This window comes from Pseudonocardia sp. GCM10023141 (assembly GCF_042653605.1).
In genome coordinates this window covers 1-57,494 of record NZ_JBHSIR010000037.1, presented here as the reverse complement: position 1 = coordinate 57,494, position 57,494 = coordinate 1, and the positions used below count along the sequence as shown (strand labels likewise).

Here is a 57,494-nt window from a genome sequence, read left to right as displayed (position 1 = left end):
AAGTTCGGGCGGCCTGCCTCGTCCTCGGCGACCCACTCGGCCGCGAAGCGACCGTCCTGGATCTCGGCGAGGATCCGCTTCATCTCCTCCTTGGTCTGCGCGTTGACGACGCGCGGACCGCGGGTGAGGTCGCCGTACTCGGCGGTGTCGGAGATGGAGAAGCGCTCGTTGGCGATGCCGCCCTCGTACATGAGGTCGACGATCAGCTTGAGCTCGTGGAGGCACTCGAAGTAGGCGATCTCCGGGGCGTAACCGGCCTCGGTCAGCACCTCGAAACCGGTCTGCACCAGCGCCGCGGCACCGCCGCAGAGCACGGCCTGCTCACCGAACAGGTCGGTCTCGGTCTCCTCCTTGAACGTGGTCTCGATGACGCCCGCGCGGGCGCCGCCGATGGCCGCGGCGTAGGAGAGCGCGAGCGCCTTCGCGTTGCCGGAAGCATCCTGCTCGACGGCGATCAGCGCCGGAACACCCTTGCCGTCGACGAACTGGCGGCGCACCAGGTGACCGGGGCCCTTCGGCGCCACCATCGCGACGTCGACGTCGGCAGGCGGCTTGATCAGGTCGTAGCGGATGTTGAAGCCGTGGCCGAAGAAGATGGCGTCGCCGGCCTTGAGGTTCGGCGCGATGTCGTCGGCGTAGATGAAGCGCTGCTTCGTGTCCGGCGCCAGGATCATGATCAGGTCGGCCCACGCCGACACCTCGGCGGGCGTCTGCACCGTCAGGCCCTCGTCGGTCGCCTTCTGGCGGCTCTTGGAGCCCTCGGGCAGCCCGATCCGGACGTCGACGCCCGAGTCGCGCAGCGACAGCGAGTGCGCGTGACCCTGGCTGCCGTACCCGATCACGGCGACCTTGCGGCCCTGGATGATCGACAGATCGGCATCGTCGTCGTAGTAGATGTTGACGCTCATGACGGGTGGTGGGTTCCTCTCAGATGGGCTTAACGGACTGCGGCGGCGGTGATCGACCGGGGACCGCGGCCGACGGCCACCATCCCGGACTGCACCATCTCGCGGATGCCGAAGGGTTCGAGGTTCTTCAACAGCGCAGACAGCTTCTCAGCCGTGCCGGTGGCCTCGATCGTCAGTGCCTCCGGCGTGACGTCGACGGCCTTGGCGCGGAAGAGGTTGACGATCTCCAGCACCTGGCTGCGGACGCCCGGGTCGGCACGCACCTTGACGAGCAGGAGCTCGCGCTGCACGGATGCGGCCGGCTCCAGCTCGACGATCTTGATGACGTTCACCAGCTTGTTGAGCTGCTTGGTGACCTGCTCCAGCGGGAGGTCGTCGACGGCCACGACGATCGTCATGCGGGAGACGTCGGGGTGCTCGGTGGGCCCGACGGCGAGGGACTCGATGTTGAACCCGCGCCGGGAGAACAGGCCCGAGACGCGGGCGAGCACGCCGGGCTTGTCCTCGACGAGCACCGACAGCGTGTGGCGCTCCATCATCGGTCCGTCTCCTCGTCCGTGCCGCCCAGCTCGTCCTTGCTACCGAGCGTCGCCTCGAGGACGGCGTCCAGGCTGGGCTCGTCGTCGTCGGTGACGAGCTCGTCACCGTCGAACAGCGGGCGGATGTTGCGCGCCGCCATGATCTCGCTGTTGCCCGTGCCGGCCGCGACCATGGGCCACACCTGCGCGTCGGCCCCGACCACGAAGTCGATCACCACCGGGCGGTCGTTGATCGCGAGCGCTTCCTTGATGACGCGGTCCACGTCGTCCTTGGACTCCGCGCGCAGCCCGATGCAACCCATGGCCTCGGCCAGCAGCTTGAAATCGGGGATGCGGTGCTTGTGGGTGCCGAGCTCGGTCTGGGAGTAGCGCTCCTTGTAGAACAGGGTCTGCCACTGCCGGACCATGCCCAGGTTGCCGTTGTTGATCACGGCGACCTTGATCGGGATGCCCTCGATCGCGCAGGTGGCGAGCTCCTGGTTGGTCATCTGGAAGCAGCCGTCACCGTCGATGGCCCAGACGATGGCCTCCGGGCGACCCATCTTGGCGCCCATCGCCGCCGGCACGGCGTAGCCCATGGTGCCGAGCCCACCGGAGTTGAGCCAGGTGCGCGGCTTCTCGTACTTGACGAACTGGGCGGCCCACATCTGGTGCTGCCCGACACCGGCGGTGTAGACGGCGTCCGGGCCGGTGAGCTGGCCGATCCGCTCGATCACGTACTCCGGTGAGAGCGAACCGTCGGCAGGCCACGTGTAGCCGAGCGGGTAGGTGCTGCGCAGCTGGTCGAGCTCGGCCCACCACGCCGTGAGGTCGGCGTGGCGGTGCTCGGCGCGCTCGGCCTGCACCGCGTCGATGAGCTCGGCGATGACCTCCTTGCAGTCACCGACGATCGGGACGTCGGCGCGGCGGTTCTTGGAGATCTCGGCAGGGTCGATGTCGGCGTGCACGATCGCGGCGTGCGGAGCGAAGCTCGACAGCTGGCCGGTGACGCGGTCGTCGAAACGGGCACCCAGGGCCACCAGCAGGTCGGCCTTCTGCATGGCCGCGACAGCCGTGACCGTGCCGTGCATCCCCGGCATGCCGACGTGCTGCGGGTGGCTGTCGGGGAACGCGCCACGCGCCATCAGCGTGGTGACCACCGGGATCCCGGTGAGCTCCGCGAGCGCGAGCAGCTCGGCGGAGGCCTCCGCCTTGAGCACACCGCCACCCACGTAGAGGACCGGCTTGTGCGCGGCGCTCATCAGTTTCGCGGCCTCGCGGATCTGCTTGCCGTGCGGCCGGGTCGTCGGCCGGTATCCGGGCAGCTTCATCTCCGCGGGCCACGTGAAGGTCGTCTGCTCCTGCAGGACGTCCTTCGGGATGTCCACCAGCACCGGGCCCGGACGACCCGTGCTCGCCAGGTGGAACGCCTCGGTGATCGCCCGAGGGATGTCCTTGGCGTCCGTCACCAGCATGTTGTGCTTGGTGATCGGGAGTGTGATGCCGGTGATGTCGGCTTCCTGGAACGCGTCGGTGCCGATCAGGGCCCTGGACTGCTGGCCGGTGATCGCGACGATGGGAACCGAGTCCATGTGCGCGTCGGCGATCGGGGTGACCAGGTTGGTGGCACCCGGACCCGATGTCGCCATGCAGACCCCGACGCGGCCGGTGGCCTGCGCGTACCCCGTGGCGGCATGTCCCGCACCCTGCTCGTGGCGGACCAGCACGTGGCGCACGCGGGTCGAGTCGAGCAGCGGGTCGTAGGCCGGGAGGATCGTGCCGCCCGGAATGCCGAAGACCACCTCGCAGCCCACTTCCTCGAGCGAGCGGACGAGCGACTGCGCGCCCGTCATCGGCACGGCGTCGAAGCGCGGTCCGGCCGTGGCCTGCTGCGGGCCGGGGGTGGTGGCCTGCTGCGAGCCGGGCCGGCTCGGCGGCGGAGCCGGTTTCGGGCCGGATCGGGGTGTTGCGGTGGTCATGGGGTTCTGCTCCGCTACTTCTTGAGGATCAGATTTCGGGTCCGCACATGAAAAAACCCCCGACCACCGGGAACCGGCGGAACGAGGGTGGCGCGTCGACGACCGAGTGCTCGCTCAGGCGTGGACGCGCCTGGTAAGTACGAGGACCTGGATCGTGGACATGAGTGCGACGCTAGCCGCCACCGCGCCGGGGCGTCAACTCACTGGGACCGTGGTACCAGATCGTGGGACGTCCGTCGGGGGCATCCGGGCCGGTCGCCGCCCCGATGTCACGCTGCGCCACGGCGGCGCCGCGCGTCGGACGACACGCCCACTCCGTGCTTAACGCCTGGTACATCGGGGCGTCGGGGCCGGGCAGGGGTCTGTGGCGGCGGTCGTCGTGCCTGGTGTCGGGGTGTTCGGGGGTGTGGTGCTCGCCACGCGGTTGTTGGATGCGGCGGGCACTCGTGTTGCAGGAAAGCCACTTTGCTGCAACGTCGTTGCGGGAAAGTGGCTTTCCTGCAAGGTCGGGGCGGGCCGGGGAATTGCGCAGGTGCGACGATGAGCAGGTGAGCTCCACCGAACCGGAACCCGCCCCCGCCGAGGCGCCCGCGCCCAGCCAGCAGGTCGTCTTCCGCATCTCCCCGCTCGTGATACTCGTGGCGCTCGCGTTCGCGTTCTGCATGATCCCGATCGGCACCACGCTGCCGTTCGGCTGGCTGCTGTTCCTCGTCCCCCTCGCCATGATCGTCTGGACGGTCCGCGTGCGCACCACCGTCGACACCGAGTCGCTCACCGTGCGCCGGATCGCCGGCACGCGGCGCGTACCGTGGGTCGAGATCAGCTCGCTGCGCCTGGGGCCGGGCAAACAGCCCAGCCGCTCCCGGATCAGCGCCGTGCTGAGCGACGGTGCCGAGCTACCGCTCCCCGCCGTCCACGTCCGCGACATCCCCCGGCTTGCCGCCGCGAGCGGTGGCAGGCTGCCCTACCCGGCTGGAGAGTGAGCCCGGTGCCGGCTCTGCGTTCTCGCGTCACCACCCATGGCCGCAATGCGGCCGGAGCGCGTTCCCTGTGGCGCGCCACCGGCATGACCGACGACGACTTCGGCAAGCCGATCGTCGCGATCGCCAACTCCTACACCCAGTTCGTGCCCGGCCACGTCCACCTCAAGGACATGGGCGACATCGTCGCCGAGGCCATCCGCGAGGCCGGTGGGGTGGCCAAGGAGTTCCACACCATCGCCGTGGACGACGGCATCGCCATGGGTCACGGCGGGATGCTCTACTCGCTCCCGTCGCGCGAGGTGATCGCCGACGCCGTCGAGTACATGGTCAACGGGCACGCGGCCGACGCGCTGGTGTGCATCTCCAACTGCGACAAGATCACGCCGGGCATGCTCAACGCCGCCATGCGGCTCAACATCCCCACGGTCTTCGTCTCGGGCGGGCCGATGGAGGCCGGCAAGGCCGTGGTCGTCGGCGGTGTGGCACAGGCCCCCACCGACCTGATCACGGCGATCTCGGCGTCGGCGTCCTCGGAGGTCGACGAGGAGGGGCTCGCCGAGGTCGAGCGCTCCGCATGCCCCACCTGCGGCTCCTGCTCGGGCATGTTCACGGCCAACTCGATGAACTGCCTCACCGAGGCGCTCGGGCTCGCGCTGCCGGGCAACGGCTCCACGCTGGCCACCCACGCCTCGCGCCGCGAGCTGTTCGTCAACGCCGGGCGCACCGTGATGGACCTCGCCACGCGCTGGTACCGCGACGACGACGCGTCCGCGCTGCCGCGCAACATCGCCACGCGCGCCGCGTTCGAGAACGCGATGGCGCTCGACGTCGCGATGGGCGGCTCCACCAACACCGTGCTGCACATCCTCGCTGCCGCGCAGGAGGGCGAGATCGACTTCGACCTCGCCGCGATCGACGCCGTGTCGCGCCGGGTGCCGTGCCTGTCGAAGGTGGCCCCCAACTCGGACTACCACATGGAGGACGTGCACCGGGCCGGCGGCATCCCCGCCATCCTGGGTGAGCTGTGGCGGGCGGGGCTGCTCAGCACCGACGTCCACACCGTGCACTCCCCCTCGATCGAGCAGTGGCTCGGCGAGTGGGACATCCGCGCCGCGTCCCCGTCGGCGAGGGCGGTCGAGCTGTTCCACGCCGCGCCCGGCGGGGTGCGCACCACGCAGGCGTTCTCCACGGAGAACCGCTGGTCCTCGCTCGACACCGACGCCGCGGGCGGCTGCATCCGCGACAAGGAGCACGCCTACACCGTCGAGGGCGGGCTCGCGGTCCTGCGCGGCAACATCGCCCCCGACGGTGCGGTGATCAAGTCGGCTGGCATCCCCGAGGAGCTGTGGCACTTCGAGGGCCCCGCGCGGGTCGTCGAGAGCCAGGAGGCGGCCGTCGAGGCGATCCTGTCGAAGCAGGTGCAGCCCGGCGACGTGCTCGTGATCCGCTACGAGGGCCCGTCCGGCGGGCCGGGGATGCAGGAGATGCTGCACCCGACGGCGTTCATGAAGGGCACCGGTCTCGGCAAGGTCTGCGCGCTGATCACCGACGGCCGGTTCTCCGGCGGCTCCAGCGGCATCTCGGTGGGCCACATCTCGCCGGAGGCCGCAGCCGGCGGCGTGATCGGGCTGATCGAGGACGGCGACCCCATCGTGCTCGACGTCCACCAGCGCACCATCGCGCTGCAGGTCGACGACGCCGTGCTGGCCGAGCGCCGGGCCAAGATGGACGCGTCGGAGCACCCGTGGCAGCCGGTCGGCCGCGACCGCCCGGTGAGCAAGGCGCTGCGGGCCTACGCGGCGCTGGCGACGAGCGCCCACACCGGAGCGGTGCGGCGCATCCCGTAACCGCGCCCCGGGTGCGCTGGGGTCGTGGCCGCTGTCCGCCGTTGCAGGAAAGCCACTTTCCCGCAACGTCGTTGCGGGAAAGTGGCTTTCCTGCCATCGCCGCGCCAGCCCCGCGCGGGTCGTCCTTCCTGAGGTGACGTCCGGGCGCCTGCTTGTCCAGCGGGGTGACATCGCTGACGTTGAACGTCAGCGATGTCACCCCGCTGGAAGATCGGCGAGCCCCACCCCCAGCCGCCCGAGCGCCCCGGCGGCATGGGCGATCATCTCCGCCACCCGCCCCGGGCCGAGGTGGTCGGCCGCGAACCCCAGGTACTGGACGTGGACGTGCACGTCCGCCCACGCCGCCTCCACCGCCTGCAGACCCGACGCACCACCGGTGAGCTGCGCGAAGAGCTCCGTGTAGGTCGCCGGTGCGGGCGCGCCCTGGGCCCGCAGCACGGCGAGGTCCAGCCCGGGCGCCGCGACGCGCGCGTTGCCCCAGTCGATCAGCACCCCCGAGTCGGCGTCGCCCAGGATGTTGCCGCGGTGCGGGTCGCCGTGCACGAGCGTGCGCGCCAGCAGCGCCAGTGCCGCGACGATCCGCGGGTCGGCGCGCCAGGCCCGCAGTGCCCGCGCGGCATCGGTGAAGGCCGGGTCCGGCGACCGCGCGGCACCACCCTCGACCGCCACCAGCGTCCGGTCGCACAGCCCCGCCCACCACGCCGCGTCCACCACCGGCAACCCGCGGGGGCGCCTGCCCAGCCAGTGCGCATGCACGCGGGCCAGCGTCTGCCACACGGCATCCGGGACGGCGAGGCAATTGGCCAGCGCGGGAGCGTCGACGAACGGCAGCACCAGCCAGTCCGTGCCGATCGCGAGCGGCCGCGGCCCGTCGAGCTCGCGCACCACCGCGATCGCGCGCATCGCCGCGACCTCCACGGCGGTGGCCCGCTTGAGCACCACCGAACGCGCCTCGCCCGCGACGTCCAGTTCCAACCGCTCGACACCCGCTGACCCGTAGCCGCCCTCGAGCGGGCGCCGATCCAGCAGCGTGACGGCACCGCCGAGCGCGCGGCGGACCGCCGGGAGCCAGGCGGCGTCGGGCAGCGCTGACGGTCTCAGGGGGTCACCGGTGGAACGTGAAGAAGACGACCAGGCTGGCGGCGACCCCGATGATCAGCGCCAACACGCCCCACGGCGCCGGCCTGCGGTGCCAGGTGCGCCCGTTGTCCAGCGCGATCCGGCCCGGACCGGTGAAGATGATCGCGGCGGCGGCGAGGCCGAGCGCCACGTTGTACTCGACGCCGTTGATCGCGGCCCCCGGTCCGACGAACCAGCCGGCGCCGACATTGACGATCACCGTGGGGATCATGACGGCGAGCAGCCCCGTGGCGGCCAGCGGCGTGAGCACGCCGAGCACCACGAACGCCCCGCCGATCAGCTCGGTGAGGCCCGTGACCCACGAGAGCGTCACCGACTGGTTGAAGCCGCTGCTGTCCAGCGCGCGGGCGAAGCCGTCGATGCCGATGCCGCCCCACAGCCCGAACACCTTCTGCGCACCGTGCCCGAAGAACACGGCGCCGATACCGAAGCGCAGCAGCAGCAGGCCGAGGTCGGTGCCGGGATTCCACGTCAGCGGGCGGCGCGTCGGGCGGGTCGGGCTCGGCGAGTCGCCGAATCCGGAGCCGGAGCTCCCAGGGATGATCGACGTCGGCTGCTCGCTCATGACCCCGGACACTAGCCCGGCGACGGCGTACGCGCGTGGGACACGACGTCGCGCGACCCGTTCTGCACCACATTCGGGGGTGTCCCCCCGAAACGGCGGTGGGGCCGTCCGGAACGCGGTACTCACCGGGCACTCACCGGGCGCCACCTAGGCTCGGGGCGTGGCAGTGCACGGACGGTTTCGGCGAGGGGTCGCCGCTGTGCTGCTCGGGCTGCTGCTCACCAGTTGCGCGACGTTCCCGGATCAGGGTCCGCGCGACTGGAAGGAGAAGCTCGAAGGTGCCGGCGAGCTCGGCGGCCCGCCGGTGATCCCCGACCCCGACGCCGCCGTCCCGCCCCCGCCCGGTCCGGCGGGCCAGAGCGCGACGCCCCCGGCCGTCGGCGGGTGCACCGACACCGACCCGCAGGTCATCGCGACCTGCCTGGAACCCGTCGGGGCCATCGCGGTGCTGCCCGACGCGCGTTCGGCGCTCGTGGGCGAGCGGGCCACCGGCCGCATCCTGAAGGTCCAGAAGGACACCGACCCGCAGCTCGTCGCGTCGGTGCCGGTCGACACCGCGGGCGGCGGCGGGCTGACCGGGCTGGTGCTCTCCCCCGCCTACTCCGAGGATCACCTCCTCTACGCCTACATCACCACGGCCACCGACAACCGGGTGGTGCGCATCGCCACCGGTGAGCCGGCCAAGCCGGTGCTCGTCGGCATCCCCCGCGGCGCCACGCACAACGGCGGCGCGCTGGGCGTCGACGTCGACGGTTCGCTGCTGGTGGCCACCGGCGACGCGGGCGGCAACGCGGCCGACCCGGCGACGCTGGCCGGCAAGCTGCTGCGCATCGACACGCTCGGCCACCCCGCCACCGGCAACCCGACGGCAGGCTCACCCGTGCTCAGCTCCGGGTTGCACGCCCCGGGCGGCATCTGCACCGACCCCGTCAGCACGCTGACCTGGATCACCGATCGCACCGACACGCAGGACGTGCTGCACCGCGTGGTCCCCGGCCCCCTCCCGGCACCGGCCTGGACGTGGCCGGACCGTCCCGGTGTGGCGGGCTGCATGGCCCAGCCGGGCGTCGTCGCGATCGCCGAGACGGGAGCGGCGGCGCTGTTCGTGCTGCGACCCGGCGAGAACGGCACGTTCACCGGCGAACCGCAGACGCTGCTCGCCAACACCTACGGCCGCCTCAACGCCGCCGCGCTCGCCCCGGACGGCCTGCTGTGGCTGGGTACGGTGAACAAGGCGGGCGGCAAGCCGGTGCCCAGCGACGACCGGGTGGTGCGAGTGCAGCCGCCGTCCGGTGGCGGGGCGAGCAAGGCCTGACGGGCCCACGCCCCCGCGCAACGGGCGAGGGTTACGCCCCGCAGCGCTGCACGATCAGCTCGCGGACCCGCTTGGCGTCGGCCTTGCCGCCGGTGGCCTTCATGACCGCGCCGACGATGGCGCCGGCGGCCTGGACCTTGCCCCCGCGGATCTTCTCCGCGACGTCGGGCTGGGCCGCGAGTGCGGCGTCGACGGCGGCGATCAGCTCACCCTCGTCGGACACCACCGCGAGACCACGGGCCGCGACGACCTCGTCGGGCTCGCCCTCGCCGGCGAGCACGCCATCGACGGCCTGGCGGGCCAGCTTGTTGTTGAGCTCGCCCGAGGCCACGAGCGCGATCACGCGCGCCAGCTGCACCGGCGTGATCGCCAGCTCCTCGAGCGGGACGCCCTGGGTGTTGGCCTGCTGCGTCAGGTACGCCACCCACCACGACCGCGCGTCGTCAGCAGGCGCGCCCGCGGCGACCGTGGCCTCGATGAGGTCGAGCGCCCCGGCGTTGACGAGGTCGCGCAGCTCCTCGTCCGAGAGCGACCAGTCCGACTGCAGCCGGGCCCGGCGCTCCCACGGCAGCTCGGGGAGCGTGCCGCGCAGCTCCTGCACCCACTCCTGCGACGGCGCGATCGGGACCAGGTCGGGCTCCGGGAAGTACCGGTAGTCCTCCGAGGTCTCCTTGATCCGCCCGGACCGGGTGCTGGCCGTGTCCTCCTGGAAGTGGCGCGTCTCCTGGACGACCTTCTCACCGGCGTCGAGCACGCCTGCGTGGCGCGACATCTCGTACCGGACGGCCCGCTCCACCGAGCGCAGCGAGTTGACGTTCTTCGTCTCGCTGCGCGTACCGAGGATCCCGGAGTCGCGCGGCGAGAGCGACAGGTTGACGTCGCAGCGCATCGATCCCTGGTCCATCCGGACGTCGGAGACACCGAGCGCCTTGATCAGGTCGCGCAGCGCCGTGACGTACGCGCGCGCCACCTCCGGCGCCCGCTCCCGCGTGCCCGGGATCATCTTCGTGACGATCTCGATCAGCGGGACGCCCGCGCGGTTGTAGTCGAGCAGCGAGTACTCGGCACCGTGGATGCGACCGGTGGCACCGCCGACGTGCAGCGACTTGCCGGTGTCCTCCTCCATGTGCGCGCGCTCGATCTCGACGCGGAACACCGAGCCGTCGTCGAGCTGCACGTCGAGCCAGCCGTTGACGGCGATCGGCTCGTCGTACTGCGACGTCTGGAAGTTCTTCGGCATGTCCGGGTAGAAGTAGTTCTTCCGCGCGAACCGGCCCCACGGCGCGATCGAGCAGTTGAGCGCGAGCCCGATCCGCATGGCCGACTCGACGGCGGTGCGGTTGACCACCGGCAGCGAACCGGGCAGCCCGAGGCAGGTGGGGCAGACCTGGGTGTTGGGCTCGGCGCCGAACTCCGTGGGGCAGCCGCAGAACATCTTGGTCTGCGTGTTGAGCTCGACGTGCACCTCGAGCCCGAGCATCGGGTCGAAGCGCTCGACGACGTCGTCGAAGTCGACCAGTGTCGGAGTACTCATGCGGTCACCTCCGGGACGCGGTGGATCAGCGGGCCGTCCTGTGCGGCGTTGCGGGCGGCCTCGAAGGCCGCCCCGACGCGGTACATCGCGGCCTCGCCCAGCGCGGGCGCCATGATCTGCAGCCCGACCGGCAGGCCGTCGTCGGCGAGCCCGGACGGCACCGACATCGCGGCGGTGCCCGCGAGGTTGGTGGGGATCGTGGCGAGGTCGTTGAGGTACATGGCGAGCGGGTCGTCGACCTTGTCGCCGATCGGGAACGCCGTGGTGGGCGTGGTGGGCGACACCAGCACGTCGGCCTTGGTGAACGCCGCGGCGAAGTCGCGGCTGATCAGCGTGCGCACCTTCTGGGCCTGGCCGTAGTAGGCGTCGTAGTAACCCGACGACAGCGCGTACGTGCCGAGGATGATGCGCCGCTTGACCTCGGGACCGAAGCCGACCTCGCGGGTGGCCGCCATGACCTCCTCCGCCGAAGCCCCCTTGTCGACGCGCAGGCCGTAGCGCATGGCGTCGAAGCGGGCCAGGTTGGACGAGACCTCGCTGGGCAGGATCAGGTAGTAGGCGGCCAGCCCGTACTCGAAGTGCGGGCAGCTGACCTCGACGAGCTCCGCGCCCAGCTTCTCCAGCCGGGCCAGCGCGTCCTCGTAGGAGGCCCGGACACCGGCCTGGTAGCCCTCGCCGCCGAGCTCCTTCACGACCCCGACGCGCACCCCGGACAGGTCACCGGTGGCGCCGAGCCGCGCGGCCTCGACGACACCGGGCACCGGTGAGTCGATCGAGGTGGAGTCGAGCGGGTCGTGCCCGGCGATGACCTCGTGCAGCAGCGCGGCGTCGAGCACCGTGCGCGCGCAGGGCCCGCCCTGGTCGAGCGACGACGCGCAGGCGATGAGCCCGTAGCGGGAGACACCGCCGTAGGTGGGCTTGACGCCGACGGTGCCGGTGAACGCTGCGGGCTGGCGGATGGAGCCGCCCGTGTCGGTGCCGATCGAGAGCGGCGCCTCGTAGGCGGCCAGCGCGGCAGCCGAGCCGCCACCCGAACCGCCGGGGACGCGCCCGAGGTCCCACGGGTTGTGGGTGACGCCGTACGCGGAGTGCTCGGTGGAGGAGCCCATCGCGAACTCGTCCATGTTGGTCTTGCCCAGGATCGTGATGCCCGCCGCGCGCAGCCGCGCGGTGACCGTGGCGTCGTAGGGCGGGCGCCAGCCCTCCAGGATCCGCGAGCCGGCCGTGGTGGGCATGTCGGACGTGGTGAACACGTCCTTGAGCGCGAGCGGCACCCCGGCCAGCGGCGACGCGGGCGCGGTGCCGGCATCGAGGGACGCGTCGACGAGCGCGGCCGACTCGAGCGCCGCCTCGCCCGCGACGTGCAGGAACGCGTGCACCGAGCCGTCGACGGCCGCGATGCGGTCGAGGTGGGCCTGTGCGACCTCGACGGCCGAGACGTCGCGGCTGTGGATCTTCGTGGCCAGCTCGGCGGCGGTCAGCCTGGTCAGGTCGGCGCTCACGCCTCCTCCCCCAGGATCTGCGGCACGCGGAAACGGCCGTCCTCGGAGGCGGGGGCACCGGAGAGCGCCTGCTCCTGGGTGAGTCCCGGGCGCAGCTCGTCGGGCCGGAAGACGTTCTGCAGCGGCACGGCGTGGGAGGTGGGTGGGATGTCGTCGGCGGCGACCTCACCGACGCGTGCGACGGAGCCGAGGATCACGTCGAGCTGGCCGGCGAACATGTCCAGCTCCGCGTCGGTGACGGCGAGCCTGGCCAGCCGGGCGAGGTGGGCCACCTCGTCCCTACTGATACCCGAAACCGCGGGATCGGCGGACATGTCCCTCCATGGCGTGTGACGATGCTCGGATGCGGGGCGACAGGATGGCAACGGCGGGGCGGCAACGCAGCGCTGCACCGGCGCATCCGTCGAAGGGTTGAGTCTAGTGGCGGCGTGCCGAGGGATATCCGGAGGGCAGGGCGCGCTCCCTGTGTGCCAGCTGTGCGCTTCGCCCGAAGTTGCACCGATCGGGCCGCCGCCTGTCACAATCCTCCGTCGAGTGCCGCGTCGGCCTGCCCGAGCGGCACCGGCTTCGCCGCGCGGTGGGTCTGTCGGGTGAGAGGGCGTGTGGCGTGTCGTTCCTGCTCCGTGTCGTGCTACCGGATCAGCCGGGGAGTCTCGGAGCCGTGGCGACGGCTCTCGGCAACGCCGGGGCCGACATCCTCGGCGTCGACGTGGTCGAGCGGCTCCACGGCAACGCCATCGACGACCTCGCCGTCGAGCTGCCGTCCGGGCGCCCGCCCGACGTCCTGATCACGGCCGCGGAGTCGGTTCCGGGGGTCACCGTGGAGTCCGTGCGCCCGCACTCCGGACGGCTGGACACCCATCGTGAGCTGGAGCTGATCGAGGAGATCACCGGCGATCCGGGCAACGGCCTGATGCTGCTCGCCGCCGGTGTGCCCCGGATCTTCCGGGCCGGCTGGGCGCTGATCGCGGTGCGCGACGGCGACCGGTCCTACCGCACCGCGGAGAGCGCCGCCGCGCCCGAGACCCGCGCCGGGGACCTGCCGTGGCTGCCGCTCAAGCGGGCCATCGTCATCGATCCCGAGCTGCACTGGGTGCCCGAGCCGTGGCTCGCGCTCGACACCGAGCTCGCGGCGGCACCGTTCGGCGCCGCCGCGCAGGCGCTGGTGGTCGGGCGGCCCGGCGGGCCCGCGTTCCGGCCGTCGGAGCTGGCGCGGCTCACACACCTCGCGGGGATCATCACGACGGTGCTGGGCGGTGCGTGATAGACCGGTTGTGACATGACCACCGAACCGAACGGGCTGGAACGGCCGTGGGCACGCGTGCCCAGCTGGGTCGGGGCCGCACTGCGGCCGGAGCTGGCCGGTTCGACCGGGGACATCATCGCCGCGGTCCGCACGGAGGTCTCCGACTTCGCGCGCCCGATGACGGGCCGGTTCGGCACCCGCATCACCGAGGGCGTCGCGGTGGCGCTCGCCCAGTTCCTCGACCTGCTCGGTTGCGACGTGCCGCTCGTCGACCTGCAGGTGTACCGCGCGCTGGGCCAGCTGGAGTACCGCGAGGGCCGCACGCTGGCCGCGCTGACGTCGGCCTACCAGGTGGGCAGCCGCACGCTGTGGCGCCATCTCGGGGCCAGCGCGACGGCCCGCCAGCTGCCGCCGGAGGTGATCTTCCGGCTCGCCGAGGCGCTGTTCACCTATATCGAGGAGCTCTCGGCAGCGTCCGTCGCCGGCTGGACGTCGGAGGAGTCCAGCCAGACCGGCTCTGCGCAGACCCGCCGCCACGCCGTGGTGGTGCTGCTGGCCCGGCGCCCACCCGCGCCTGCCGCCGAGGTGGAGAGCGCCGCCGCGGCAGCGGGCTGGAAGGTGCCGCCGCGGCTGGCGGCGCTGGCCGTCGAGGACGCGGTGGCGGTGGCCAACCGGTTGCCGGGCGCCATCGGCGCCGACCTCGACCCGGTGGGCGTCGTCCTCGTCACGATGCCCGACATCGGCGGCTGGATCGACCGGGTGCGCACCGCGCTGCGGGGACAGCCGGCCGTGCTGGGTCCGACGGTCGCACCCGCCGCCGTGCCGCGGTCGATCGCGCGGGCGCAGGCGGCCTGGCCGCTGCACCGGGCCGGACAGTTGCAGCCCGGTACCCGCGATCCGCTGGCCCGCAGCGACGAACACCTGCTGGCGCTGCTGCTCGCCGCCGAACCGGAGCTGACCACCGAGCTCTGCGCGCGGGCGCTCGCGCCCCTGCGGGCGATGCCGGAGGGCGCCGCCGCGCGGGCCGAGGAGACGTTGCGGGCATGGCTCGACGCCCACGGTGACATCACGGCCACCGCTGCCGCACTCCACGTCCACCCGCAGACGGTGCGCTACCGATTGGCGGGTCTGCGTGAGACGTTCGGTCCAGCGCTCGATGAGCCGACCTCCCGGCTCGAGCTGACCGTCGCCCTCCGCACGGCCTCCGATCCGGGCCGACAGGCAGGGTTGGGACCGCTCGACGACGCGAACTTCCCGCTCGACGGAAAATGACGGACCGGAAGCAACCTTTTTCAACCGTTCATCCGTTGATGGCGTCGAGGGCTCCAGTCACCGCACATACCCGGACGACTCCTACTGGGTGTGGTCGCGCCACGGCTACGTTCCCCTGGCCGGTCGACCCCCACGGAGGTGACCGGTGCACCTGGTTCGGTTCCGGGATCCTGCCCGCCGACGCTCCCCACAGGTGCCCCACAGCCACTGGGCAGGAGTCCGCGGTCGCCCCCACGGCCACGGCCACCGGTGTGAGGAACTTCCATGTCCAGGCACGCCCTCCCCGAATCGGCGACCCCGGCCGACGAACCTCCCGCGAGTTCCCGGCACCGAGCCGCTGACCCCGCGCCCGCTACCTCCACCCTCGAGTCGGCCGGATCGTTCCCCAGCATCCCGGCCAGCAGCCTCCCGGCTCCGCGCCGCGCCCCCGACGACGCCATCCCCGCGTTCGACCCGTTCGGCAGCTTCGACGACTTCGCCAAGTCCCACGGTTACGACAGCTTCGACGGTTTCGCCAGGTCACACGGGCTCGAGGACGTCGCCCCCGCCGCGGTCGCACCCGCCGCGGTCGCACCCGCCGCGGTCGCACCCACTGCGGTCGCACCCGCTGCCGGCTTCGACCTCGCACCGACCGATGTCGAGACCACGGCCGTCGACCTTCCCGTCATCGCGGCACTGCCCCTTGAAGCTCCGAGCGTCGAGACCCCGATCCTCCACGAGACCGAGGACACCGAGGACGCGGCGCCGACGCGGCGCAGCACCCGACACCGCACGCCGCCCCCGAACGGGCCGCGGACCGGTCACCGGATGCCTTCTGGGCCCGGCCGCAAGCGCAAGCGCACCATCGCCGTATTGGTCGTGGCGGCCGCCATCACCGTCGGGCTCCCGTCGGCCGGTGTGGCCGCGGTGGACCAGTGCAACTGGATGCGTGCGGCGCACCAGCTGGTGCTGGCGCTCAACAGCGGAGACGACAGCAAGCAGGCCACCCAGCTGCGCAAGGCGCTGGACCGGGCCGGTGTCGGCGACGAGCTGCCCGCCGAGTGCGCCGCCACCGGCGCCGGCGCGACGGTTCCGGTCGTCGACGCACCCGCGACCGACACCCCTGCCACCAGCGGGCACGGCAACGGCAACGGGCACGGCGGGAACACCGCGACCCCGACCCCCGCGCCCGTCCCGACGACGTCGCCCAAGCCCGCGCCGGCACCCGTTCCCGTGGCACCGAAGCCGCCTGCAGCGGCCGCTGCCGCGGGCACCGGTACCGGCACGTCGGCCGCCGACAAGTTCGGCTGGGGCACGCCGGTCAAGTCCGACGACTTCACCGCGGGCCTGGGCGGCTGGGGCCTCTACGACGGCGCCGGGCACGGCGGCAACGGTCGTCGCACCCCGAGCGCCGCGAGCGTCCTGGGTGGTGTCCTCACCATCGCGGGCGACGCCGCCGGCAACACGGAGGGCATGGCCTGGGGCAAGGGCCAGAAGTACGGCCGCTGGGAGGGGCGGGTCAAGGCGCCGGTCGGCGCGAAGGACTACAACGCGCTCCTGCTGCTGTGGCCCGACGCCGAGAACTGGCCGGTGGGCGGCGAGGTCGACTTCATGGAGATGAGCGACCACAGCCGGCAGAGCACCAACATGTTCCTGCACTACGGCAGCAGCAACTCCCAGCTCAGCGGCACTGTCAACATCGACGCCACCCAGTGGCACAACTGGGCCGTGGAGTGGACGCCCGACCACATCGCGACGTTCGTCGACGGCAAGGAGTGGTTCCGCACCACCGACAAGTCCGCGCTGCCGCCGGGCCCGATGCACCTGTGCATCCAGCTCGACTACTTCCCCGGCAGCGGGGGCGGCGGCAACAACCAGATGCAGGTCGACTGGATCAAGCAGTACGCGCTCTGAGCGCACCCCACGATCGGGGGCCCGCAACCACCATCGACGGGTGGGTGCGGGCCCCTTCTGGTTCCGGGCCGACCCCGCCGCGTTGCAGGAAAGCCACTTTCCTGCAACGACGTTGCGGGAAAGTGGCTTTCCTGCAATCTGACGTCCGGGCGCCGGGCGCTCTGGTAGACACCTGCTCGTGCGGTGGATCGTTCTTGCGGACGGCGTGTTCGCGCGCCGCCACGTCGAGCTGGACCTGACGCTCGGGCTCGTGGTCGGTTCCGAGCGCTGCCTGGTGATCGACACCGGCACGGACGAGGTGCACGGTGCCGTGTTCGCCGCCGCCGTCCGCGCGATCACGCCGCTGCCGTGGACGGTGGTGATCACGCACGCGCACTGGGACCACTTCCTGGGTACCGGCGCGTTCCTGCCTGCTCCGGTGTACGCGCATCCCCGCTGCGGCGAGGTCATCACGGCCGACGGCGCGGCGCAGGTCACCGAGTGGGCGCAGCGCTACCGCGCCGAGGGGAAGCCGGAGCTCGCCGGGCGGCTCGAAGGCGCCAGGCGGCTGCTGCCGGATCGGGCCGTCGACCCCACCGTGGCGCTCGACCTGGGCGGCCGGACCGTGACGCTCATCCACGCCGACCGCGGCCACACCGACCACGACGTGCTGGTCCACGTGCCGGACGCCGCGGTGGTGTTCGCGGGCGACACCGTCGAGCAGGGCGCATCACCTTCGGTGGGCCCCGACTCGGCGCTCGCAGCCTGGCCCGCCTTGCTGGATGCGGTGCTGGACCTGGCTCCCGGCGTCGTGGTGCCCGGTCACGGGGAGCCCGTCGACGTCGCGTTCGTGCGGACCCAGCGCGCCGAGCTCGCCACCGTGGCCGCGCTGGCCGCCGACGTGGGACGCGGGGTGCTGACCGTCGAGCAGGCGATCGCCCGGTCGCCGTGGCCGGCGGAGGCGACCGGGCAGGCGATCCACGCGACTGCGTCCTGACGACTGTGGAGCGTCACGTCGGGAGGGCATCCGGCGGCATCGACGGGCGTGCCGAAACGGCCCGGGCGATCTTGCCCCGGGCCGTTTCGATCCTGCAGAAATTCTGGTAATGCACCTGCCCCGAGGGTCAGGACGCCAGGCGCACCGGCTGGGCCGACTGCAGCGGGCGGCGCGAGCGCTTGATCGGGATCGGGGTGACCCCCTTCTTGGGGCCACCGCCCGGGAACGCCAGCCGCGCGATCTTGCGCAGGACCTTGCCGTACTGCCGCGGCAGCGAGCCCGTGGTGTAGGTCAGACCGTAGCGCTGGCAGATCTCGCGCACCTTCGGGGCGATCTCGATGTACCGGTTGCTCGGCACGTCGGGGAACAGGTGGTGCTCGATCTGGTGGCTGAGGTTGCCGGTCATCGTGTGGAAGAACTTGCTCCCGCTCAGGTTCGCCGAGCCGAGCATCTGGCGGACGTACCACTCACCCTGGGTCTCCCCCTCCAGACGCTCTTCCTCGAACGTCTCCGTGCCGTCCGGGAAGTGGCCGCAGAAGATCACCGCGTGTGACCAGAGGTTGCGGATGAGGTTGGCGGTGGCGTTGGCCGCGAGCGTGCTCAGGAACCCGGGGCCCGACAGCAGCGGGAACAGGACGTAGTCCTTGGCGAGCTGCTTGGCCACCTTCCTGCCGGCGACCTTGAGCTCCTCCTTGGCGACGGACCACTCCTTCTCGCCGCTCTTGACCTTGTCGAGCTCGATGTCGTAGAGCGCGATGCCCCACTCGAAGATCATCGAGAGGCCCAGGTTGACGAACGGCTGGAACAGCCGCGACGGGCTCCACTCCTGCTCAGGCGTGATCCGCATGATCGAGTAGCCGAGGTCGCGGTCCTTGCCACGCACGTTGGTGTACGTGTGGTGCTCGAAGTTGTGGGTGCGCTGCCAGGCCTTGGCAGGCGTCGCGTGGTCCCACTCCCACGTGGTGGAGTGGATCTTCGGGTCCTTCATCCAGTCCCACTGGCCGTGCAGGACGTTGTGCCCGATCTCCATGTTGTCGAGGATCTTGGCGGCCGCCAGTGCGGCCGTGCCGGCGATCCACGCCGGAGGGAACAGGGAGAACAGGAGCGCGCCGCGGCCGCCGACCTCGAGGCCACGCTGCCAGGCGATGACCTTGTGGATGTACTTGGCGTCGTTCTCACCGAGGCTGGCGATGACCTCGTCGCGGATGGCGTCGAGCTCGACACCGAGCTCCGCGATCTGCTCGTCGGTGAGATGTGCAGCAGCACTCGTCGGGGAAGTCATACGGTCTCCTACAGCTCGATGTCGACGTCACCCGCGGCACCGGATACACAGGTGCGGACGGGCTCGCCGGGGGTGTCGTGCAGATCGCCTGTGCGCAGGTCACGCACCGCGCCGGAGCGCAGCTTGCCCACGCAGGTGTGGCAGATGCCCATGCGGCAGCCGTTGGGCAGCAGCGCGCCTGCCGCCTCGCCGGCCGCCATGAGGGGCTCCCCGGGACCGGCGTCAGCCTCGATCCCGCTCGTCGTGAAGCGCACGCGGCCACCGGGCGCACCATCGGCGGCGATGGCGGGCGGGGTGAACCGCTCCACGTGCAGCGCGTCGGGATCTCCCGCGCGCGCCCACCGCTCGGTGAAGGCGTCGAGCATGCCGGCCGGACCGCAGGCCCAGGCCTGGCGGGCCGCCCAGTCCGGGACCGCGTCGGTGAGGCAGTCGGGGGTGAGCCGACCACCGGTGCTGGTGTGGCGCTCGACCAGGCGCAGCCCGGTGGAGGCGGCCATGGCCCGCAGCTCCGGGCCGAAGATCAGTTCGGGGGACGTGCGATCGCAGTGCACCAGCACGGCGCCGTCGAGCGCCTCGGGACGGCTGGCTGCCAGCTCGCGCAGCATGCCCATGACGGGCGTGATGCCACTGCCGGCCGTGAGGAACAGCAGCTTCTCCGGCACCGGCTCGGGGAGCACGAACTCGCCTGCGGGCGGGCCGATCCGCAGCAGCGTGCCGACCGGTGTGCCGTGTGCGAGCCGTCCGGAGACGCTGCCGCCGGGCACGACCGTGACCGTGACCGCGAGCAGCGGGTCCGACGGGCGGGACGTGACCGAGTACGTGCGCCACTGCCACACGCCGTCGATCCGGACCCCGACGCCGACGAACTGCCCCGGCCGGTGCGCCGGGCGCTTGACCCCGGTGCGCAGCAGCAGCGTGGTGGTGTCGGCGGTCTCCCTGCGCAGCCCGACCACGCGAGCGTGCGGCTCGCGGGTGGACCACAACGGATTGAGCGTGCCGAGGAGATCATCGGGCAGCAACGGTGTGGTGAGCCAACCCGCCGCGACCTGAGCGCGTCGTCCGATGGTGCCGAGAACTCCCATGCGTTCAACGGTATTGCTCGGATCCCACAACAGGCCACGTCCTCGACCACGGGTGCGGGACTATTTCTGTTGCATTTGCCAAATCGCTTGCTCAGGGCCTCTCGGAGTGACCTCCGTACCCGACGAAGCGTGCGTTTACACCCACAGACGCCGCACAGGGTGTGACATCGCGCACAGAGACGTGCCCCCAGGCGAGGCCCGGGGCACGGCTCAGACGCGGATACCGAGCGCGGCTCTCGCGAGGTCGTCGTTGCCGGTGGCGAGCCAGCCGTCGGGGCGCACCAGCACGTCCTCGAAGCCGATGCGGGTGTCGATGTTCATGCGCAGCGCGTACTCGAGCACGGGCCAGGCGCCGTCCTCCTCGCCGTGCAGCAGCACGGGGGCACCCAGCTCGGCACCGAGCGCACGCATGATGCGCACGGCCTCGGCCACCGCCGTCTCGGGGTCGGCCACGGTGGACTCGGCCAGAACCCGCGTGGTGCCGGGCGGTACGCCGTTGGTGCGCAGCGTGACGGCGTCGCCGCTCGTCCACACGCCGAGCTCGACGCCGATGCCCACCGAGTGGGCGGCCGCGCAGACGTCGACCCAGCCCTTCTCGTGGACGTTGACCGAGCACACGTCCGGCTTGCCGACACCCAGGTGGCCCCAGGCCAGCACGGCCTCGATGCGCTTCATGGGGTCGGGCTCGATCCAGCGGCCGGTGGTGACGCCGATCTCCATGCCGGGCACCTCGGCCCGGATGGCGGCGACCGCGTCGCCCACGTGCATCGGGTCGAGCGTCTCGAGCCCGTTGGGAGCGCGCGGGTGCACGTGCACCGCGGAGATCCCGAGCCGCGCAACGGCACGCGCATCACGCGCGAGGTGGCGGGCGAGGACGGGCAGCGCAGGGTGCGCATCCTCGGGCCGCGATCCGTTCAGAACCGCCTGCAGCACTGCGACACCCCCATCCCGGAGAGGATAGCCCGCCGAAGCAGCGGGCATACCGGCTCCCTCCCATCGGAGGACCCTCGAAACCCGGAGAATTGATCATACGGGCGACGTCCGGACCCCAGAATCTGGGCAGGTGTCAAGCTTCGACGGAGGCCACCTCACGGGCGGCCTCCGGACCGCGTTCGAGCAGCACGCGAAAGCCTGCCTCGTCGAGCACCGGGACCCCGATCTCGATGGCCTTGTCGTACTTGGAGCCGGGCGCCTCCCCCGCCACCACGAACGCGGTCTTCTTCGACACCGAGCTCGCGGCCCGCCCGCCGCGGGCGGTGATGGCCTCCTTGGCCTCGTCGCGGGAGAAGGAATCCATCGATCCGGTGATGACGATGGACATCCCGTCGAGGGTGCGCGGCACCGAGTCGTCGACCTCGTCGACCATGCGGACCCCGGCGGCGCGCCACTTGGCCACGACCTCGCGGTGCCAGTCGACGGAGAACCAGTCACGCAGCGCGGCCGCGATGGTGGGCCCGACGCCCTCGGCGCCGGCGATCGGGGCCAGCGCGGCGGCCAGCGCCTTGGCCTGCGCGCGGGTGGCGGCGCGCGCCGCCTTCTCCGCGACGAGCGCCTTCTCCTCTGCCGTGAGCTCCGCCGGTGCGGCCTCCTCGTCGTCGGCGTCGGTGGCCTCCGCACCCGCCTCGGCGGCGCTCTCGACCTCGGCGGGGGCTTCCTCGACGACCGGGACGTCCTCCTCGGCGGACCCGTCGGACGTGATGGCCAGACCGGCCGCCTCCGTGGCGCGCGCCGCCTCGGCCGCGGCCGCCTCGATGGTGTCCATCGACGTGAACTCGCGCGCCAATGCCTGCGCCGCGGTGGGCCCCACGTGGCGGATGGAGAGCCCGACGAGCACCCGCCACAGCGGCCGCTCCTTGGCAGCCTGCAGGTTGACGAGCAGCTTGCGCCCGTTGGCCGAGAGCTCTCCCGCCTTCGTGCGGAACAGCTCGACCCGCAGCAGATCCTCCTCCGTGAGCGAGAAGACATCACCCTCGTCCTGCACCACCCCCGACGTGAGCAGCCCCGCCGCGGCCTCGTAGCCCAGGCCCTCGATGTCGAAGGAGCCGCGTCCGGACACGTGGAACAGCCGCTCCCGCAGCTGCGCCGGGCAGGACCGGGAGTTGGGGCAGCGCCGATCGACATCGCCTGCCTTCTGCTGCGCCAGCGCGGTGCCGCACTCGGGACAGTGGGTGGGCATCACGAACGCGCGCTCGGAGCCGTCGCGCGCCTCGACGACCGGGCCCAGCACCTCCGGGATGACGTCGCCCGCCTTGCGGATGACCACCCGGTCGCCGATGAGCACGCCTTTGCGGCGCACCTCGTCGGCGTTGTGCAGCGTGGCCATCGCGACCGTGGAACCGGCCACCACGACCGGCTCCATCACCGCGAACGGGGTGACGCGGCCGGTGCGACCGACGTTGACCTGGATGTCGAGGAGCTTGGTGACGGCCTCCTCCGGCGGGTACTTGAACGCGATGGCCCAGCGCGGTGCGCGCGAGGTGCTGCCGAGGCGCCGCTGCAGGGCCAGCTCGTCGACCTTGATGACGATGCCGTCGATCTCGTGCTCGATGTCGTGGCGGTGCTCGCCCCAGTACTCGGTGTGGGCGATGATCTCGGCTACCCCGGTGAGGACCTTCGTGCGCGCCGACACCGGCAGGCCCCAGGCGCGCAACGCGTCGTAGCCCTCGGACTGGCGGGTGAGCGTGAAGCCCTCGCGCTTGCCGAAGCCGTGGCAGATCAGGCGCAGGTGCCGCGACGCGGTGACGCGCGGATCCTTCTGGCGCAGCGAGCCCGCCGCGGTGTTGCGCGGGTTGGCGTAGACCGGCTTGCCTGCCTCCACCATCAGCGCGTTGAGCGCCTCGAAGTCGGCGAGCCGGAAGTAGACCTCGCCGCGCACCTCGATCAGCTCCGGCACCGGGAACTCGGCGGTGCCGGTGAGCTGCTCGGGCACCTCCTCGAGCGTGCGCATGTTGAGGGTGATGTCCTCACCGGTGCGGCCGTCGCCGCGGGTGAGGGCGCGCGTGAGCCTGCCGTTCTCGTACAGCAGGTTGACGGCCAGCCCGTCGATCTTGAGCTCGCACAGGTAGTGGAGCTCCCCCGCGCCGATCCCGGAGCCGAGATCCCGCGCGACGCGCTCGGCCCAGCCGCGCAGCTCGTCGGCCGTGAAGGCGTTGTCGAGGCTGAGCATGCGCTCGAGGTGGTCGTACGCCGTGAAGTCGGTGGAGAACCGGCCGCCGACCTTCTGCGTGGGCGACTCCGGCGTGACCAGCTCCGGATGGGCCGCCTCCAGCGCCAGGAACTCCTGCCACAGCGTGTCGAACTGCCCGTCGGAGATGATGGGTGCGTCGAGCACGTGATAGCGGAACAGGTGCTCGGTGAGCTCGGTGGCGAGCTCGGCGTGGCGGCGCACATCCGTGCTCGGGGCGGGGTCTGTTCCGGTCACGGGGGGAGGTTACCCACCGCCACCGACACCGACCGCGACATTCTTCGTGGATCACCCGATGATGATGGGCGGAGATCAGTCCCGGTCCCGCTCGTCGCGGGGGTCATCGCGCGGATCGTGGTCATTGTCGGGCGGGTCGGTGAAGGCCGTGCCCAGCTCCCGGCACAGCTCCAGCGCGCGGCGCGCCCACGTCGGGCTGGTGCCGGCGAGCCCGCAGGTGGGGGTCGGGACGGCCAGCGTCGAGAGCCGTTCCCGGGCGAAGCCGAGCCGATCCGCCAGGTCGAAGGCCCGGCCGGCCAGCATGCGGCTCGTGACGGGACCGCTGTTGCTCGGCCGGTTGGGGTCGAGCGCGGGCACCATCCCCAGGAACAGCGGCACGCCCGCGTCCCAGATCTCGCCGAGCGCGTCGAGGGCCTTGGGATGCGCGGTGGGACCGGACACCGCCGGCAGCGTGGCGTCGATCCCGATCGCAGCGGCGCCGACGTCGGCGAGCACCTGCATCGGCGGCTGGGCGGCGCAGCAGTGCAGCACCACCGGCACCCCGACGCCCTCGATCACCGATCGCAGCACCGCCTTGGCCGCCGGGTCGGACACCGAACCGACGGTGCCGTAGCCCGACGGCGTGGGGATCCGGCCCAGCAGCACCGCGCCCAGCGACGGCTCGTCGAGCTGCAGCAGCACGGCGGCGCCGGTGCGGGCCGCGACCTCGTCGATGTGGGCGCGCAGCCCGTCGGTCAGGCTCGCGGCGAACTCGCGCACCGCACCGTGGTCGGTGAGCACCTTGTGGCCGGAGTGCAGCTCGACCGACGCCGCGAGCGACCACGGCCCCATCGCCTGCACCTTCACCCAGCCGGGCCGGACCGGGTCGCAGGCCTCGTCGAACGCGTCCATGTCACCGCGCAGCAGGTCGTAGCCGCGGCGGTGGTCGATGCCCGGCCGCGACGCCACCCGGTACCCGGACGCCACCACCTCCACGGCGATGTCGACGAGCAGCGCGGCGGTGCGCCCGATCATGTCGGCGCCGACGCCGCGGGCGGGCAGCTCCGGGATGCTCGGGAGCAGCGGCAGCTCCCCGACGACCACGGCGGCCGACTCGCGAGGGTCCTCCCCCGGCATCGACCCGACGCCGGTGGCTGCGCCTGCGGGCCAGCGGGGTGCGGGCGGCGGCGGGACGTCCTCCTCGACGGTGGACGCCGAGACGACCGGGGGTGGCGGCGGTGCCGCCTCCCCGGGGCGCGCGCCCGCCAGACCTGCTGCGGCGAGTGCTGCGGCCAGAACGTCATCGGTGCTCACGAGCGGTGTCTACCAGGCGCTCCCAGGCGCAGGTGATCCGGCGCCCGGGCGCGGGGTGGTGCCGCCGGGCCACGCCCCGTTGCAGGAAAGTCCGTCATGGCCTTCGGTCGCCATGAAAGACGAGAACCGGGACGTCGGTTGCGGATGGGGGGGCGTGCCCCGCGCTACTGCGCCCTCGCCGGGCCGGAAGATCAACAGGAGGGGGTCGTGCCCTCCCGGCGCGGACGAGCCGCACCCCGCGGTCCTCGGGACGGCGCTGTGGTGCGGCTCGCGCGGATCATGCTCGCCGAGGCGCACAGGAGGGCCCGGCGTGGGGCGCTGCGGTGCGGGTGGGGTGATCAACGCCCACTGGTTCGGTGTTGACCATGACCCAGTAGGCGTTGATCTTCGTGCCGGTGGTCGAGCGCGCACTGGCTCATGATCGAACCGGAACCTGTGGGCGTTGATCACTCGCCCGGCGCGGCGGGCTCTCGCAACGGGGCCGGCGCGGGGGTGTCGGGTGCGGTTCCCGGTGGTCCCGCTGGTAGGCCGCGTTCGGATGGGGATTCTCCTGGCAGCCACTTCCCGCAATCGCCGGGCCGGGGCCGTCAGCGGGTTGCGGTGATCGTGGCGCTGCCCAGCACGACATCGCCTGCGGGGTCGGTGCGGTAGAGCGCCACCGCCTGACCCGGTGCGACACCGCGCAGCGGCTCGGCCAGCTCCACGTGCAGCCCGTCGGGCCCCGGCTCGGCCACGGCCGTGGCCAGCCCGCCGTGTGCCCGCACCTGCGCGACGCACGCGAACCGCTCGCCGGGCGCGCCACCGGTGCTCCACACCGGCGCGCCTGCCTCGATCGCGTGGACGTCGAGCGCGGCAGCGGACCCGACCCGGACCGTGCCGCTGACCGGCTCGATGCCCAGCACGTAGCGCGGGCGGCCATCGGCGGCGGGCGCCGCGACCCCGAGCCCCTTGCGCTGCCCGACGGTGAACTCGTGCACCCCGTTGTGGCGGGCCAGCACGGTGTCGGTGGCGTCGTCGACGATCGCACCCGGACGGACGCCGAGCCGCTCGGTGAGGAACGCCTGCGTGTCGCCGGAGGGGATGAAGCAGATGTCGTGGCTGTCGGGCTTGTCGGCCACGCGCAGCCCGCGCTCGGCGGCCTCGGCCCGGACCTGCGCCTTCGGGGTGTCGCCGATCGGGAACATGGCGTGCGCCAGCTGGTGGCGGGTGAGCACCGCGAGCACGTAGGACTGGTCCTTGTCGGGATCGACGGCCCGGCGCAGCTCCGCGACCCCGTCGGGGTCCTGGGTGAGGCGGGCGTAGTGCCCGGTGCACACCGCGTCGAACCCGAGCGCGAGCGCCCGGTCCAGCAGGGCCGAGAACTTGATCTTCTCGTTGCATCGCAGGCAGGGATTGGGCGTCTGCCCGGCGGCGTAGGCGGCCACGAAGTCGTCGACGACGGCCTCGGTGAACTGCGTGGCGAAGTCCCAGACGTAGAACGGGATGCCCAACACGTCGGCCGCGCGGCGAGCGTCGCCCGCGTCCTCCTTGGAGCAGCAGCCGCGCGATCCGGTGCGCAGCGTGGCCTGGGTCTGGGAGAGCGCGAGGTGCACGCCGACGACGTCGTGCCCGGCATCGACGGCGCGGGCGGCGGCCACCGCCGAGTCGACACCGCCACTCATGGCCGCGAGGACGCGCACGGCTACCTCCCGACCAGCGAGGGCTGACCGGCGCGGCGGGCCCGCTCCACGACCTGGCCGATCACGCTCGCGACCGCGTCGACGTCGGCGCCGGTGGTGGTGTGGCCGAGGCTGAACCGCAGCGAACCCCGCGCGGCGGCCTCGTCGGCGCCCATGGCGAGCAGCACGTGGCTGGGCTGCGCGACCCCTGCCGTGCAGGCCGAACCGGTGGAGCACTCGATGCCCTGCGCGTCGAGCAGCATCAGGAGGCTGTCGCCCTCGCAGCCGGGGAACGACAGGTGCGCGTTGCCCGGCAGCCGGGACGGGCCGCCGTCGACACTGCCGGTGCCGGGATCGCCGTTGAGCACGGCGTCGGAGACGGTGGCCCGGATCTTGCCGACGAGGTCGTCGCGCAGCCCGGCGATGGCCACCGCGCGCCGTGGCGCGTCGGCGACCGCGCGCTCGACGGCCGTGGCCAGGCCGACGATCGCGGGGGTGTCTAGCGTGCCCGACCGCACGTCGCGCTCCTGGCCGCCGCCGTGCAGCAGCGGCGTGAGCTCGACGGTGCGGCCCAGCAGCAGCGCGCCGGCGCCGAAGGGGCCGCCGAGCTTGTGGCCGGTGAGCGAGAGCGCATCGACGCCGGAGGTCGCGAAGTCGACGTCGAGGATGCCGACGGCCTGCACGGCGTCGGTGTGCATCGGCACGCCGAACTCGTGGGCGACGGCGGCGAGCTCCCGGATCGGGTTGACGGTGCCGACCTCGTTGTTGGCCCACATGATCGAGACCAGCGCGACCTGCTCCGGAGCGCGCTCCAGCGCGGCGCGCAGCACCTCGGGGCGGACCCGGCCGTGCGCGTCGACCTCGAGCAGTTCGACGTCGGCACCCTCGTGTTCGTGGAGCCACTCCGCCGACTCCAGCACGGCATGGTGCTCCAGCGCCGAGACCAGCACGCGGCGGCGGCGGTGATCGGCGCCCAGCCGCGACCAGTACAGGCCCTTGACGGCGAGGTTGTCGCTCTCGGTGCCACCGGTGGTGAGCACGACCTCCGACGGCCGCGCGCCGACCGACGCCGCGATGCGCTCGCGCGACTCCTCGACCTCGCGCCGCGCGCGCCGGCCTGCCGAGTGCAGCGAGGACGCGTTGCCGGTGCGGGCCAGTGCCGCCGCCATGGCCGCGACCGCCTCGTCGAGCATCGGGGTGGTGGCGGCGTGGTCGAGGTAGACCTCCCGTACCGGTGCGGAGGTTGCGGTCATCTCGCCCCGCCTGCCGAGCGCGTTGCTGCCATCCACGTCCACTACCCGTCCGGTCGCCTTGATCCCCGATCAGGGTAGACGCCGTGGCGCGGGGGTTCTACGCGGCGGCCTGCACGTCAGGAGGGCCACCTTGCTGACGTCCAACGTCAGGAGGGCCACCCTGCTGACGTGTGAGGAGGTCCGGCTGCACCCCGTGCCCCACCCCGGTGGCCCGGCCGACCGTCGCGCTCGCGAGCAGCGCCAGCTCCCGGCGGTCGGCTGCGGTGCCGGCCGGGATCGCCGCCAGCACCGTCACCTCGCACTCCAGTGCCGGCATCCGGACGACGCGCAGCAGCGAGTCCAGCAGCGTCTGGTCGCCGACGAAGGCGGCCGCGCGGGCCGGTGCGCCGCCCGCGGTGCGCAGCGCGATGGCCACCGGGCGGACGGTGGCGCCGGCGTCGATCGCCGCCTGGAACGCGGCCCGGCGGAAGCGTCCCGCCGCCGCCCCGCACCAGGTCGTGCCCTCCGGGAAGACACCGACGGTGGCGCCGGAGCGCAGCGCGTCGGCGGTGCCGGCGACGACGGCGGGCAGCGCGTGCAACCCCGCACGGTCGACGAACACCGCTCCGGTGCGGGCGGCGAGCCCGCCGATCACGGGCCAGCCGCGCACCTCGGTCTTCGCGAGCATCCGCAGCGGCGTCAGCGCGTCGAGCGCCAGGATGTCGAGCCACGACAGGTGGTTGGCGACGACGAGCCCGCCGGGCTCGATCGTGCCCCTGATCCGCAGCCGGACGCCCGCTGCGCGCAGCACGGCCCGGCAGCAGGCCTGCAGCCAGCGGGCGCGCAGCGTCGCCGGCAGCACGGATGCCAGCGCGACGGCGGCCAGCAGCACGGTGGCCATGCCGGTGAGGCGCGCCGCGACGCGGACCCGCCCCACCGTGGGTCCTTCGGCGGGCAGGCAGTCGGGGGTGCACGGCGAGCTGGGCGCCCAGCCGCCCGCCACCGTCGTCGGGTGCGCGGGCGGGGCGGCGAGCGCGGCCAGCGCAGGCATCAGGGCGGTCATCAGCTCGCACCCAGGAAGAAGCGCAGGTACCGGGCGTCGATCTGATCCAGGCCCAGCAGCACCAGGAAGTCGGCGCAGTCGAAGTCGGGGTCGTGCGCGGGTGCCCCGCAGACCCAGGCGCCGAGCCGGACGTACCCCTTCAGCAGCGGCGGCAGCGCCGACCGTCGGGGCCGGGTGATGCCCGTCGGGTCCCACGGCAGGTGCGGGCGCACGTGGTACTGCTCGGGCGCGAGGTGGCGGGCCAGCACCTGGTCCCACACCCCGGCCGCGGTCGCGCCACCGTCGGTGAGCGGGACGCTGGCGCAGCCGGTCAGCCAGCGGTTGCCGGTGAGCAGCATGTAGCGGGCGATCCCGGCCCAGACCAGCCCGACGACGGCACCGCCGCGGTGGTCGGGGTGCACACAGGAACGACCCGCCTCCACGAGCTGGGGCCGCAGCGGTGCGAGCGCGTCGATCGCGAACTCGCCCTCCGCGTACAGCGAGCCCGCGGCGCGGGCCCGGTCCGGCGGGAGCATCCGGTAGGTCCCGACGATCTCCCCGGTGCCGTCCTCCCGGACGACCAGGTGGTCGCAGAAGTCGTCGAACCGGTCGATGTCGAGCCCGTCTTCGGGGCTGTGCAGGGTGGCGCCGAGCTCCCCGGCGAACACCCGGTGGCGCAGCCGTTGCGCGGCGCGCACCTCGTCGGAGTCGGTGGTCAGCAGCAGCGTGTACCGGGACGCGGCGGCCTGCGGCGTCTGGACGAGCACCTGCGATGAGGTCACAGGAGCTTGGTACGCGCCGCGGGCAACGGGCGAACCCACCAACCACCACGAGGTGATGGCAACCGGGTGAACAGGGCGCGGTCCGGACGTCAGGAGGGCGTCCATGCTGACGTCCCGGACGGCCCTGCACACAGCGGTGCCCCGAGCGGCTGGGCCGTCCGGGGCACCGGTTCGAACGAGGTCGTCAGCTCTTGCGCTTGGTGACCTCGTCCTTGAGCTGCGGGGCCACCTTGAACAGGTCGCCCACCACACCGAAGTCGGCGATCTCGAAGATCGGCGCCTCGGTGTCCTTGTTGACCGCGATGATCGTCTTCGAGGTCTGCATGCCGGCGCGGTGCTGGATCGCGCCGGAGATGCCCAGTGCGATGTAGAGCTGCGGCGACACGGTCTTGCCGGTCTGCCCCACCTGGAACTGGTGGGGGTAGTAGCCCGAGTCGACGGCCGCGCGGGACGCGCCCACGGCGGCACCGAGCACGTCGGCCAGCTCCTCCACCACGGAGAAGTCCTCGGCCGAACCGACACCGCGGCCACCGGAGACCACGACGCTGGCCTCGGTGAGCTCCGGGCGGTCGCCACCGGTGATCGGCTCGCGGCTGGTGACCGTGGCGACGCGGCCGGCCGGGGCCGGCACCTCGACGGTCTCCTCGGCGCCCGCACCCGCGGTGGCCTCGATCTCCACCGAACCCGGGCGCAGCGTGATCACCGGGTGTGCGGTGTTCCACTTCGCCTCGGCGACGAACGCGCCACCGAACACGGAATGGGTGGCGCTCTCGGCGCCGACGGCGACGACGTCGGCCAGCAGCGCCGAGCCGGTGCGCACGGCGAGCCGTCCGGCGATCTCCTTGCCGTCGGCGGAGACGCCGATCAGCACGGCCGCCGGGGACTTCGCCTCGATCAGCGCGGCCAGCACACCGACCTCGGAGTCGAGGAAGGCGGTGCTGTCGGTCTCGGCGACGTAGATCTTCTCCGCGCCGTTGGCCTTGAGGCCGTCGCTCAGCTTGCCGGCCGTGCCGGCGGGGCCGACGACGACCGCCGACGGCTCGCCCAGCGCGCGGGCCGCGGTGAGCAGCTCGTAGGTGGCCTTCTTGATCTCACCCTCGACGTGGTCGACGAGGACCAGTACCTCGGTCATGGGGTTCTCCTCTTCTCGTCGGTCGGTCAGATGAGCTTCTGCGCGACGAGGTACGCCGCGATCTTCGCGCCGCCGTCGCCCTCGTCCTCGACCTTCTCGCCTGCGCTCTTGGGCGGCTTGGGCGAGGCGGAGGTGACGCTGGACAGCGCGTTGGCGAGCCCGACCTCGGACGCATCGATGCCGGCGTCGGCCAGCGTGATGGTGGAGACCGGCTTCTTCTTGGCGGCCATGATGCCCTTGAACGACGGGTACCGCGGCTCGTTGATCTTCTCGCTGACCGACACGACGGCCGGCAGGTCGGCGGACAGGAACGTCACGCCGTCGTCGGTCTCGCGCTTGACGGTCAGCGAGCCACCCTCGACCGTGATCTCCCGGGCGTGGGTCAGCGCCGGCAGGCCCAGCACGTCGGCGACCATCGCGGGGATCGCACCCGAGCGGCCGTCGGACGCCTCGTTGCCGGCGATGACCAGGTCGAAGTCACCGATCGTGCCGATGGCCTTGGCCAGCGCGCGAGCGGTCTGCACCGCGTCGGAACCGCGCAGCGCCTCGTCGGACAGGTGCACGGCCTTGTCGGCACCCATCGACAGTGCCTTGCGGATGGCGTCGGTGGTGCGGTCGGGACCCATCGCGACCAGCGTCACCTCCGACCCGTCGTTGGCTTCCTTCAGCTGCAGGGCCGCCTCGACGGCGCGCTCGTTGATCTCATCGAGCACCGCGTCGCCGGCTTCCCGGTCGAGGGTGCCGTCCGAAGCGTTCAGCTTTCGTTCCGAATAGGTGTCCGGCACCTGCTTGACCAGCACGACGATGTTCATCGGACCTCTTCGACCTCCTGCCGGGCGGGCGTGCCGCTCTCGGATGTCACGGGGCGCCCCAGCAACTGTCGGGGCCACCTGATCGGGGCGGGAGCCCCATAACGGATGTGTCGAACTCTGCCACCGCCGCTGTGCAAGAGCACGGCAGGGCGGTACTGCTCGCAATAGTTACCATCGAGTAAGCACTGGGCAAACGCCCTGTGAGCGTGAAACTCCTCACCCGTGGCCCCCGCCACGGTCTTCCGGCACTACGCCGAAGGAAGTTTCCTCCGGACGTGGGTGCGCTGAGCTGGATAGGGTCCGGCGATCGGCACGCACCGTCGAGCACTCCGGAGGCCTCCATGTCGCGCACGATCAGGGCAGTGGACGCCGTCGCGGAGCCGGCCCTGCGGGCCTGCGATGGCGCCGCTCCCGCCCGCCGCAGCATGCTGGAACCCGTGAGTGCCCCCGCAGCCACGCCGCAGCCCGTTCCCCACCACCGGTCCCGCACCGGGAACGCGGAGTAGACGGCCGTGATCGTCACCGGATTCGACGACCGCCACGGCTGTGGCTACGTCCTGAGCACCGGACCCGATGCCGCCGCGCCCATCCCCGGGACCCAGGCCGTCCGACACGACGGGGTGCAGGTACTGGCCACCCCCGAACTGGCCGCCGCGATCCGCGACGCCCTGCAGCACCGGCCGGTGGCACGGCTGACGCTCAGCGGGCCGGAGGTGGCGCTGACGCTGGACGACCGGGTCGTGCTCGGCTGGCTGCGGCACACGATCGGCGGGGTGCTCACGGTGAAGGGCGAGCCCGGCACGGGGGCGCGCACGCCGTTGCGGGGCTGACCCCACATCGGCGGTGGCTCGACCCGCCTGCACGCCACCTCCCTACCCGGAATGGGTGGGTGGGAGTGCGAGCCGATGCGGGGCCCGGTCTTTCAGGTCGGCGTCTTCCAGGTCGGCCGGCGCCTACCCCACCTGCACCAACACCGAGCCCACCACCAGCAGCACCAGTCCCCCACCACGCGCGGCGGTCAGCGGTCGCCGCGGCATCCGGAACCAGCCGAACTGGTCGACCAGCGCCGAGGCCAGCTGCTGTCCCGTCACCGTCAGCGCGACGGTGACGGCCGCCCCGATCGTCGGCAGCAACAGGAAGGTCGCCGTCACGTAGGCGGCCGCACAGAGCCCGCCGAGCCAGCCCCACCAGGGCATCCGACGCAACGGCGCGAGCGCGGGGGCCGGGGTGCGGCGCAGCGCCACGAGCACGACCAGTACCACGGCGATCGCCAGCGTCGCCACGACGAAGCTGACGGTCGCCACCGCGAGCGGCGCACCGATCCGCGCCCGGAGCTGCGCGTTGACCGCCCCCTGCAGCGGCAGCACGGCCCCGGCGACGAGGCCGAGCACGAGCCATGCGCCCCGGGCCGCCATGCGGACGGGCGGATCGGCGAGCAACGTCCGGCTCGCGGCCCCCGGACCGTCCACAGCCGACACTGACGCCCGGCCGGGCAGCACCCGACCCCGGATGATCGTCGTGATCCCGGCCAGCACCGCCACCGCACCGAGCAGCATGCCCGCGCCCGGCGAACGCTGCGGCACGGCCAGCAGCCCGAACAGGTCGAGGCCGAGCGACGCGAACACCTGCCCGGTCACGAACAGGCCCACCGCGGTGAGGGCGCCGAGCCGGGGGAACAGCAGGATGCCGGCCGTGATGTAGAGCGGGCTGGCGAGGCCGCCGAGCAGCAGCCACCACGCGACGCCCGGCAGGAGCGTCACGGCCCCGATCGCGCCGGTGGCGACGGCGAGCACCGCGAGGGCGGACGCGGCGACCAGCAGTTGCAGCGTCGAGGCGCCGAACGGCGTGCCGACGGCCCGGTTCAGCTGCTGGTTCACCGACGCCTGCACGGCCAGCAGGAAACCGGCCAGCAGCGCGGACGCCAGCAGGAGTGGGTACATGATCGATCAGCTCCCCTCTAAGTGGACACGGTGTCCTCTTGCGTGGGCGAGCGTAGGCTCAACCGGACACCATGTCCACATCGAGTAGGCTGCGTTTCGTGGCTCCGGAACGCGCCGACGCGGCACGCAACCGCAGGCGCGTCCTGGACGCGGCCCGACACGTCTTCGCCGGCACCGATCCGGCGGCCGTCACCATGGGCGACATCGCCGCGGCCGCGGGTGTCGGCCGGGCCACCCTCTACCGCCGCTTCCCGGACGTCTCCTCCATCGCCGTCGCGCTGCTCGACGAGCACGAGCGCCACCTGCAGGAGCAGCTGATCGGCGGCCCGCCACCGCTCGGGCCCGGAGCAGCCCCCGCCGACCGGCTGGCCGCGTTCTACGCGGCGATGGTCGCCCTGCTCGAGGAGCACCTGCCGCTCGTGCTCGGCGCCGAGCAGGGTGCCGACCGCTTCGCCACCGGCGCGTACGGGTTCTGGCAGCTCCACGTCCGCACGCTGCTCGTGGCCGCCGAGATCCCCGAACCCGACATGCTCATCGACGCACTCCTCGCCCCGCTGGCGCCCGAGGTCTACCGCCACCAGCGGCGCGCCCGCGGCTTCAGCCCGGCGCAGGTTGTCGCGGGACTCGACGCGCTGGCTCGCCGGCTCCTGCGCGACTGATGCCCGGTCCAGCCCTCTCGCAGTGATCGCAGGAAAGCCACGTTCCCGCAACGTCGTTGCGGGAACGTGGCTTTCCTGCAACGGGGCCGAGCTGGGAACGTGCCGATACGCTGGTCCGATGGCTTCCGTTCCGGAACAAACCCCGCCCGCCGGGGGATGGGCCGCGCTCGACGGGAGCCATCGGCTGGTGGCCGTGGAGGTGCTGCGCCACGGCCCGCTGCCCCGGTCCGAGCTCTCGCGACGGCTCGGCCTCTCCCCCGGCTCGCTGACCCGGCTCACCCGTCCGCTCGTCGACTCCGGGCTGCTCGTCGAGGGCACCACCGCGGTGCACGTGCGCACCGGGCGGCCGTCGCTCCCGCTCGACGTCCGGCCGGGGTCGCGGCAGTTCGTCGGCGTCAAGATCACTGCGGACGAGCTCTACGCGGTCGTCACCGACCTGCGGGCCGAGGTGCTGGCCGAACACGTCCGGCCGTTGCCCGGCCGCGACCCGGACGCCGTCGTGGCGGCCGTCGCCGAGGTCGTCGCCGAGCTGCGCGCCGCGCACCCGGACGTCACGGCGCTCGGCGTCGGCATCGGCGGGCTCGCCGTCGGCCACCGCCACGTCGTCGTGGCGCGCTTCCTGGGCTGGACCGACGTGCCGCTCGCCGACCGGCTGGCCGCCGCCACCGGGCTGCCGACGGTGGTCGACAACGACGTCCGGGCGCTGACCGCCGCCGAGCACTGGTTCGGTGACGGCCGCGGGAGGCACTCGTTCGCGCTGCTGACGATCGGGGCGGGCGTCGGCTGCGGGGTGGTGGTGCACGACCGCGTCGTCGAGGGCGCGCACGGTGCCGGCGGCTCGGTCGGGCACCGGCCGTTCGGGGCGGGCGGCGTGTGCCGGGAGGGCCACCGGGGGTGCACGGACGCGGTGCTGACGTCCAGCTCGGTGGCGGGCGGGGTGGCGCAGGCGATCGGCCGCCCGGTGACCTACGCGGAAGCGCTGCAGCTGGCCAGGGACGGGCATCCGGCGGCGCAACGGGTCGTGGGCGACGCCGGACGCGCGCTCGGCCTGCTGATCACCGACATCGCCAACCTCATGGACCCCGCGCTCGTGATCCTCTCCGGGGAGGGCGTCGGCATCGTCGAGCTCGCCCGCCCGGAGCTGGACGCGACGCTGGCCGAGCACCGATCAGGGGCCGCACCGCCCGTCGAGCTCGCGGTGCGCCCGATCCCGTTCACCGGCTGGGCGCGCGGCGGCGCCGCGGTCGCGATCCAGGACCACGTGCTCGGCAGGGCCGACCCGGTGACTAGCCCGTGACCCGGTAGTCGATGCGCCCGCCCCGGTGCGCGCCGTAGGCGGTCACGGTGAACAGGTCGACGCTGTGCTCGCCGGGATCGCTGCGCAGCGCCCACGACTCGCCCGGACCGACGTCCCAGAACTGCGCGCCGTCGGCCACCCGGCAGCCCACCGCGTACGGGTGCGCGGTCAGCACGGTCACCGCCGGGGCGTCCGCGGAGCCGGTGATCCCGATGGCCACGGCAGCGAGGTCCGGGTAGGCCGCCGCGGGATCGACGAGCAGCCGCTCGGCCGTGAACACGTTGCCCTCCTGGAAGATCGGCCCGAACGCCTCGCCGACACCCCACTCGCAGCCGGTGGTCGAGCCGGCGGCGAAGTAGGGCCACCAGCCGGCCGCGTAGGTGCTCTCGTGCTCGGTGACCAGCCCGACGAGACGGGCCGGTGCCTGGCCGTCGAGGAAGGCCCGGCGCAACTCCACCAGGCCCAGCGGCACCCCGTCGGCGTCCGCCCAGTAGGCGCCGTTCTGACCGTCGAGCACCACCCAGCGGCCGAGGTCGTCGATCCAGGCCTCGGACACGACGTGCCCGCGCCCGATGCCGATGTGGGAGTTGCGGCGGCGCAGCGCCAGCCGGCGCGCCGGGATGCCCACGGCGTTGAGGGCCTGGGTCAGCACGATCGAGAACTCGCGACAGGAGAACCGCTCCCCCGCCGCGGCGCGCTCGAGGATCTCCACGGCGTCGGGCTGTTCGACGGTGCCGTTGGCGTGGTCCCAGCGAGTGGTGACCCAGGTGAGCAACGTCTTGGCGGTCTCCCATGCCGAGCCGGTCACCGGCGGCAGCATGGCGCACAGGCGCGCCTGCCGGTCGTCGGCGATCCGTTCCAGCTGCGGTGCCAGCATCGCGGGCGGGTCCGGCCAGGACAGCAGCACCACCGGTGGCGGCGGAACGTTCGCCTCCATCCGGGCCTGCAGCCGGGGCCAGTCCGGGTCGTTCCCGAAGCAGCTCGCCAGCTTGTCCTCGAAGAGCGCGGCCTGGAAGAACCCGGCGTCGACGGCCTCGTCGAGCAGCGCGCGGGCGTCGTCGCGGCCGCGCTCGGCGGCCGCGATGGCGACGGCGACCGACCACAGGTACGGCCACTGCTCGGCGTCCTGGCGAAGTTGCTCCTCGAGCGCCAGCAGCCCGTCGAAGTCGCCGCTGCGCAGGCACTCCTCCGCGGTGAGCCGGGCCTGTGCGGTCGCGTCACCCGTGGCTGTCATCGGCGCAGCATGCCAGCGGATCACCCGATCCAGCGACCCGAGGCTTTGACGCGCCCACGGACGGGGTAGTCCCCGGCATCGGACACCGGGGAGATCGGGATGAACCTGCTCGTCGCCTGCACCCAACACCTCTCCGCGGCATTCGGCTGGCCCGCCCGCTCGCGCGAGGAGACCATCGGACGGCACGCGAACGCTCCGGTCTCCCCGGCGGCGCTGGCGGCGATGGCCGACGTCCTCGACACCGTCGCGTTCCTCGAACGCCCGGAGGAGCCGACGGCACCCGCGTCAACGGCCGTGCTCGCCAGGGCCCGTCGCAGCGCGGCAGCAGCCGTGGTGGCGGTGCGGGCCGCCGAGCGGCGAGCGGCCGTCGCGGCCCGGCGGCGGCGTGTGCTGCACGCCGCGTCCCGGCGCCTCCTGCTCCGCCGGTGGCGCCGGCTGGGCGCCATCGCGGTGGCGGCGGGGCTCCTGACGGGCGTGCTGGTGCTGGGGATCGTCGCCGTCGGCTACCTGGCACCCGGCCCGCTGCTGATCGTGCCCGCGGCCGCGGCGCTCGTGGCCGTCGTCGTCATGACGGTGCGCAGGCGCGGCCGCGCGCCGCAGCCCGACCCCGCCGATCTCACCGGCGCCGACCTGACCGATGCCGACGCCGACGCCCGCGCGGCGGCGGCACGGCTGCAGGTGGCCCGCAGGCGCGCCATCGCCGTCACGGCGTGGTGGCGGGGCCAGGCCCGCCGGGCGCGTGCCGAGGTCGCGGCCTGGTGCCGGCGCCACGGCGTGCCCGCCGACTCCGCTGCCCTGCGCGACCTGGCCACCCGATCGCCGTCGGTCAGGTACCGGCCGCGTGGTGCGCCACCGCGAGTGCCGCAGCCATGATCGAGAGCTGCGGGTTCACCTCGGGACAGCTGGGCAGGACGGACGCGTCGGCGACGACGACGCCGCTGATGCCGCGCAGCGCGCCGGTCGCGTCCACCGGGGCCCGCTGCGCGTCGGCGCCCATGCGGGCCGAGCCGGTGGGGTGGAACGCGGCGACGTGCAGCGCCGCCGTCGGGGTGCCCGCCACGATGTCGCGCAGCCCGTTGACCGTGGTGGCCACCGGGTTCGCCGTGAGCCCGGTCAGCACCTCCTGCGCACCCGCGGCGAAGAGGATCCGGCCCATGGCGACGATCGCGTCCCGCAGCGTGGCGGCGTCGTCGGGGTGCAGCCGGTAGGTCAGCAGCGGGCGGCGGCTGCCGTGCACCCGCCCCGACGGGCGGTCGGCGATCATCGCGCCGAGGAACGCGAGCCGATCGGCGCCTGCGCGCTCGGCAGCGAGCCGGGACCCGAGCCCCGGCAGCACGAACGTGCTCATGCCCGGCGGCGCCGCGGTCGCCTCGATGAGGATGCCGCGGCGGTGCAGCTCCTCGACCCCGACGCTCTGCATCACTCCCTGCCATGCCCGCACGGGCTCGGCGAACCGGCCCGCGACGCTCACCGCCGGGTGCACGGCCATCCCCCGCCCCAGTCCCGGGTGGCGCCCGAGCCCCGAGCGGCGCAGCAGCGGCGGCGTCTCGGTGGCGCCCGCGGCCACGACCACCAGCGGCGCCCGGATCGCGAACGCCGTGCCGTCCGGGCGCCTGGCCAGCACCCCGGCCGCGCGCCCGCGCTCGCTCAGCACGCGCTCGACCCGGGCGTCGGTGACGATCCGCGCGCCCGCCGCACACGCCTGCGGCAGCGCGTTGAGGTGCACGCCGTTCTTCGCGTTGCGCGGGCAGCCGATCGCGCACTGGCAGCAGCCCCCGCAGCCGGGAGCGTTGCGGCGCAGCGGGGCGGCCGCCCAGCCGAGCGCGCGCGCCCCGCGCAGCGCGATCTCGCCGTTGGCGCCCAGCACGTCCAGCGGCTGCGGCGCGACCTGCAGGGTGGCCTCGACCTCGTCGAGCAGCGCGGGGAAGCGGTCGACGGCCAGCCCGTGCTCGCGTGACCAGCGCGCCAGCACGTGGTCGGGGGTGCGGTAGCAGGTGCCGGAGTTGACCAGCGTGGTGCCGCCGACGCCACGCCCGATGGGCAGCACCACCGGCGGGTTGCCGAGTGCGACGGTGGCGCCGCCATCGCGGTAGAGGGTGCGGAACCGGTCCAGCGGGCTCGCCGTGCGGAACTCGGCGACGGGGTGGCGGCGCCCCTCCTCGAGCACGATCACCGCGAGTCCGGCCCTGGCCAGCGTGCGGGCGGCCATCGCCCCTCCCGCGCCCGAGCCGATCACCACGGCGTCGGCGCGCGTCGAGCCCGGCCAGCCGAAGGACGGTGTGCAGTCCAGCTCGGCGTCGGGCCGGCCCCCGGGCGCCGGGCTCGGTGCCGCGACGGCACCCGCGGCCAGCAGCGCCGGCATCTTCACGAGGTCGAGCGCTGCGGCCAGCGCCGGGTGGGCCGTGATGCGGGTGAGCAGCGCGTCGCGGCCGGCCACGTCGAGTTCGGACAGTGGACGCCCGGTGCCGGTCCGCGCCGCGACGGCCACCGCGCCCAACCCGGCTCGCACCCCGGCCCGCACCGCCACCGGCATGGCGGCGAGCAGCACGTCCAGCCGGGCGGCGACGGCACCGGCGGCGGCCGGATCGGTCAGCCCCAGCAGCGCACCGACGGCAGCCGCGTCAGTCACGGGTGCCGACCTCCGCGTGCGCGGTGCCGTCGAGGTGCCATTCGCGCTCGGTCACCCAGGTGCGGCCGGTGCGGCGCTCCAGCACCACCAGCGCGTCGGCCCGCTCGCTGTTGCGACACACCGCGGGCGCGCCGTCGGGGTCGGCGTAGTCGAGGGCGAGCGTGGCTTGCGCGTCCTGGTGCACCCGGACGCGGATCCGCCGGTCGCCGAACCGGCCGGAGACCCACCATGCCGGCAGGTCGATGTGCGCCGTGTAGCGCAGCGCGGCGAGCAACTGGTCGCGCGCGGGCCACTCCCGGCCGCCGACGCGCAGGCGCAGGAACGTCAACGGCCGCAGCGCCCGCAGCCCCGGGCGCCGCGAGACCGCGGTGACGATCTCCAGCACGTCACCGCCGCCGAGGTCGGCGTGCAACCACGCCCACCGCTGCGCGTTGCCGTGCCCGTAGATGCGGGCGCTCGCGCCGACCGCCTGCTCGACGCGCAGCTCGCGGCCCGCGTACCGGATGGAGCCGTCGAAGGTGGCACCCGGCGCCGTCACCAGATGTGCGGCCGGCAGCCACTCGCGGCGCCACGACCAGGCCGGGAAGGTGTGCAGCGGCGCACCGCCGCCGCGCTCCCGCAGCTCCCAGGAGACGTCGCCCGCGACGCCGCGCAGCAGGCCGGGTTCGAGTGCGACGTCGGTGGCGGCGAACACCTGCGCGTCCCGCAGCGCCGGCGCGTCCTGCGGGCCGAACCGGCCGTGCAGCGGGCGCTCCCCCGGAGGGAACACCGCCGCCCAGCCGAGTGCCTGCGCGGGACCGCCGCCTGCCGGAGCGACCAGCTCGTGGTGGATCCACACCCCGGTTCCGGTGGCCGGATCGGTGAACGTCGAGTACCAGACCTCGAGCCGGCCGGGCTGCCCGCGCCACCGGGAGGTGTGCACGTCAGCCGGGCCCGTCCCCGTCCCGATCCGGAACCCGCCGAGGAACGACGGCAGGTCGCGGAGGGCGAACCGCAACGTGCCGGTGCCGAGCCGCTCGGCGGCGGAGCTGGTGAGCGTGACCGGCAGGATGGTCATCGAGCGGACCGGATGCGTGAACGCGATGGTCTTCGCACCGGCCAGGCGCAGCCGCCTGCCGTCTGCTGCGGTGAACGCGACGTCGTAGGCGATGGTGCGCGCGGCGACCGGCGCGATGCGCAGGGTGCCCGTCACCGGTGCACCGTCGGCGAGGCCGGGGGCGTCCACCGTGCCCGACAGCGTGGCGGTGCGTTCGGCGAAGGGGTTGAACGCGCCGGGCTGGTCGACGGCAAGGCGCAGCGTGAACGGGCGGCCGTCGACGACGCCTGCCATCGTCTCGCGGAACGTGGTGCGCACGAGCACTCCTCGTCGTCAGCCCAGCATCAGGCGTTCGGTCTCGGCCAGGTAGGCGTCGGCGGCAGCGCGGGCGGCGTGCGGGTCGCCGTCGAGCACGGCCGCCAGCACCGGTTCGAGCCGGTCGGCGGCCGCCACCGGGTCGGCGAACGGAGCCCGCAACGCGGTGCGCATCGGCAGGTAGGCGCTCAGCAGCGCGTTGGTCAGGAAGCGGTAGACCCGGTTGCCGGTGGCACCGGCGAGCTCGCGGTGGAAGCGGCTCTCGGCCAGCTGCGCGGCATCGGCGTCGGCCGCGTCGCGGACGGCGGCGACGCTCGCCACCAGCCGCTCGCGCTGCTCGGCGGTGGCGTTGCGGGCGGCGGTGGCCGCGAGCAGCGCGCCGACCTGCCTGCGCACCTCGAACACCTCCCGCGCCCAGCCGCCCGGGTCGGCGCGCAGCAGCGCCGGCAGCAGTTCGAGGCCGCCGAGCTTGGTGTAGTCGCGCACCCGCGTGCCGACACCGTGCTTGGTCTCCACGAGCCCGGCCGCGCCGAGGCGCACCAGCGCGTGCTTCAGCGAGGTGCGGGTGACCTCGTAGCCGGCCGCCAGCGTCCGTTCCGGGGGCAGCAGCGTGCCGGGCGGGTAGCGCCCGGCGAGCACGTCGTCGCGCACGCGGTCGACCAGCGCGTCCACGACCGTGTCGCGGCGGATCGGTTCCGGCACCCTGCCTCCAGATGACCAGTGGCTCATCCACTGGTCCACCGACCCTGACATGGGTGATCGCGCCCCGTCAACCTCCTCCGCCGCGCCTCCCGGATCGCAGCATGGTGGCCATCCTGCGATCTGACGCTTGGATGGCCACCATGCTGCGGTTCGGCCGGGCCCGCTCAGACCTCCGTCACCCGCAACAGCAACAGCTGCTCGGGATGCAGCGCCGGCACCCGCACCCCGGACCCGCCGAGCACCCGGCCCGGCAGCTCCAGCCCGTCGGCGAGCCAGGGCGGCAGCTGCGACGCGCGCATGGCCGGCGCGTCGCCCGGCGCCTGGGTGCGCACCCGGTAGCGCTTGTCGGGGTCGAGCCCGGGGAAGCGCAGCGTGCCCGGCACCGACGTCACGGCGGTGGCGAGCTGCACCAGCGCGTAGAGCGCGTCGCTGCGGTCCGGCGCCACCGCGCCGTGCAGCGCGAAGGCGGGGTCGTGCTGGTCGGCGCGCACCACCGTGCCCGTGTGCAGCAGCCCGCGCACCTCCTTGTAGAGCGCCACCCAGCGGGCCAGTTCGGCGCGGTCGGCAGCGGTCGCCGACGAGATGTCCCACTCGATGCCGAACGAGCCGAACAGCGACGTGCCCGCGCGGAAGGACAGGTCGTGCGTGCGGGCGGTGCTGTGCGACCGCGGCGACGCGACGTGCGAGCCGACCAGCTCCGGCGGCAGCAGCTGTGCCGTCCAGCGCTGGATCTGCTGGCGCTCCACCGGGTCGAGCTGGTCGCTGCCCCAGACGCGGTCGGTGCGCTCCAGTATCCCCAGGTCCACCCGCAGCCCGCCGGACGAGCAGGACTCGATCTCGATGCCGGGGTGCCGCCCGCGCAGCTCGTCGAGCAGCCGGTAGACCGCCAGCGTCTGCGCGTGCACCCCGGCCGTGCCGGACGGGGTGTGCCCGGCGTCGACGAGGTCGCGGTTGTGGTCCCACTTCAGGTAGCTGATCGCGTACTCGGTCAGCAGCGCGTCGAGGCGCTCGAGGATGTACGCGTAGGCGGCGGGGTGCGCGAGGTCGAGCACCTGCTGGTGGCGCGAGGTCACGGGCAGCCGCCCGCCGGTCTGCAGGATCCACTCCGGGTGCGCGCGGGCCAGGTCGGAGTCCGGGTTGATCATCTCCGGCTCGACCCACAACCCGAACTGCATGCCCAGCCCGCGCACCTCGTCGATGATCGGGTTCAGCCCGCTGGGCCACACGCCCTCGTCGACGTACCAGTCACCGAGCCCGGCGGTGTCGTCGCGGCGGTGGCGGAACCAGCCGTCATCGAGGACGTAGCGCTCGACGCCGATCTCGGCGCCGCGGCGGGCGAGCTCGACGAGCCGGTCGAGGTCGTGGTCGAAGTAGACGGCCTCCCAGGTGTTGAGCACCACCGGACGCGGGTTCGCCGGGTGGTGCGGCCGGGAACGCAGGTGCGTGTGGAACCGCGCCGCGACGCCGTCGAGGCCGGTGGCGTGCGCGCCGTAGATCCACGGGCCCGTGTAGGACTCGCCCGCGGCGAGCCGGACCTCGCCGGGCAGCAGCAGCTCGCCGCCACCCAGCAGCGCGGCGCCGGTGGCGACCCGCTCGGCGTAGGCGACGTGGTTGCCGCTCCACGCCACGTGGATCGCCCAGATCTCGCCGGTGCGCATCCCGAACCCGGCCGTGCCGGCGGCGAGGATCAGCGGCGCGTCGGCGCCGGTGCGCCCGCGCCGGTTCTCCCGCGCGTGCACGCCGACGAGGAACGGGGCCCGCTGCGGCGACCGCTCGCGGCCCCAGCGCCCGGTCAGGTCGAACAGCTCGGTGGCGATCGCCGGCACCGGCAGGGCCAGCGCGAGCCCCTCGACGGCGTAGGGGACCTCGGACCCGGCCAGCGCCGTGACCGTCGCCCGCTGGCGCAACAGCCCCGACGCCAGCAGCTCGAGCTCGATCGCCACCTCGACGCCCGCATCGTCGTCGCGGCCGGCGGCCAGTACCGTCCCTGCTGCGGTATCGACGTCGAGCGCGGTGAGCGTGAACAGCGGCGACCAGCCCTCTCCGGCTCGCTGGCCCGCGAGGCCCGGCCGTCCGCTCCATCCCGACGCGTGTTCGGGCAGCAGGCCCGCGCGCGGCACCGCGTCGCTCTCGTTCGGCGCGGTGCCCGGCATGGCGGCGGCCGCGAGGCCGGCGAGATCGGCGTCGTCGAGGTCGCCGAGATCGGCGCCCCAGTGGAGCACCATCGGGAGCCGGGCACCCGCCGTCGAGAGGACGAGGCTCACCCCGGCCGCCCTCAGGTGGATCAGGTCACCAGCGGGCTCGCTCATGGACGCTCCGGAATCACATCGTCGTGGTCAACTGCCGGATAAGTTCTACGACAGAATTTATTAGCCGTCAACGGGGGTCAGCCGCCCAGCGCTGGCAGTCGCCACCCCTGCGCGGTGGCGACCATCGACAGCGAGGCGCAGACCACGACGCCCAGCACCGCGGCCACCGATCGAGGGGCGCGGCAGCGCAGCGCGATCACGGTCGCTGCCGCCCCGGCCGCTGCCGCGACGGCGCTGACGTCGTGGCGCAGGGCCAGCGGCACGGTGCCGGTCAGCAGGTCCCGGATCACACCGCCACCGATCGCGCTCACCGTGCCGAGCACCACCGCGCCGAGCACCGAGGTACCGCGGTCGAGGGCGATGATCGCCCCGACCACGCACAGCAGCCCCAGCGCGGCGGCGTCGAACGGGGCCCGGACGCCGAGGAGGAGGTCGTCGAGCACGCCGTGCCCCAGCGCCGCCACCATCCCGCCGACCAGCGCCGTCGCCGGGTAGAGGATCGAGCCGAACGCGGCGGGCGGGTGCCGCTGCACGATCAGGTCGCGGATCAGCCCACCGCCCAGCGACGAGACGAAGGCGACGACCAGCACCCCGAACGGTCCGAGGCCGGCGGCGACAGCCATCAGCCCGCCCTCGACCGCGAGGAGCAGGATCGCCGAGAGATCCGCCGCGACGAGCCATGGCGGGCGGACGGTGGGGGCGGTTCGTGCGATCAGCGCGGTGGTCATCGTCTCGGTCCTTCGGTATCAGTGGGTTAGCCAGACTCTGGCCGCCCCCGGCGGCAGGCACGGTCGGTCAGCCGGCCGATCGGGCGGCGGAGCCGCAGGTCGGCCGATCGGAGGACGGCGTCCGGGAACGCGGAACGACCCCGGGTCCACTGGGGACCCGGGGTCGCGTGCGCCTCGCACGTGCGCCTCAGCAGTGGCGCAGGCCGGGGTCGACGGTGATCGCGGAGCGGTGGACGTAGCTCGACCCGTTGCCGTCGATGATCCGGAACCAGTTCTGGTTGCCGTTGACGCTCTGCCCCTCCGTGAAGCACACGGCCTGCACCTGCGTGCCGGTTGGCAGCGACGTGACCGGAGCGGACACGTTGGACGGGCTGGAGTAGGAGGTGGTCGGGTGCGTGATGACGCCCGAGGGCTCCGAGGCCCCCGCGGTGCCCGCGAGTCCGAGGGTGGCGGCGGCGGCGAGTCCGAGTGCGACGGTGGCGAGGATCAAGGTCTTCATGATGGGCTTCCTTCCGAGGTCCGCCGGTGTTTCCGGCATGGGAGAAGCCTGTCGTCGGGCGCCCCGGACCAGGATCGGGTGATCGGCCGACCGGGTGGACGACGCCGGGGTCCCCCGATCGGTGGGCGCCGGGCTTGTCACCGGGTCGACGATGCGTGAACCTCGATCTACCCGCGTAGATCTCAAGGAGCAGCCACCGATGCCTTCCGCCCCGCCCGCACCCACCGTCGCCGTGCTGGGCAGCGTGAACCGCGACAGCGTCATCCGCGTCGCCCGCCTGCCGCAGGCCGGTGAGACCGTCGTGGCCGACGGGCTCGCACTCGGGCTCGGCGGCAAGGGGGCGAACCAGGCCGTCGCGGCCGCACGCACGGGCACGGCCACGTGCTTCCTCGGCGCGGTCGGCACGGACGCCGCGGGCGACGAGCTCGTGGCGGCGCTCGAGACCAACGATGTGGATGCCGCCGGCGTGGCGCACCGCGACGACGCGCCGTCCGGATCCGCGTTCGTGGCGGTGAGCGACAGCGGCGAGAACCAGATCATCGTGGTCGGCGGCGCCAACCGCAGCCTCGACGGCGACTACGTGGCGGCCGTCGCCGACCGGATCACCGGCGCGAGCGTGCTCGTCATGCAGTGCGAGGTGCCGGTGGCGGCGCTGCGGGCCGCCGCCGAGCTCGCAGAGCGCGCCGGGATCCGGATCGTGCTCAACCTCGCGCCCTACGTCGACGCCCCCGACCTGGCCCGCCTCGCCGATCCGCTGGTGGTCAACGAGGTGGAGGTGTCGGAGCTGCTCGGCCACACCGTCACCGACGTGGCCACGGCGCTCGCCGCGGCGGACCGGGTGCGTGGGCTGTGCCGCTCGGCCATCATCACCCTCGGCGCCGCGGGTGCGGTGTTCATCTCTCCGACCGAGGCGCGGCACGTCCAGGGCCCGGTGCCGCGAGAGGTGCGCGACACCACCGGGGCAGGCGACGCCACGGTCGGCGTCGTCGCCGCAGCGCTCGCGCACGGGCTCGGGCTCGGGCTCGCCGACGCCACCCGCTCCGGGGTCGAGGCCGGCACCCGCAGCGTCGAGCACGAGGGCGCCGCCGATCGCTATCCCCGCTTCCGGATCCGGCCCGCCGAGGCAACCGGGTGAGCGATCGCCGCCCGACCCGCGACGACGTCGCGCGTCTCGCGGAGACGTCCACGGCGGTGGTCGGCTACGTCATCAACGGCGGTCCCCGCAACGTCAGCCCCGAGCGCCGGGAGCGGGTGCTCGCCGCGATGGCCGCGCTCGACTACCGGCCCAACGCGATCGCACGCTCGCTGGCCGCCACGGAGTCGCGGACGATCGGCATGATCGTGCCCGACGTCAGCAACGCCTACTTCGCCGAGCTCGCGCTCGCCGTCGAGGCGGCGGCGCTGCCCCGCGACCGCCTGCTGTTCCTGGGCAACTCGGCCGGGCAGCAGGAGCGCGAGACGGCCTACGTCCGCACCTTCCTGGAGCGACGGGTGGACGGCATCGTCGCGATCGGCGCCGTCGGCGAGTCGACGCTCGCGGGTGCGCACGCCGCCGGCACGCGGGTGGTGATCGTCGACCGAGCAGGCGACCGGCCGCACCGGCCGCGCCACCGGACGGGCACGATCAGGCCAGTGATCGCGGTGGCTCGGCATCGTCGGCGCCAGCCCCGCAACTGAGGCGTCCCCAGCTGCGGCGAGAGGTCAAGGTCCGAGCGCTACTCCCGGCGGGCCGTGAGCCAGGGTCGCGGCTGCGCCGTTCACCGGCCGCTCCTGGCGCTCGCGACGGTTCTCGCTGGCTCGGCGCTGGCGTTCTGCGGCGCTTCGACGGGCCCAGCGGCGCCACGATCAGCGGCGTTCGCCGCTCTGAGCGATTCCCTGCCGTCCCGACGGCGAACGATCAAACGGGCGAAGTGAATATCGGCCGGTCCGAGTCAGCGGGCGAGTTCCTGCTCAGTGGCGATGCCCAGACTTCGCATTCTGCGATAGAGGGTGGCTCGACCGATGCCGAGGATCCGGGCCACTTCCGTGCGGTTGCCGGTGACGCTGGCCATCGTCTCGATGATGAGGTTGCGCTCGGCGTGTTCGAGCGGGGTGAGCTGCCGCTGGTTGGCCCGCTGGAGGATTCGGGTCGGCAGGTGGCGCAGCTCGACCTCGCGGGTCACTCCTGCGGCCAGGGCAGAGGCAAGGACGTCGCGAAGTTCAGTGACGTTGCCGTGCCATCGGCAGCGCATCAGTGCCTGTGTCGTCGGGAGCGAGCATGAGATGTCGTCGCGGCCAGTGAGCTCGGCCAGCAGAGCGGGTAGGAGGTCGGTGATGTCCTCCGTGCGCTGGTGCAGCGGTGGCACCCAGACGTGATGGGTGAAGCGAGCGAGCGCGCGTTCCAGCGACGGCGGAATCTCGGCTGTGGTCCGGGCCGTGACGAACAGCCGGCCCACCGGACCCGGTCCCAGCTCGACGAGCGACTCCAGACGGGCTAGATCTTCGGACCCGAGCCGATCGATCCGACGCAGCACCACCGCGTCTCCCGATGCCAGCGCCGCGCTGACGCGGGCGGAGAGAGAATCCCGCTCGGTCTCAGCGTTGAAGACACGGAGGCCGCGGCCGTCGTTCGCCGAACAGGCCAGGTGTCTCGCCAGCCGCGCCTTGCCGGTTCCTGCCTCCCCGGTGATGGCTACCGGTCCTTTCGAGGTGGCCAGGTCCGCAAGGAGAGTCAGGATGCGCTGCCACTGCGGGCTGCGGCCGGGAAGCGGCCGGACCGGCGCAGCGGTGTACGTGTCGCGGTTGCGGCGTGGAACGCTCCGTTCGTGCGGGTCCAGACGCAGGACCACCCCGCCGGGCTGCCGTGAGCCGGCGTCGACAGGAGAGCAGCGAATTCGGTAGCGGCCACCGGCGAGCTCGATGAACCCGTCCGAACGTCCGGCCGCCGCCATCGAGCGCGCCGTGTCCCACAGCGCCGCATGTTCTGCTGGATGCAGGTGCTCGACAGCAGTCGGGTTGGTGAGGATGACGTTGGGACGAAGCGCTACGACCGCGCCACGGTGAATGCGGCAGGTCCGCACGAACTCCTCGAGCAATGCCACCTCTGATGGCGACGCCATCTGCGTGAGGCGGGTCTGGATGTGCTCGACCGCCTCGACGAGCAAAGGCCGCATCAGCGGGTTGTAGTCGCTGGACAGGCACGTGAGATCGAGTACGCCCTCGACGGCGTGGGTGATCGGAGCGTGGATCGGCACTCCGACGCAGGACAGGCTGCGAAGGAACCCCGCGAAGTGCTCCTCACCGTGCACGACCACGGGCTTCGATTCTTCCAGAGCGGTGCCGACCCCGTTGGTGCCGGCGAACTCCTCGTGGAAGCCGAACCCGGGGGCGACACCCGCCCGGTCCAGGGTGTTGTACAGGGACTTTCGACCGACACGTCGCTGCACGATCCGGGCAGTGTGGTCGGCCAGCAGGACTGTATTCGGCGTATCCGACAGTGTGTTGACCAGCCGATCGAGCACAGGTCGGGCCGCCCGGAGCAGGCGGCTGTCATCGTCGAGATCCTGGTCGAAGGGCAGCTCGACGCGCTTCTCGTGGTCAAGGCCACACGCCGAGGACCGGCGCCAGGACGCGGCGATCACGGGCCGCAGAACGGGCTCGCCCAGGGCCGGGGGCTCGACTTGTTCCGGTGCGGTCATACGAGTCGACCTCATCAGGACCTTCGCAATCTCCAGTGACGCGAGTCACTCACGAGGGTAGCCGAGCTCGTCTCGATGGCCGGTGTTCCACATCGAGACACACGATCTGCCGTCCGCTCGGGCCGCCGTTCCCGATCCCGCCTCACCGCAGGACGTTGATCTGGGTGAACGGTCCGGTCCGCCGACATCGGCCGCGTACAAGCCAGTGTCTCGAACTGGAACGGCTCGGTCGGCCGATCAACGTGAACCATCTCCGTTCACTGCTACCTGGCCGCGAGATCGCCACCACTGGAGGAATGTCGCCCCAGGCGTTGAGAGACCGACGCGGAGATCCGCCGCGGCGACCTTGCTCGGGAAACGACTCTGACCGCGGCGATCTCGGTCGGACCCTTCCCCGCTATCCGCACGAGGAGCGCACGGTGCACAGCTTGATGATGGATGTACCGCTGCAGATCAAGACCCTGCTGTGGCGTGCTGAGCGTCTCTACGGACACAAGGAGGTCATCGCTCGCACCGAGAGCGGGATCGATGTGTTCACCTTCGCCGAGTTCGGGCAGCGTGCGCGTCGACTGTCGAACGTCTTGAGCGACCTGGGCGTCGGGCCCGGTGACCGGGTCGGCACGCTGGCCTGGAACACCGCCGCACATCTGGTGTCCTACTTCGCTGTGCCCTGCATGGGCGCCGTCCTGCACACCATCAACACCCGGCTCTCGGACGAGCAGATCGCCTACATCATCGCGCACGCCGATGACACCGTGCTGCTCGTCAGCGGTGACCAGTTGCCGCTGCTCGAACGCCTCCGGGACCGGCTGGCGAACGTTCGGGCCGTCATCGCATTCGACGGCGCAGTCCCGGCAGCGGGCGTTCTTCCCGTTCCGGTGCATTCCTACGACGACCTGATGGCGGCGGCCGCGGACGACTACGACTACCCAGATCTGAACGAGAACACCGCAGCGTCGATGTGCTACACGTCGGGCACCACAGGCGACCCGAAGGGCGTGGTCTACAGCCACCGCAGTACCGTGCTGCACGCCCTCGGCCTGTGCACCACCGGCACCATCGGCGTGAGCGAGGCCGAGCGCTACGCGCTGGTGACCCCGCTCTCGCACGTCAACTCGTGGGGGATGCCGTTCGCCTGCGTCATGCAGGGCGCCACCATCGTGCTACCGGGCGATCACCCCGTGGGCTCCGACTACCTGCAGATGGTCGAGACCGCGAAGCCCACCGTCCTGGTCGGCGCGGTGACCGTCGGAATGCTCCTCCGCCGCGCACTGGAGGACCATCCGGGCACGTTCGACATCTCGTCGTTGCACACCCTGTGGCTGGGGGGCCAGGCGCCGCCGGTCGGCGAGATGAAGTGGTGGAAGCAGCAGCACGGCATCCACGTCACCCAGGCCTGGGGCATGACCGAGGCCTCGCCCGTGCTCACCTTCTGCGGCCTGACGACCGCCAACCAGCACCTCGACGGGGACGCCCGCTTCGCGATCTTCGGCCGGCAGGGGCAACCGCTGCCGCTGGTCGAGGTCAAGCTGCTCGGTGACGACGGGAGCGAGGCGCCGTGGGACGGACGGACACCCGGGGAGGTCCTCGTCCGGTCGCCGTGGGTGATCCGCGAGTACTACGACGACGCCCGCTCGGCAGCCAGCTTCACCGACGGCTGGTTCCACACCGGTGACATCGCCACCATGACGCCCGACGGCTACCTCACGATCGTCGACCGTGCCAAGGACCTGATCAAGAGCGGTGGCGAGTGGATCTCGTCGGTGGCGCTGGAGAACGCGCTGTCCGACCACCCGAAGATCGTCGAGGCCACCGTGGTCGGAGCGCCGGATCCCACGTGGATCGAGCGGCCCGTCGCCTTCATCGTCGCTTCCGGCGAGGTCTCCGCCGAGGAACTCAAGGCTCACCTGAAGGAGCGGTTCCCGTCCTTCTGGGTCCCGGACCGGTTCGACCTGATGGCGGAACTGCCCAAGACGAGCGTCGGGAAGTTCGACAAGAAGCTGCTCCGCAGCGCCTTCCTCTGATCCGACGCACCGCAACCACGACACCTTGATCGACAAGGAGACAACGATGCCTACCGACCACGGCTTCACCGAGCTCAGCAGCGGCCACGGCTTCCTCGAAGCACCTCGCTACCGCGACGGGAAGCTCTACCTCAGCGACTTCTTCAACACCCGGGTCATCGCGATGGACAACGACGGCAGCTGGGAGACGGTCGCCGAGGTCCCGAACTCGCCGTCCGGCCTCGGGTTCCTGTCCGACGGGTCAATGCTGATCGTCTCGCAGCACGACCACAAACTGTTGCGGCGCGCGGTCGACGAGACGATCACCGTGCACGCCGACCTGGCCGCCTTCTGCGGCGGCGACGCGAACGACATGCGCGTCGTGAACGACCACGCCTACATCGGCAACTTCGGCTTCGACCTGGCAGGCGGCGCGGCGCCCGCGACCACCAACCTGATCCACGTCACCCCGGACGGCACGGTCTCCAGCGTGCCCGGCGACACGCTCTTCCCCAACGGGGCGGAACTGCACCCCGACCGGACGACATTCCTGCTCGCCGAGACCCTCGCACACAAGATCTCCGCCTACACCCTGCAGCCCGACGGCACCCTCACAGACCACCGGACCTGGGCAGACCTGCCCGGCACCCACAACCCGGACGGCATGACCGTCGACGCCGACGGGGGCGTCTGGTACGCCAACGCGCTGACCGAGGGCCCGGAGAGCGGCTTCTACCGGGTAGAGGAGGGCGGCGAGATCACCGACCGGATCCTCGTCCCGGACGCCTGGGGAGTGGCCGCCACCTTCGGCGGACCCAACAACGACGTGCTCTTCCTGATCACCAACACGACGACACTGCCCGACTTCGCGCAGGGCAAGTCCAACGGCTACGTCCGCGTCGCGAACGTCGGCCGCCGCGGAGCCAACTGAGGCGGGAGCCGATCGAACTGCGGCCGCACGGCCTCGGAGCCTCGGGCCCGGTCGTGCGGCCGTCTCGACCGAGGACGCCCGACCATCCGAGAGGAACCCATGTTCACCGGCCGCATCGCCCGATTCGACACACCTGGACAACCCTTCACGCTCACCGAAGCCACCCTCACCGAGGTCGGTCCCGGCGAGGTGCTGATCAGGGTGACGCGAACCAACATCTGCGGCTCGGACCTGCACGCCTGGCACGGCACCTTCAACACGAAGGGGCTCGGCGGTCAGCTCCCCACGGTCCTGGGACACGAAATGGTCGGCGAGATCGCCGCGCTCGGCGACGGCGTCACCGCCGACTCCGACGGTCGTCGTCTTGAGACGGGAACGCGGGTCGTCTTCCCGTACTTCTTCTCCTGCCATCGCTGCTACAGCTGTCTTCACGGGCGTCGCACCGCCTGCGAGAAGCTGTCCATGGCGATGCTGGGTAACGCCGAGCAGCCTCCCTACTTCGTCGGCGGCTACGGGGACTACTTCCTGCTGCCCGCCGACGCCGTCCTCTATCGCGTCCCCGACTCGGTTCCAGACGAACTGGCATCCGGGGCGAACTGTGCGTTGTCGCAGGTCATGTATGGGCTCGAACGCGCGAATCTGACCTTCGGGGAGAGCGTGGTCATACAGGGAGCAGGCGCGCTCGGCCTGTACGCCGTCGCCGTTGCCAAGGCGCGGGGAGCCCGGGTCGTCATCGCGATCGACGGCGTCGCCGAACGGCTCGAGCTCGCCACCGCCTTCGGCGCGGACCACGTCATCGACCTCACCGAGGTCACCGAGGTCCGAGACCGGGCCAAACACGTCCGCACCTGGACGTCAGGTCGCGGCGCGGACGTTGTCGTCGAGGTGGTCGGCATCCCGGCCGCGATCGACGAGGGCCTGAAGATGCTCGCCATGTACGGCCGCTACGTCGAGATCGGCAACATCAACCGGGGCAGGACGTTCGATTTCGATCCGTCGAGCTTCCTCTTCTCGAACAAAACCATGATCGGCGTGTCACTCTACGAACCCGACGTGCTCTCCCGTGCGCTGACCTTCCTCGAGCAACAGCGGGACAAGATCCCGCTCGCGAGACTCGGCGCCGCCACGTACTCGCTCGACCAGATCAACGACGCCTTCGCCGCGGCAGAGAGCAAACGCGATGTTCGCGCCAGCATCGTGATGGACCGGGGCCGTTGACGTGACCGAGCAAGCCACGGCGATGCGCGAACGCAACACTCTCTACATCGACGGTCGCTGGATCGCGCCCGTGTTCCCAACGGCGTGGTCGAGGTCGTGAATCCGGCGACCGAGAAGGTGATCGGGCACGTCCCGAACGGTACCGCCGGCGATGTGGACGCCGCAGTCTCGGCTGCGCGCCGCGCCTTCGATCCGGACATCGACCTGAGGGAGCGGCGGCGCCGCGTATCCGCGATCATCGATGCCACGGCACGACATCTGCCGGCGATCGCCGCGCTGATCACCGCGGAGATGGGCGCCCCGGTGCGGATAGCCGAGGGTGTCCAGACACAGGTACCGATGTCCGTTGCCCGCGGCACCCTCGATGTCCTCGACCAGCCGCACGGGGAAGAGCGGATCGGCAACTCGCCGATCGTGCGGACGATCTTCCAGTTCTTGATCGGCGTTGGCGCGCTCGCCCGGTCCGCGTCGGCGGGTGTGGGCGTGTTGACCCTGGTGTCCGGCATGCATGTCCACCGGGCGGCGGTCCGGGCCGGCGCGGAACCCGCAGCCACCCGGCGATGACAAGGTACTGGACGCGCACCAGGGCCCCCGCCCGCGAGGAACTGTTCGCCGTCGAACGTCTTGCCGGCGCGAAAGGCCTCGGTGCTCGGTTGTCACTACCATCGCAGTTGTCAGTACAACTCTTGTAGTCACCGTGACTATGACCGTAGTATCGGGCAATGGGTACGCGACGCGAAGAGCTCCTCGATGCCGCGATCACAGTCCTCGGCGAGCGTGGGATCCACGCATTGACCCACCGCGCGGTCGACGCTACGGCCGGCCTGCCGGCGGGCTCCACGTCCAACCACTTCCGCACCCGCGACGCGCTGCTCAACGCCGTGGTGGAGCGCTTCGCCGCCCGCGAGCGCGCCGCCTGGGAGGACCTCGCGAGGCGGATGTACCCGACCACCCCGCAGGAGCTTGCCCAGGTGCTGGTTCTCGCGGCCAAAGAGGCCACCGGCAAGCTGCGCACGCTGACCCTGGCCCGCTACGCGATCCTCGTCGAGGCGGGCATCCACCCGTCGCTGCGCGCGCAAATGAGTACCACCGGCGCCGGGGTCAACGCGTGGTTCATGCAATGGCTGCGCGTTGCCGGCTCCACCGACCCCGAGCGCGACGGGCCGATCATCATGAACCACTACACCGGCCTCGTCCTGCACGACCTCGCCATTCCGGACCCGGCGTTCGACCCGGCCGACCAGATCACGGCACTCGTGACGACCGTGCTCCGGCCACGATCCGTGGAGGTTCCGTCATGACCGCCTCTCTCGACCGCGACCACGTCTGGCAGGCCATCGACGCGCAGCGTGCGAGCCTGACCGTCCTGCTCGACGAACTCTCCGACGACGAGTGGCAGCAGTCCTCCCTGTGCGCGGGTTGGACCGTTCGGGACGTCGCCGCCCACCTGACCATGCAACAGCTCAGTCTCGGTGACGAACTGCGCATTCTGGGCAAGTGGCGCGGCAGCGTGGACCGCACGACCCAGCACGTCGCCCGGCTGCGGGCCGCCGAGCTGACTACCGCGCAGATCATCGCGGCGATCCGCGACATGATCGGCTCACGCCGGCACAACTTCGGCGTGACCCACCTCGAGACGCTCACCGACATCCTGGTGCACAGCCAGGACATCGCCATCCCGCTCGGCCGCCGCCTCGACATGGCGCCCGCCGCCGCGGCCGCCGCCGCCGGCCGGAACCTGTCGATGCGCATGCCGCCGCCGCCGCCGTCGATCAAGAACGTGGCCGGCTTCCGGCTCACCGCCACCGACACGACCTGGTCGGCCGGCGAGGGCCCTGAGGTCCGGGGCCCGATGGCCGCGCTGCTCCTCGTGTGCTGCGGGCGCCTCATCGCGCTACCGCAACTGTCCGGCGAGGGCGCCGCCGCCCTCGCCGCCCGCATCTCGGCAACCGCGCCGACGGCCCGATCTGAGGGAACGTCATGACCGAGGCGCCAACCGCGCCGGCGTACCTGTGGTCGGCACGCCGAGTTCCACCCCGACCCAGGCGTGATGCGGCCACGACGTCGTTGCGCCATGTCACCGAGGGGCAACAGAACAGGTACTGCGCTCCGTAGGAGCCGTGAATCCTGCTCGGGTCTTTCGACCCGCGCAATGCGCTGACGACCTCGCCGCAGGTGGGGCCCGGACGGGTGTGCTGTGGAAGGCGCTCACACCGGGGTGAGCAGGACGATCGGGATGGTGCGGTCGGTCTTCTGCGCGTACTCGTCGTGGGGCGGGAAGGTCTGCGCCAGCTGCGTCCAGTGGGCCAGGAACAGCTTCAGCGTCACGACATCCACTTGCCGGCGGTCTGCCAGAGCAGCTTCGGCGACAGCTACAGCTGCTCCGAGGCCTCGCTGCCCACCGACATCGCCGGTCGGAACCGAGATCTCCGAGGGTCTTCACACGCGGAGGGCCGTCGTTGACACCGAACATGAGCCACCACAGCTCGGAGCCCGTTCAATGGATCAGATCGACCGGCGAAGGACACCTGGCGTAGCGACTTCGGGTCCGTCGCACACTGGGACCGCCGGCTCGCCGCGGCGGCCGCGACAGCGGGACCGGACGGCCTTTGGCCTCTCATCGCCGACTGACGGGCCCTCGGTGCTGGGATCGGGAGGACATCCTGCGATCGGCGCCACGGCGACACACCATCGTCCCCGTCCTGGCCGGTGAAGGCGCCGAGCAGGCCGGGCTGGGCCTGCTCGGGGTCGGAGCCGTGATCTTCCCCGTGACCGTGATCGCGGTCCGGCGGAAAGTAAACGGCGCAGACGCGGTTCCCGCCGGGCACCGGGAAGAACGGGAACAACGTCGGCTCCGGCAGCAGCGGTGGATCGGGTCAGCTGGAATGGACGAAGTCCGGGTATCCGTTCGCCTTCGAGGTGTTCACCTCGTCGAGGAAGCCCGGGAGGCCGCCCGGGTACATCAGCATCTGCACCTTCTTGCCCGGCACGTTGGCCCCCATGTACCACGACTTCGCCTTGGTGAACAGCGCCTGCGCCACGATGGCGTCGATCCCCTCCTGCCACCTCGCCTCGGCAGCCGGTGTCGCCTCCGAGCGCGTGACACCCGAGGTCAACAGGTGGTCGACGTAGTCAGCGACCCACTCACCCTGAGCCTCCGCGCACGACGGTCCGTTGCAGAACGCGGAGGGGCTCTGCGGGCCGTACACGAACAGCAGGTTCGGGAATCCCGCAGTCGCCGAGCCCAGCGCGGTGTGGGCGCCGTCCTTCCACGACTCGGCGAACGACTCTCCCTTGGCATTGCGGATGTCGATCGCGGTGATGCCGCCGGTGACAGCGTCGAACCCGGTCGCGAGCACGATCACGTCGAACTCGTTCACGACACCGTCGGCAGTGCGGATCCCGTTCGACGTGATCTGCGAGATCCCGTTCCGCTGCAGGTCGACCAACGCGACGTTGTTCTGGTTGAAGATCTCGTAGTAGCGCTGCTCCAGCGATGGCCGCTTGACGCCGAAAGGGTGCGGCGGACTGGTCGGGGCAAGACTCTCCCACAGGTCCTTGTCGTCGATCCGCGCCCGGGTCTTGTCGCGCCAGAAGTTGTAGAAGTGAGTGTTCGACTCCTCGTTGAAGAAGAAGTCGTTGAAGTTTCCCAGCCATGGCACGAACCCGCCGATCTCCCACAGCTTCTCGTACGCGGCCGCACGCTCCTCGGCCGAGACGTCAGTCGTCGCGTTCCCCAGGAAGTCGTAGTCGAATCCGGCGAAGGTGCCGTTCCGGAGCGCCATCCGCTCTCGGCACGTCTCCTTGTCCGCGATCTTGTCCTCGGCCGAGAACGCCCGCTGGCGCATCGGCAGCGCCAGATTCGGCGTCCGCTGGAACACGGTCAACTGGGACGCGACCGGCGCAGCCTCCTGCGCGACCTGGACACCGGACGCGCCGGTGCCGATGACCGCGACCCGCTTGCCATCCAGGCTCAATCCGCCCTGGGGCCAGCGTGCGGTGTGGTGGATCTCGCCTGTGTAGTCCTGCAGGCCGGGCAGATCAGGGACGAACGGCTTGGAGCCGAACCCAGTGCACAGAACCAGGTGCCGGGCCTGGAACTCCCTCGTCGTACCGGTCGCTCTGTCCGTGGCCGTGACGTTCCAGCGACGAGTCGCCTCATCGAACAGGGCAGAGTCCACGGGCGTGTTGAACGAGATGTCGCGGGAGTAGTTCTTCTTCTCGTCGATGTAGCGGAAGTATTCGCGTACCTCCGACCAGTCGGGATACAGGACACTGTAGTCCCAGTCCTTCCACAGGTCCTCGTCGGAGAACTGGTACATCGATGCCCAGGTATCGACCCGCGCGCCCGGATAGCAGTTCCAGTACCAAACTCCTCCCAGACCGGGTGCGGATTCCAGTACGTGTACTCCATGTCCCCGCTCCCGCAACCTGTCGAGCTGATACAGGCCGGCGAAACCAGCGCCGACGATGAGGACGTCGAGCTCGTTGTGCTCCGTCACGATTGACCGATCCTTCCGTGGCCACAGCTGCTTGTGTGGCGAGAATCATGCCGACCGCGTACGGGTGCACCGCCGTTCCACTTTGATACATCGGCCCATCAGATTCCAACGGCACGCCGGGCTTCGCGGAGGGTCAGAACACCCTCGTCCACGGTGGGCTGGGGCTTGGACTCGGCGGGCGAACCGCCCAGCCATCCGCATCAAATGGGCGTTGTCGAGCTCACTTCCGCAACGCTAGTAGAGCGTCGCTTCTAAGATTCGGGGTAGAGGTGTCGGAGTTTGGTGCGGGCGTCGCTGGCGGTGAAGTGCCAGTTGACTTGTCGCTGGTCGGTGTTGGTGGTGGCCTGCCAGGCGTCGAGTTCGGTGTTGAGGATGTCCAGGTCGGCGATGCGGCGGTCGAG

The 57,494-nt window shown here is 72.2% G+C and carries 49 protein-coding genes (1 of these 49 running past the window's edge); 20 read left to right on the top strand and 29 right to left on the bottom strand.

The features are described from left to right. The 3 genes in view from ilvC to ACFPFQ_RS23175 are tightly spaced (at most 29 nt apart) and all read right to left on the bottom strand, a layout consistent with a single transcriptional unit that may run on beyond the window. On the bottom strand, positions 1 to 908 hold the 5' portion of the coding sequence (ilvC, locus tag ACFPFQ_RS23185) for a ketol-acid reductoisomerase (protein ID WP_379622207.1). Its footprint begins 97 nt before the window's first position; 908 of the gene's 1,005 nt are visible here — the first part of the coding sequence; its start codon is at positions 906 to 908; the stop codon falls past the left edge of the window. 29 nt (positions 909 to 937) lie between these two features. Beyond that, a complete protein-coding gene (ilvN, locus tag ACFPFQ_RS23180; RefSeq protein WP_379622241.1) occupies positions 938 to 1,444 on the bottom strand; it encodes an acetolactate synthase small subunit in 507 nt (168 codons plus the stop codon). Next, on the bottom strand, positions 1,444 to 3,405 hold the full coding sequence (locus ACFPFQ_RS23175) for an acetolactate synthase large subunit (RefSeq protein WP_379622205.1): 1,962 nt from the start codon (positions 3,403 to 3,405) through the stop codon (positions 1,444 to 1,446). The genes ilvN and ACFPFQ_RS23175 overlap by 1 nt, the downstream gene beginning before the upstream one ends. Positions 3,406 to 3,953: 548 nt before the next feature. Between ACFPFQ_RS23175 and ACFPFQ_RS23170 the strand changes: the two genes are divergently transcribed. Both ACFPFQ_RS23170 and ilvD read left to right on the top strand, forming a co-directional pair. Further along, complete coding sequence (locus ACFPFQ_RS23170) at positions 3,954 to 4,388, top strand: PH domain-containing protein (RefSeq protein WP_379622203.1); 435 nt, start codon at positions 3,954 to 3,956, stop codon at positions 4,386 to 4,388. Positions 4,389 to 4,393: 5 nt separating this feature from the next. Next, positions 4,394 to 6,235, top strand: coding sequence for a dihydroxy-acid dehydratase (gene ilvD / locus ACFPFQ_RS23165; RefSeq protein WP_379622201.1), 1,842 nt, complete (start codon positions 4,394 to 4,396; stop codon positions 6,233 to 6,235). A 195-nt stretch (positions 6,236 to 6,430) separates the two neighbouring features. Here the strand turns inward: ilvD and ACFPFQ_RS23160 are convergent, their stop codons facing one another. After that, entirely contained in the window at positions 6,431 to 7,210 is a 780-nt protein-coding gene (locus tag ACFPFQ_RS23160) for a phosphotransferase (RefSeq protein ID WP_379622199.1), read from the bottom strand. A 130-nt stretch (positions 7,211 to 7,340) separates the two neighbouring features. Then, entirely contained in the window at positions 7,341 to 7,940 is a 600-nt protein-coding gene (locus ACFPFQ_RS23155) for a DoxX family protein (RefSeq protein WP_379622197.1), read from the bottom strand. 160 nt (positions 7,941 to 8,100) lie between these two features. On the opposite strand from ACFPFQ_RS23155, the gene ACFPFQ_RS23150 reads away from it, so the two are divergent. Continuing rightward, complete coding sequence (locus ACFPFQ_RS23150; protein ID WP_379622195.1) at positions 8,101 to 9,255, top strand: PQQ-dependent sugar dehydrogenase; 1,155 nt, start codon at positions 8,101 to 8,103, stop codon at positions 9,253 to 9,255. A gap of 31 nt (positions 9,256 to 9,286) precedes the next feature. On the opposite strand, the gene gatB is transcribed toward ACFPFQ_RS23150, so the two are convergent. From gatB to gatC, 3 genes are read right to left on the bottom strand one after another with little or no spacing between them, the layout of a single operon-like run. Beyond that, entirely contained in the window at positions 9,287 to 10,789 is a 1,503-nt protein-coding gene (gatB, locus tag ACFPFQ_RS23145; RefSeq protein ID WP_379622194.1) for an Asp-tRNA(Asn)/Glu-tRNA(Gln) amidotransferase subunit GatB, read from the bottom strand. Then, positions 10,786 to 12,291: an Asp-tRNA(Asn)/Glu-tRNA(Gln) amidotransferase subunit GatA gene (gene gatA / locus ACFPFQ_RS23140; RefSeq protein WP_379622192.1), complete on the bottom strand. Its 1,506-nt coding sequence runs from the start codon at positions 12,289 to 12,291 to the stop codon at positions 10,786 to 10,788. Before gatA ends, gatB begins: the two co-directional genes overlap by 4 nt. Further along, positions 12,288 to 12,605, bottom strand: coding sequence for an Asp-tRNA(Asn)/Glu-tRNA(Gln) amidotransferase subunit GatC (gatC, locus tag ACFPFQ_RS23135; protein ID WP_379622190.1), 318 nt, complete (start codon positions 12,603 to 12,605; stop codon positions 12,288 to 12,290). Before gatC ends, gatA begins: the two co-directional genes overlap by 4 nt. 293 nt (positions 12,606 to 12,898) lie before the next feature. Between gatC and ACFPFQ_RS23130 the strand changes: the two genes are divergently transcribed. The 4 genes from ACFPFQ_RS23130 (at position 12,899) to ACFPFQ_RS23115 (ending at position 17,678) form a co-directional block, all read left to right on the top strand. After that, complete coding sequence (locus tag ACFPFQ_RS23130; RefSeq protein WP_379622188.1) at positions 12,899 to 13,555, top strand: amino acid-binding protein; 657 nt, start codon at positions 12,899 to 12,901, stop codon at positions 13,553 to 13,555. A gap of 15 nt (positions 13,556 to 13,570) precedes the next feature. Then, positions 13,571 to 14,809, top strand: a complete 1,239-nt coding sequence (locus ACFPFQ_RS23125) for a helix-turn-helix domain-containing protein (RefSeq protein WP_379622186.1) — start codon at positions 13,571 to 13,573, stop codon at positions 14,807 to 14,809. A 264-nt stretch (positions 14,810 to 15,073) separates the two neighbouring features. Further along, complete coding sequence (locus ACFPFQ_RS23120) at positions 15,074 to 16,702, top strand: glycoside hydrolase family 16 protein (protein WP_379622184.1); 1,629 nt, start codon at positions 15,074 to 15,076, stop codon at positions 16,700 to 16,702. A gap of 178 nt (positions 16,703 to 16,880) precedes the next feature. Further along, entirely contained in the window at positions 16,881 to 17,678 is a 798-nt protein-coding gene (locus tag ACFPFQ_RS23115) for an MBL fold metallo-hydrolase (protein ID WP_379622182.1), read from the top strand. A 127-nt stretch (positions 17,679 to 17,805) separates the two neighbouring features. On the opposite strand, the gene ACFPFQ_RS23110 is transcribed toward ACFPFQ_RS23115, so the two are convergent. The 11 genes from ACFPFQ_RS23110 to ACFPFQ_RS23060 form a co-directional block, all read right to left on the bottom strand. Then, on the bottom strand, positions 17,806 to 18,960 hold the full coding sequence (locus tag ACFPFQ_RS23110; protein WP_379622180.1) for a fatty acid desaturase family protein: 1,155 nt from the start codon (positions 18,958 to 18,960) through the stop codon (positions 17,806 to 17,808). Between the two features lie 8 nt (positions 18,961 to 18,968). Further along, positions 18,969 to 20,042, bottom strand: coding sequence for a ferredoxin reductase (locus tag ACFPFQ_RS23105; RefSeq protein WP_379622178.1), 1,074 nt, complete (start codon positions 20,040 to 20,042; stop codon positions 18,969 to 18,971). 210 nt (positions 20,043 to 20,252) lie between these two features. Then, the gene (locus ACFPFQ_RS23100) at positions 20,253 to 20,975 is read right to left on the bottom strand and encodes a 3-keto-5-aminohexanoate cleavage protein (protein ID WP_379622176.1); all 723 of its coding nucleotides are present in this window, start codon (positions 20,973 to 20,975) and stop codon (positions 20,253 to 20,255) included. 133 nt (positions 20,976 to 21,108) lie between these two features. Continuing rightward, positions 21,109 to 23,463, bottom strand: coding sequence for an NAD-dependent DNA ligase LigA (gene ligA / locus ACFPFQ_RS23095; RefSeq protein ID WP_379622174.1), 2,355 nt, complete (start codon positions 23,461 to 23,463; stop codon positions 21,109 to 21,111). Between the two features lie 75 nt (positions 23,464 to 23,538). Beyond that, positions 23,539 to 24,756 (bottom strand): methionine synthase, encoded by a 1,218-nt coding sequence (locus ACFPFQ_RS23090; RefSeq protein WP_379622172.1) that lies wholly within the window; start codon positions 24,754 to 24,756, stop codon positions 23,539 to 23,541. Between the two features lie 587 nt (positions 24,757 to 25,343). Continuing rightward, positions 25,344 to 26,435, bottom strand: a complete 1,092-nt coding sequence (gene mnmA / locus ACFPFQ_RS23085) for a tRNA 2-thiouridine(34) synthase MnmA (RefSeq protein WP_379622171.1) — start codon at positions 26,433 to 26,435, stop codon at positions 25,344 to 25,346. A 2-nt stretch (positions 26,436 to 26,437) separates the two neighbouring features. Then, positions 26,438 to 27,667: a cysteine desulfurase family protein gene (locus tag ACFPFQ_RS23080; RefSeq protein ID WP_379622239.1), complete on the bottom strand. Its 1,230-nt coding sequence runs from the start codon at positions 27,665 to 27,667 to the stop codon at positions 26,438 to 26,440. A 97-nt stretch (positions 27,668 to 27,764) separates the two neighbouring features. Continuing rightward, positions 27,765 to 28,709, bottom strand: a complete 945-nt coding sequence (locus tag ACFPFQ_RS23075; RefSeq protein WP_379622169.1) for a lysophospholipid acyltransferase family protein — start codon at positions 28,707 to 28,709, stop codon at positions 27,765 to 27,767. After that, the gene (locus ACFPFQ_RS23070) at positions 28,709 to 29,470 is read right to left on the bottom strand and encodes a GNAT family N-acetyltransferase (RefSeq protein WP_379622167.1); all 762 of its coding nucleotides are present in this window, start codon (positions 29,468 to 29,470) and stop codon (positions 28,709 to 28,711) included. Before ACFPFQ_RS23070 ends, ACFPFQ_RS23075 begins: the two co-directional genes overlap by 1 nt. Positions 29,471 to 29,654: 184 nt before the next feature. Continuing rightward, positions 29,655 to 30,602 carry an electron transfer flavoprotein subunit alpha/FixB family protein gene (locus ACFPFQ_RS23065; protein WP_379622165.1) on the bottom strand — a complete coding sequence of 316 codons (948 nt, stop codon included), beginning with the start codon at positions 30,600 to 30,602 and terminating at the stop codon, positions 29,655 to 29,657. 26 nt (positions 30,603 to 30,628) lie between these two features. After that, complete coding sequence (locus tag ACFPFQ_RS23060; protein WP_379622164.1) at positions 30,629 to 31,414, bottom strand: electron transfer flavoprotein subunit beta/FixA family protein; 786 nt, start codon at positions 31,412 to 31,414, stop codon at positions 30,629 to 30,631. A 341-nt stretch (positions 31,415 to 31,755) separates the two neighbouring features. On the opposite strand from ACFPFQ_RS23060, the gene ACFPFQ_RS23055 reads away from it, so the two are divergent. Together ACFPFQ_RS23055 and ACFPFQ_RS23050 are read left to right on the top strand one after the other, a co-directional pair. Next, the gene (locus ACFPFQ_RS23055; RefSeq protein ID WP_379622162.1) at positions 31,756 to 31,920 is read left to right on the top strand and encodes a hypothetical protein; all 165 of its coding nucleotides are present in this window, start codon (positions 31,756 to 31,758) and stop codon (positions 31,918 to 31,920) included. Between the two features lie 6 nt (positions 31,921 to 31,926). Then, a complete protein-coding gene (locus ACFPFQ_RS23050) occupies positions 31,927 to 32,244 on the top strand; it encodes a hypothetical protein (RefSeq protein ID WP_379622160.1) in 318 nt (105 codons plus the stop codon). Positions 32,245 to 32,367: 123 nt separating this feature from the next. Here ACFPFQ_RS23050 and ACFPFQ_RS23045 read toward each other — a convergent pair whose 3' ends face one another. Then, positions 32,368 to 33,354: a DMT family transporter gene (locus ACFPFQ_RS23045; protein ID WP_379622158.1), complete on the bottom strand. Its 987-nt coding sequence runs from the start codon at positions 33,352 to 33,354 to the stop codon at positions 32,368 to 32,370. 71 nt (positions 33,355 to 33,425) lie between these two features. Here ACFPFQ_RS23045 and ACFPFQ_RS23040 point away from each other — a divergent pair, with 71 nt between their 5' ends. Both ACFPFQ_RS23040 and ACFPFQ_RS23035 read left to right on the top strand, forming a co-directional pair. Then, positions 33,426 to 34,013, top strand: coding sequence for a TetR/AcrR family transcriptional regulator (locus tag ACFPFQ_RS23040; protein ID WP_379622156.1), 588 nt, complete (start codon positions 33,426 to 33,428; stop codon positions 34,011 to 34,013). A gap of 118 nt (positions 34,014 to 34,131) precedes the next feature. Then, complete coding sequence (locus ACFPFQ_RS23035; RefSeq protein ID WP_379622154.1) at positions 34,132 to 35,310, top strand: ROK family protein; 1,179 nt, start codon at positions 34,132 to 34,134, stop codon at positions 35,308 to 35,310. Here ACFPFQ_RS23035 and ACFPFQ_RS23030 read toward each other — a convergent pair. Beyond that, entirely contained in the window at positions 35,300 to 36,544 is a 1,245-nt protein-coding gene (locus tag ACFPFQ_RS23030; RefSeq protein WP_379622152.1) for a transglutaminase domain-containing protein, read from the bottom strand. The genes ACFPFQ_RS23035 and ACFPFQ_RS23030 overlap by 11 nt on opposite strands. A gap of 99 nt (positions 36,545 to 36,643) precedes the next feature. Here ACFPFQ_RS23030 and ACFPFQ_RS23025 point away from each other — a divergent pair, with 99 nt between their 5' ends. Further along, on the top strand, positions 36,644 to 37,417 hold the full coding sequence (locus tag ACFPFQ_RS23025; RefSeq protein WP_379622150.1) for a hypothetical protein: 774 nt from the start codon (positions 36,644 to 36,646) through the stop codon (positions 37,415 to 37,417). Here the strand turns inward: ACFPFQ_RS23025 and ACFPFQ_RS23020 are convergent. The 6 genes from ACFPFQ_RS23020 to ACFPFQ_RS22995 form a co-directional block, all read right to left on the bottom strand. After that, positions 37,371 to 39,173, bottom strand: a complete 1,803-nt coding sequence (locus ACFPFQ_RS23020) for a GMC family oxidoreductase (RefSeq protein ID WP_379622148.1) — start codon at positions 39,171 to 39,173, stop codon at positions 37,371 to 37,373. The genes ACFPFQ_RS23025 and ACFPFQ_RS23020 overlap by 47 nt on opposite strands. Continuing rightward, positions 39,166 to 40,527, bottom strand: coding sequence for a hypothetical protein (locus ACFPFQ_RS23015; protein ID WP_379622146.1), 1,362 nt, complete (start codon positions 40,525 to 40,527; stop codon positions 39,166 to 39,168). The genes ACFPFQ_RS23020 and ACFPFQ_RS23015 overlap by 8 nt, the downstream gene beginning before the upstream one ends. Before the next feature lie 15 nt (positions 40,528 to 40,542). Next, positions 40,543 to 41,226, bottom strand: coding sequence for a FadR/GntR family transcriptional regulator (locus tag ACFPFQ_RS23010; RefSeq protein WP_379622144.1), 684 nt, complete (start codon positions 41,224 to 41,226; stop codon positions 40,543 to 40,545). A 164-nt stretch (positions 41,227 to 41,390) separates the two neighbouring features. Continuing rightward, the gene (locus tag ACFPFQ_RS23005; RefSeq protein ID WP_379622142.1) at positions 41,391 to 43,535 is read right to left on the bottom strand and encodes an alpha-galactosidase; all 2,145 of its coding nucleotides are present in this window, start codon (positions 43,533 to 43,535) and stop codon (positions 41,391 to 41,393) included. 77 nt (positions 43,536 to 43,612) lie between these two features. Continuing rightward, positions 43,613 to 44,263 carry a trimeric intracellular cation channel family protein gene (locus ACFPFQ_RS23000; protein ID WP_379622140.1) on the bottom strand — a complete coding sequence of 217 codons (651 nt, stop codon included), beginning with the start codon at positions 44,261 to 44,263 and terminating at the stop codon, positions 43,613 to 43,615. 187 nt (positions 44,264 to 44,450) lie between these two features. Then, positions 44,451 to 44,762, bottom strand: coding sequence for a hypothetical protein (locus tag ACFPFQ_RS22995; RefSeq protein WP_379622138.1), 312 nt, complete (start codon positions 44,760 to 44,762; stop codon positions 44,451 to 44,453). 199 nt (positions 44,763 to 44,961) lie between these two features. Here ACFPFQ_RS22995 and ACFPFQ_RS22990 point away from each other — a divergent pair, with 199 nt between their 5' ends. Both ACFPFQ_RS22990 and ACFPFQ_RS22985 read left to right on the top strand, forming a co-directional pair. Next, the gene (locus ACFPFQ_RS22990) at positions 44,962 to 45,897 is read left to right on the top strand and encodes a ribokinase (RefSeq protein WP_379622136.1); all 936 of its coding nucleotides are present in this window, start codon (positions 44,962 to 44,964) and stop codon (positions 45,895 to 45,897) included. After that, on the top strand, positions 45,894 to 46,439 hold the full coding sequence (locus tag ACFPFQ_RS22985) for a LacI family DNA-binding transcriptional regulator (RefSeq protein ID WP_379622134.1): 546 nt from the start codon (positions 45,894 to 45,896) through the stop codon (positions 46,437 to 46,439). Before ACFPFQ_RS22990 ends, ACFPFQ_RS22985 begins: the two co-directional genes overlap by 4 nt. Positions 46,440 to 46,693: 254 nt before the next feature. Here the strand turns inward: ACFPFQ_RS22985 and ACFPFQ_RS22980 are convergent, their stop codons facing one another. Continuing rightward, complete coding sequence (locus ACFPFQ_RS22980; protein WP_379622132.1) at positions 46,694 to 48,439, bottom strand: sigma-54-dependent Fis family transcriptional regulator; 1,746 nt, start codon at positions 48,437 to 48,439, stop codon at positions 46,694 to 46,696. Between the two features lie 164 nt (positions 48,440 to 48,603). On the opposite strand from ACFPFQ_RS22980, the gene ACFPFQ_RS22975 reads away from it, so the two are divergent. The 6 genes from ACFPFQ_RS22975 to ACFPFQ_RS22950 all read left to right on the top strand — a co-directional run bounded on the left by ACFPFQ_RS22975 (position 48,604) and on the right by ACFPFQ_RS22950 (position 54,575). Further along, positions 48,604 to 50,463, top strand: coding sequence for a long-chain fatty acid--CoA ligase (locus ACFPFQ_RS22975; protein WP_379622130.1), 1,860 nt, complete (start codon positions 48,604 to 48,606; stop codon positions 50,461 to 50,463). A gap of 46 nt (positions 50,464 to 50,509) precedes the next feature. Beyond that, the gene (locus ACFPFQ_RS22970; RefSeq protein WP_379622128.1) at positions 50,510 to 51,373 is read left to right on the top strand and encodes an SMP-30/gluconolactonase/LRE family protein; all 864 of its coding nucleotides are present in this window, start codon (positions 50,510 to 50,512) and stop codon (positions 51,371 to 51,373) included. 99 nt (positions 51,374 to 51,472) lie between these two features. Beyond that, a complete protein-coding gene (locus ACFPFQ_RS22965) occupies positions 51,473 to 52,591 on the top strand; it encodes a zinc-binding dehydrogenase (protein WP_379622126.1) in 1,119 nt (372 codons plus the stop codon). Positions 52,592 to 52,675: 84 nt separating this feature from the next. Beyond that, complete coding sequence (locus ACFPFQ_RS22960) at positions 52,676 to 53,155, top strand: aldehyde dehydrogenase family protein (protein WP_379622124.1); 480 nt, start codon at positions 52,676 to 52,678, stop codon at positions 53,153 to 53,155. Positions 53,156 to 53,313: 158 nt separating this feature from the next. After that, positions 53,314 to 53,892: a TetR/AcrR family transcriptional regulator gene (locus tag ACFPFQ_RS22955; protein WP_379622123.1), complete on the top strand. Its 579-nt coding sequence runs from the start codon at positions 53,314 to 53,316 to the stop codon at positions 53,890 to 53,892. Beyond that, positions 53,889 to 54,575 (top strand): maleylpyruvate isomerase family mycothiol-dependent enzyme, encoded by a 687-nt coding sequence (locus ACFPFQ_RS22950; RefSeq protein ID WP_379622121.1) that lies wholly within the window; start codon positions 53,889 to 53,891, stop codon positions 54,573 to 54,575. Before ACFPFQ_RS22955 ends, ACFPFQ_RS22950 begins: the two co-directional genes overlap by 4 nt. 892 nt (positions 54,576 to 55,467) lie before the next feature. Here the strand turns inward: ACFPFQ_RS22950 and ACFPFQ_RS22945 are convergent. Next, positions 55,468 to 57,093, bottom strand: a complete 1,626-nt coding sequence (locus ACFPFQ_RS22945) for a flavin-containing monooxygenase (protein ID WP_379622119.1) — start codon at positions 57,091 to 57,093, stop codon at positions 55,468 to 55,470. Between the last annotated feature and the right edge of the window lie 401 nt (positions 57,094 to 57,494).

Excerpts from the sequence above, each read along its gene's own strand:
- ilvN (WP_379622241.1), bottom strand. The coding sequence starts at position 1,444 with ATGGAGCGCCACACGCTGTCGGTGCTCGTCGAGGACAAGCCCGGCGTG.
- ACFPFQ_RS23175 (WP_379622205.1), bottom strand. The coding sequence starts at position 3,405 with ATGACCACCGCAACACCCCGATCCGGCCCGAAACCGGCTCCGCCGCCG.
- ACFPFQ_RS23155 (WP_379622197.1), bottom strand. The coding sequence starts at position 7,940 with ATGAGCGAGCAGCCGACGTCGATCATCCCTGGGAGCTCCGGCTCCGGA.
- gatB (WP_379622194.1), bottom strand. The coding sequence starts at position 10,789 with ATGAGTACTCCGACACTGGTCGACTTCGACGACGTCGTCGAGCGCTTC.
- gatC (WP_379622190.1), bottom strand. The coding sequence starts at position 12,605 with ATGTCCGCCGATCCCGCGGTTTCGGGTATCAGTAGGGACGAGGTGGCC.
- ACFPFQ_RS23125 (WP_379622186.1), top strand. The coding sequence starts at position 13,571 with ATGACCACCGAACCGAACGGGCTGGAACGGCCGTGGGCACGCGTGCCC.
- ACFPFQ_RS23120 (WP_379622184.1), top strand. The coding sequence starts at position 15,074 with ATGTCCAGGCACGCCCTCCCCGAATCGGCGACCCCGGCCGACGAACCT.
- ACFPFQ_RS23110 (WP_379622180.1), bottom strand. The coding sequence starts at position 18,960 with ATGACTTCCCCGACGAGTGCTGCTGCACATCTCACCGACGAGCAGATC.
- ACFPFQ_RS23105 (WP_379622178.1), bottom strand. The coding sequence starts at position 20,042 with ATGGGAGTTCTCGGCACCATCGGACGACGCGCTCAGGTCGCGGCGGGT.
- ACFPFQ_RS23080 (WP_379622239.1), bottom strand. The coding sequence starts at position 27,667 with ATGACCGCAACCTCCGCACCGGTACGGGAGGTCTACCTCGACCACGCC.
- ACFPFQ_RS23075 (WP_379622169.1), bottom strand. The coding sequence starts at position 28,709 with ATGACCGCCCTGATGCCTGCGCTGGCCGCGCTCGCCGCCCCGCCCGCG.
- ACFPFQ_RS23065 (WP_379622165.1), bottom strand. The coding sequence starts at position 30,602 with ATGACCGAGGTACTGGTCCTCGTCGACCACGTCGAGGGTGAGATCAAG.
- ACFPFQ_RS23060 (WP_379622164.1), bottom strand. The coding sequence starts at position 31,414 with ATGAACATCGTCGTGCTGGTCAAGCAGGTGCCGGACACCTATTCGGAA.
- ACFPFQ_RS23055 (WP_379622162.1), top strand. The coding sequence starts at position 31,756 with ATGTCGCGCACGATCAGGGCAGTGGACGCCGTCGCGGAGCCGGCCCTG.
- ACFPFQ_RS23045 (WP_379622158.1), bottom strand. The coding sequence starts at position 33,354 with ATGTACCCACTCCTGCTGGCGTCCGCGCTGCTGGCCGGTTTCCTGCTG.
- ACFPFQ_RS23040 (WP_379622156.1), top strand. The coding sequence starts at position 33,426 with ATGTCCACATCGAGTAGGCTGCGTTTCGTGGCTCCGGAACGCGCCGAC.
- ACFPFQ_RS23035 (WP_379622154.1), top strand. The coding sequence starts at position 34,132 with ATGGCTTCCGTTCCGGAACAAACCCCGCCCGCCGGGGGATGGGCCGCG.
- ACFPFQ_RS23030 (WP_379622152.1), bottom strand. The coding sequence starts at position 36,544 with ATGACAGCCACGGGTGACGCGACCGCACAGGCCCGGCTCACCGCGGAG.
- ACFPFQ_RS23025 (WP_379622150.1), top strand. The coding sequence starts at position 36,644 with ATGAACCTGCTCGTCGCCTGCACCCAACACCTCTCCGCGGCATTCGGC.
- ACFPFQ_RS23005 (WP_379622142.1), bottom strand. The coding sequence starts at position 43,535 with ATGAGCGAGCCCGCTGGTGACCTGATCCACCTGAGGGCGGCCGGGGTG.
- ACFPFQ_RS23000 (WP_379622140.1), bottom strand. The coding sequence starts at position 44,263 with ATGACCACCGCGCTGATCGCACGAACCGCCCCCACCGTCCGCCCGCCA.
- ACFPFQ_RS22995 (WP_379622138.1), bottom strand. The coding sequence starts at position 44,762 with ATGAAGACCTTGATCCTCGCCACCGTCGCACTCGGACTCGCCGCCGCC.
- ACFPFQ_RS22990 (WP_379622136.1), top strand. The coding sequence starts at position 44,962 with ATGCCTTCCGCCCCGCCCGCACCCACCGTCGCCGTGCTGGGCAGCGTG.
- ACFPFQ_RS22980 (WP_379622132.1), bottom strand. The coding sequence starts at position 48,439 with ATGACCGCACCGGAACAAGTCGAGCCCCCGGCCCTGGGCGAGCCCGTT.
- ACFPFQ_RS22970 (WP_379622128.1), top strand. The coding sequence starts at position 50,510 with ATGCCTACCGACCACGGCTTCACCGAGCTCAGCAGCGGCCACGGCTTC.
- ACFPFQ_RS22965 (WP_379622126.1), top strand. The coding sequence starts at position 51,473 with ATGTTCACCGGCCGCATCGCCCGATTCGACACACCTGGACAACCCTTC.
- ACFPFQ_RS22955 (WP_379622123.1), top strand. The coding sequence starts at position 53,314 with ATGGGTACGCGACGCGAAGAGCTCCTCGATGCCGCGATCACAGTCCTC.
- ACFPFQ_RS22950 (WP_379622121.1), top strand. The coding sequence starts at position 53,889 with ATGACCGCCTCTCTCGACCGCGACCACGTCTGGCAGGCCATCGACGCG.